General features: G+C 60.3%; 38 protein-coding genes and 3 pseudogenes. 23 read left to right on the forward strand and 18 right to left on the reverse strand.

All coding sequences use genetic code 11. The features are described from left to right. Positions 1-441, reverse strand: a 441-nt coding sequence (locus tag GIV35_RS20715) for an MFS transporter (protein WP_236491436.1), incomplete at its 3' end; no start/stop codon positions are given. Between the two features lie 360 nt (positions 442-801). On the opposite strand from GIV35_RS20715, the gene GIV35_RS20720 reads away from it, so the two are divergent. The 5 genes and pseudogenes from GIV35_RS20720 to GIV35_RS20740 all read left to right on the forward strand — a co-directional run bounded on the left by GIV35_RS20720 (position 802) and on the right by GIV35_RS20740 (position 7,739). Continuing rightward, positions 802-1,788 carry a diaminopimelate epimerase gene (locus GIV35_RS20720; RefSeq protein WP_236265447.1) on the forward strand — a complete coding sequence of 329 codons (987 nt, stop codon included), beginning with the start codon at positions 802-804 and terminating at the stop codon, positions 1,786-1,788. A 284-nt stretch (positions 1,789-2,072) separates the two neighbouring features. Further along, a complete protein-coding gene (gene tssI / locus GIV35_RS20725; protein ID WP_236304459.1) occupies positions 2,073-3,968 on the forward strand; it encodes a type VI secretion system tip protein TssI/VgrG in 1,896 nt (631 codons plus the stop codon). Beyond that, on the forward strand, positions 3,968-4,804 hold the full coding sequence (locus tag GIV35_RS20730; protein WP_236264838.1) for a DUF4123 domain-containing protein: 837 nt from the start codon (positions 3,968-3,970) through the stop codon (positions 4,802-4,804). Before tssI ends, GIV35_RS20730 begins: the two co-directional genes overlap by 1 nt. After that, positions 4,797-5,576, forward strand: coding sequence for a hypothetical protein (locus GIV35_RS20735; RefSeq protein ID WP_236264839.1), 780 nt, complete (start codon positions 4,797-4,799; stop codon positions 5,574-5,576). Before GIV35_RS20730 ends, GIV35_RS20735 begins: the two co-directional genes overlap by 8 nt. Before the next feature lie 13 nt (positions 5,577-5,589). Then, positions 5,590-7,739: pseudogene (locus GIV35_RS20740) on the forward strand (lipase family protein). 9 nt (positions 7,740-7,748) lie between these two features. Here the strand turns inward: GIV35_RS20740 and codA are convergent. The 4 genes from codA to GIV35_RS20760 form a co-directional block, all read right to left on the reverse strand. Continuing rightward, on the reverse strand, positions 7,749-8,984 hold the full coding sequence (gene codA / locus GIV35_RS20745) for a cytosine deaminase (RefSeq protein WP_200648039.1): 1,236 nt from the start codon (positions 8,982-8,984) through the stop codon (positions 7,749-7,751). 50 nt (positions 8,985-9,034) lie between these two features. After that, positions 9,035-10,303: a cytosine permease gene (codB, locus tag GIV35_RS20750; RefSeq protein ID WP_236264840.1), complete on the reverse strand. Its 1,269-nt coding sequence runs from the start codon at positions 10,301-10,303 to the stop codon at positions 9,035-9,037. A gap of 298 nt (positions 10,304-10,601) precedes the next feature. Beyond that, positions 10,602-10,958: a 6-carboxytetrahydropterin synthase QueD gene (queD, locus tag GIV35_RS20755; RefSeq protein WP_003190259.1), complete on the reverse strand. Its 357-nt coding sequence runs from the start codon at positions 10,956-10,958 to the stop codon at positions 10,602-10,604. Between the two features lie 97 nt (positions 10,959-11,055). Next, positions 11,056-12,135, reverse strand: coding sequence for a patatin-like phospholipase family protein (locus GIV35_RS20760; protein ID WP_223024506.1), 1,080 nt, complete (start codon positions 12,133-12,135; stop codon positions 11,056-11,058). A gap of 158 nt (positions 12,136-12,293) precedes the next feature. On the opposite strand from GIV35_RS20760, the gene GIV35_RS20765 reads away from it, so the two are divergent. Genes GIV35_RS20765 through GIV35_RS20780 form a run of 4 tightly spaced genes read left to right on the forward strand, consistent with a single transcriptional unit; the run spans position 12,294 to position 14,885 of the window. Beyond that, positions 12,294-12,596 (forward strand): PepSY domain-containing protein, encoded by a 303-nt coding sequence (locus GIV35_RS20765; RefSeq protein ID WP_105226380.1) that lies wholly within the window; start codon positions 12,294-12,296, stop codon positions 12,594-12,596. Further along, entirely contained in the window at positions 12,596-12,907 is a 312-nt protein-coding gene (locus GIV35_RS20770) for a PepSY domain-containing protein (protein ID WP_003190266.1), read from the forward strand. Before GIV35_RS20765 ends, GIV35_RS20770 begins: the two co-directional genes overlap by 1 nt. After that, positions 12,907-13,575 carry a response regulator transcription factor gene (locus GIV35_RS20775; RefSeq protein ID WP_034125807.1) on the forward strand — a complete coding sequence of 223 codons (669 nt, stop codon included), beginning with the start codon at positions 12,907-12,909 and terminating at the stop codon, positions 13,573-13,575. The genes GIV35_RS20770 and GIV35_RS20775 overlap by 1 nt, the downstream gene beginning before the upstream one ends. Then, positions 13,572-14,885, forward strand: a complete 1,314-nt coding sequence (locus GIV35_RS20780; protein ID WP_213154145.1) for a sensor histidine kinase — start codon at positions 13,572-13,574, stop codon at positions 14,883-14,885. The genes GIV35_RS20775 and GIV35_RS20780 overlap by 4 nt, the downstream gene beginning before the upstream one ends. A gap of 128 nt (positions 14,886-15,013) precedes the next feature. Here GIV35_RS20780 and GIV35_RS27540 read toward each other — a convergent pair whose 3' ends face one another. Next, entirely contained in the window at positions 15,014-15,769 is a 756-nt protein-coding gene (locus tag GIV35_RS27540) for a methyl-accepting chemotaxis protein (protein ID WP_370694801.1), read from the reverse strand. A gap of 102 nt (positions 15,770-15,871) precedes the next feature. Continuing rightward, positions 15,872-17,161: pseudogene (locus tag GIV35_RS27545) on the reverse strand (HAMP domain-containing protein); the annotation flags it as partial. Between the two features lie 229 nt (positions 17,162-17,390). On the opposite strand from GIV35_RS27545, the gene GIV35_RS20790 reads away from it, so the two are divergent. The 3 genes and pseudogenes from GIV35_RS20790 (at position 17,391) to GIV35_RS27555 (ending at position 20,572) form a co-directional block, all read left to right on the forward strand. Then, positions 17,391-18,710 carry a Na+/H+ antiporter family protein gene (locus GIV35_RS20790; RefSeq protein WP_164919368.1) on the forward strand — a complete coding sequence of 440 codons (1,320 nt, stop codon included), beginning with the start codon at positions 17,391-17,393 and terminating at the stop codon, positions 18,708-18,710. A 182-nt stretch (positions 18,711-18,892) separates the two neighbouring features. After that, positions 18,893-19,714: pseudogene (locus GIV35_RS27550) on the forward strand (cache domain-containing protein); the annotation flags it as partial. Between the two features lie 102 nt (positions 19,715-19,816). Next, positions 19,817-20,572 (forward strand): methyl-accepting chemotaxis protein, encoded by a 756-nt coding sequence (locus tag GIV35_RS27555; RefSeq protein ID WP_370004746.1) that lies wholly within the window; start codon positions 19,817-19,819, stop codon positions 20,570-20,572. Between the two features lie 22 nt (positions 20,573-20,594). Here GIV35_RS27555 and trhP read toward each other — a convergent pair whose 3' ends face one another. Then, entirely contained in the window at positions 20,595-21,908 is a 1,314-nt protein-coding gene (gene trhP / locus GIV35_RS20800) for a prephenate-dependent tRNA uridine(34) hydroxylase TrhP (protein ID WP_236264841.1), read from the reverse strand. Between the two features lie 172 nt (positions 21,909-22,080). Here trhP and GIV35_RS20805 point away from each other — a divergent pair, with 172 nt between their 5' ends. Further along, positions 22,081-23,148 carry an AI-2E family transporter gene (locus GIV35_RS20805; protein ID WP_019818663.1) on the forward strand — a complete coding sequence of 356 codons (1,068 nt, stop codon included), beginning with the start codon at positions 22,081-22,083 and terminating at the stop codon, positions 23,146-23,148. A 3-nt stretch (positions 23,149-23,151) separates the two neighbouring features. Here GIV35_RS20805 and GIV35_RS20810 read toward each other — a convergent pair whose 3' ends face one another. From GIV35_RS20810 to GIV35_RS20820, 3 genes are all read right to left on the reverse strand, one after another. Continuing rightward, positions 23,152-23,334 carry a hypothetical protein gene (locus tag GIV35_RS20810; protein ID WP_034125803.1) on the reverse strand — a complete coding sequence of 61 codons (183 nt, stop codon included), beginning with the start codon at positions 23,332-23,334 and terminating at the stop codon, positions 23,152-23,154. 91 nt (positions 23,335-23,425) lie between these two features. Next, the gene (locus GIV35_RS20815) at positions 23,426-23,620 is read right to left on the reverse strand and encodes a hypothetical protein (RefSeq protein WP_003190284.1); all 195 of its coding nucleotides are present in this window, start codon (positions 23,618-23,620) and stop codon (positions 23,426-23,428) included. A gap of 233 nt (positions 23,621-23,853) precedes the next feature. Further along, the gene (locus GIV35_RS20820) at positions 23,854-24,219 is read right to left on the reverse strand and encodes a hypothetical protein (RefSeq protein WP_213154143.1); all 366 of its coding nucleotides are present in this window, start codon (positions 24,217-24,219) and stop codon (positions 23,854-23,856) included. Positions 24,220-24,384: 165 nt separating this feature from the next. Between GIV35_RS20820 and GIV35_RS20825 the strand changes: the two genes are divergently transcribed. After that, complete coding sequence (locus tag GIV35_RS20825; RefSeq protein WP_205548231.1) at positions 24,385-25,203, forward strand: shikimate 5-dehydrogenase; 819 nt, start codon at positions 24,385-24,387, stop codon at positions 25,201-25,203. Positions 25,204-26,056: 853 nt separating this feature from the next. Here the strand turns inward: GIV35_RS20825 and GIV35_RS20830 are convergent. After that, positions 26,057-26,707 carry a YceH family protein gene (locus GIV35_RS20830; protein ID WP_054898808.1) on the reverse strand — a complete coding sequence of 217 codons (651 nt, stop codon included), beginning with the start codon at positions 26,705-26,707 and terminating at the stop codon, positions 26,057-26,059. Between the two features lie 116 nt (positions 26,708-26,823). On the opposite strand from GIV35_RS20830, the gene GIV35_RS20835 reads away from it, so the two are divergent. Next, a complete protein-coding gene (locus tag GIV35_RS20835; protein WP_003190292.1) occupies positions 26,824-27,333 on the forward strand; it encodes a DUF1993 domain-containing protein in 510 nt (169 codons plus the stop codon). A gap of 68 nt (positions 27,334-27,401) precedes the next feature. Here GIV35_RS20835 and sstT read toward each other — a convergent pair whose 3' ends face one another. Continuing rightward, the gene (sstT, locus tag GIV35_RS20840) at positions 27,402-28,622 is read right to left on the reverse strand and encodes a serine/threonine transporter SstT (protein ID WP_057976629.1); all 1,221 of its coding nucleotides are present in this window, start codon (positions 28,620-28,622) and stop codon (positions 27,402-27,404) included. 241 nt (positions 28,623-28,863) lie between these two features. Here sstT and GIV35_RS20845 point away from each other — a divergent pair, with 241 nt between their 5' ends. Beyond that, a complete protein-coding gene (locus GIV35_RS20845; RefSeq protein WP_236264842.1) occupies positions 28,864-30,018 on the forward strand; it encodes an MFS transporter in 1,155 nt (384 codons plus the stop codon). Positions 30,019-30,022: 4 nt separating this feature from the next. Here the strand turns inward: GIV35_RS20845 and nhaR are convergent, their stop codons facing one another. Further along, complete coding sequence (nhaR, locus tag GIV35_RS20850) at positions 30,023-30,925, reverse strand: transcriptional activator NhaR (protein WP_034125797.1); 903 nt, start codon at positions 30,923-30,925, stop codon at positions 30,023-30,025. Positions 30,926-31,059: 134 nt separating this feature from the next. Between nhaR and GIV35_RS20855 the strand changes: the two genes are divergently transcribed. The 4 genes from GIV35_RS20855 (at position 31,060) to mnmH (ending at position 34,323) form a co-directional block, all read left to right on the forward strand. Next, a complete protein-coding gene (locus GIV35_RS20855; protein WP_054898810.1) occupies positions 31,060-31,311 on the forward strand; it encodes a hypothetical protein in 252 nt (83 codons plus the stop codon). A 31-nt stretch (positions 31,312-31,342) separates the two neighbouring features. Continuing rightward, positions 31,343-32,092 carry a TerC family protein gene (locus tag GIV35_RS20860; RefSeq protein WP_014717958.1) on the forward strand — a complete coding sequence of 250 codons (750 nt, stop codon included), beginning with the start codon at positions 31,343-31,345 and terminating at the stop codon, positions 32,090-32,092. 93 nt (positions 32,093-32,185) lie between these two features. Next, positions 32,186-33,220, forward strand: coding sequence for a selenide, water dikinase SelD (gene selD, locus GIV35_RS20865; RefSeq protein ID WP_236265728.1), 1,035 nt, complete (start codon positions 32,186-32,188; stop codon positions 33,218-33,220). Next, positions 33,220-34,323 carry a tRNA 2-selenouridine(34) synthase MnmH gene (mnmH, locus tag GIV35_RS20870; RefSeq protein ID WP_223024227.1) on the forward strand — a complete coding sequence of 368 codons (1,104 nt, stop codon included), beginning with the start codon at positions 33,220-33,222 and terminating at the stop codon, positions 34,321-34,323. Before selD ends, mnmH begins: the two co-directional genes overlap by 1 nt. A 109-nt stretch (positions 34,324-34,432) precedes the next feature. Here mnmH and GIV35_RS20875 read toward each other — a convergent pair whose 3' ends face one another. Both GIV35_RS20875 and GIV35_RS20880 read right to left on the reverse strand, forming a co-directional pair. Next, a complete protein-coding gene (locus tag GIV35_RS20875) occupies positions 34,433-35,488 on the reverse strand; it encodes a permease (protein WP_032903692.1) in 1,056 nt (351 codons plus the stop codon). A gap of 58 nt (positions 35,489-35,546) precedes the next feature. Further along, positions 35,547-36,248 (reverse strand): histidine phosphatase family protein, encoded by a 702-nt coding sequence (locus GIV35_RS20880; protein ID WP_200648048.1) that lies wholly within the window; start codon positions 36,246-36,248, stop codon positions 35,547-35,549. 251 nt (positions 36,249-36,499) lie between these two features. On the opposite strand from GIV35_RS20880, the gene GIV35_RS20885 reads away from it, so the two are divergent. The 3 genes from GIV35_RS20885 to hemB all read left to right on the forward strand — a co-directional run bounded on the left by GIV35_RS20885 (position 36,500) and on the right by hemB (position 39,135). Beyond that, on the forward strand, positions 36,500-37,198 hold the full coding sequence (locus tag GIV35_RS20885; RefSeq protein ID WP_105226389.1) for a glutathione S-transferase N-terminal domain-containing protein: 699 nt from the start codon (positions 36,500-36,502) through the stop codon (positions 37,196-37,198). 3 nt (positions 37,199-37,201) lie between these two features. Further along, a complete protein-coding gene (locus GIV35_RS20890) occupies positions 37,202-38,044 on the forward strand; it encodes a PhzF family phenazine biosynthesis protein (protein WP_223024226.1) in 843 nt (280 codons plus the stop codon). A gap of 116 nt (positions 38,045-38,160) precedes the next feature. Next, entirely contained in the window at positions 38,161-39,135 is a 975-nt protein-coding gene (gene hemB, locus GIV35_RS20895; protein WP_105226391.1) for a porphobilinogen synthase, read from the forward strand. A 71-nt stretch (positions 39,136-39,206) separates the two neighbouring features. On the opposite strand, the gene GIV35_RS20900 is transcribed toward hemB, so the two are convergent. Next, positions 39,207-39,509, reverse strand: coding sequence for a contact-dependent growth inhibition system immunity protein (locus GIV35_RS20900; RefSeq protein ID WP_054922264.1), 303 nt, complete (start codon positions 39,507-39,509; stop codon positions 39,207-39,209). Continuing rightward, positions 39,506-41,179: RNase A-like domain-containing protein (locus tag GIV35_RS20905; RefSeq protein WP_236491439.1), on the reverse strand; the 1,674-nt coding region annotated here is incomplete at its 5' end. The genes GIV35_RS20905 and GIV35_RS20900, both read right to left, overlap by 4 nt.

Here is a 41,179-nt window from a genome sequence, read left to right on the forward strand (position 1 = left end):
GAACAACCCGTGAAAGCCCGACATCATGGTTTTGCCACTGGCGCGCTCAACGATCACCGCTTGCAGGTTGACGGTGGAGTCCACGGTGCCCAGGCCCGCGCCAAACAGGAATAACCCCGCGATCAACAGCGGGATCGAACTGACAGTGGCCAGCATCGGCAGGGCCAGGCAGATCATCAGCGTCCCTGCGGTGAGCACGCGTCGGCAGCCAAAGCGAGATGCCAGCACGCCCGCAGCGGGCATCGCGATGATCGACCCCACCCCCAGGCACAACAACAGCAGGCCAAGGGTGCCTTCATTCAGATTTGCACGCGCCTTGGCGTACGGCACCAAAGGCGCCCAGGCGGCGATACCAAAGCCTGCGATAAAAAAAGCGATGCGGGTCGACATCTGCTCCAGCCGCCCGGGAACCACGGGGGCAGGGGTGGGAATGGCAGTCATGAAAAATCCTTGGTTTGGCGTTCAACGAACGATGTCCGGCGCGACATCCTTGCACATCAGGCCCTGTCGAGCGAGCTGGGTTCCTTTTGTGATCAGGATTAAAAACGCAGATCGCGAGCTTTTTTTTTACAAAAAATGGAACGCTTTGGCGTCGGGTAACCACGTAGGAATGGTCGAACCTGTAGGAGGTGGTCCGGAAGGTGTGTACTCCCTGCAGGAGTGGCTGAACCCCAGGTTCTTGCAGTGGCTTACTGCCTTTGCGCCCACCTCCCACAGATCGACCGTTCTGTAATACGCTGCTGTCCCGGTGGTCGATAAGTGAGCGGACGAATCGATGAAAAAACTCTGGCTGGCGTGGTCATGACTCGGTTCTACGATGCACGCGGAAATATCTATGGGGTGGTCAGCCCGGCCCATTTGCGCGGTCTGGGTATCGATGTGCCCGACAACGCCCGCTTGGCTGCAAGCACGCGCAAGATGTGGGCCGCGTCGGCCATTGCGTCCGAATGTGGCTGGGGTGCATTACCACCACCGGCCGATGCAAAGGCGTATCGCTGTGATGGTTTGTTAGTCGGGCCATTTCAAGCACGGCCACCGTTTGATCTGCTGATCATCAATACCGACAGTTCTCTCGCCGAACGCAGTGGTAATGGCCTGACCATTTTTGCTCAGGCGTTAACCGACCAGGGGTTAATGGTGCACGGTAACGAGTTGCGGGTGTATCACGACAAGCCGGATGCGGTATCGCCCGTGATCACCTATGTCGAGCCGGCGAAGCATGAACAGGTGCCAGGCTTCTGGCTGGCGTTGGGCAGGCCCGAGTTTGGCCCCTTGGCGGTGGGCGCGGTCGGTGTGAGCCATGTGGTCGCGGCACATCATGAATTCAGTCGCGTGGCGGCATTGGCGTCGATCAATGCGCAATGGGGAAACAGCCAATTTGTCCGGATAGGCAACCCTCATTGTGTGACGCTGGTTGAGCATGTGTCGGCGTTGCCGGGTAATGACACGATGCACCAGTTGGCACTTTTCAATCGGTTGAAGGCCATCGCTTTTGCACCGCCGGCAGGGTGCGGGCAACTCTGTGTTGGCGGGGTCAACCTGCAATGGGTTGCTCGAGACGCTGGCAATCGAGTCATCGCGCGCGTATTTGAGCGAGGAGAGGGGCCTACGGCGTCTTCGGGGACCAGCGCCAGCGCAGTAGCATGCGCGGCATGGCGCGCGGGTTGGATTGAGGGTGACGACGTAACGGTGGTGATGCCGGGTGGCACGGCGCCAGTGCGATTGCAGACTGAGTCTGGAAATGTGCTGAGTGTGAGTCTTTTCGGGACGGCGCGACTAACTATTTAGACCTCGGAGCAGCAGGCGCCTTGAATTAGTGTCAGCTGTTTCCTTAAAGCTTAGTTGTAAAGAGACAAGCAACAGTCCGCGTTTTCTGTTTGTTATGGAAAGTATTAATATTTTGTAAAAAGACACTTCCATCCTCGTTGTACGAAACTTCTTTTTTATTCGGTTCGGGCCGAAAATCGCCTGAAATCGCTAAGCTTGAGCATGTTCAGGTGCTTTTTTCCAATCCAGTTGGCGTTGGCGAAAGAGAGTCGTTCAATCGAAAAGTTGATAGCGGGTAACAAAGGATGGTTAACAAGTTTCTTTCGTCATGTTTCAAATTGATCCTTTCAGAAATAAATACAGATCTTCAGGTAGTAGCGTTCAAAGGCAGCGAAGCCCTCGATCAACCTTACTTCATACAGGTGCAGTTAGTCAGCGAAGATCCTTCTCTTGACCTGGAGGCATTGTTTCATAAACCCGCCTATCTGGACTTCGGGGAAGCAGGGCAGGGCCTGCATGGGTACGTCTACGCCATCGGTCGGGACGATCCCGGTGCGCGACTCACCCGTTATCACATCACGCTGGCTCCACGTCTGGCATCCCTTGCCCATCGTTGCGACCAGCGGATTTTCCAGCAGCGCAGCGTACCGCAGATCATTGCGACGGTCCTCGAACACCACGGCATCTTCTCTGACGCCTATGCCTTTGAACTCGGGCCGGTGGTGTATCCGCCACGCGCGTTTTGCGTGCAGTACAGGGAGTCCGACCTGCATTTTATCCAGCGGCTGTGTGAAGAGGAGGGCATCCACTATCACTTTCGTCACAGCGTGGACAATCATCTGCTGGTGTTCGGTGATGACCAGACAGTATTTCGACGGTTGCCGGTGCAGCGGTATTGTTCGTCGTCTGATCCGGCGCTCCAGAGCCGTGTTGTACAGCGTTTCGACCTGCGATTGGAGACGCGCAGCCGGCGCACTGTACGTCGTGACTATGACTTCGAGCACCCTTCATTTCGCCTGCAAAAACATGCCGGTGCCGGGCAGGCGCAAGCTTTGGAAGACTATGCCTACCCTGCCGGTTTTAAGGGGCATGCGCGCGGCGCGCAACTGGCGCGACGCGGCCTGGAGCGTCACCAGCGTGATCGCCACAGGGTGTTGGGCAAGAGCGACCAGCCGGCATTGTGCAGTGGTCACTTCCTTGAGCTATGTGATCACCCCGACCCGCTCTGCAACGATTTATGGCTGCTGACTTCGGTGCGTCATGAGGGTTACCAGCCGCAGGTGTTGGAGGAGTCGATAGTTGAAGCCAGTGGATTCCAGGGCTATCGCAACCGATTCACCGCGACACCCTGGCGTGCAGTGCATCGACCGGCCCTCAAGCATCCCAGGCCAACGATCAGTGGCAGCCAGACCGCGACGGTAACCGGGCCTGCGGGCGAAGACGTGCATTGCGATGCCTATGGTCGGGTGAGGGTGCGCTTTCATTGGGATCGTATGGACAACCGCGAGGGGGCGAGCAGTTGCTGGCTGCGCGTGGCGTCCGGTTGGGCGGGGGACGGGTTTGGGGCCATGGTGATTCCACGGGTAGGGATGGAAGTGCTGGTGAGCTTTCTGGAGGGCGACCCGGACGACCCTCTCGTTACGGGTTGCCTGCCCAATGCATCACACCTGCCAGCCTATCCCTTGCCGCAGCACAAGACACGCAGCGTGCTGCGTAGCCGCAGTTCACCGAATGGTGGAGGGGCTAACGAGCTGCACGTTGAAGATCGACGCGGCGAAGAGCTCATCTACCTGCACGCCCAGCGTGACCTGGAACAACGGGTGGGTCATGACAGTCGCCTGGAGGTAGAGGGCGATAGCCTGACTCGCGTTGGCCAGAGTCTGGTGATCGAAGCTGGGCAGCAGGTTCACCTCAAGGCCGGTGCCAGCCTGGTCATTGAGGCCGGTGCGCAACTGAGCTTGATGGCTGGCGGGGAACACTTGGTGATGCAAGCGGGCAGTATCTCAAGCAGCAGGCCCCTCACCCAGGCCGGTTCGCCGGTCGCAAACAGTTCGGTGAGCCCGGCTTTGCTCGCTGGCGCGCAGTTATCGGCAGTGCAAAGCATCGTCATGGACTTGGCCAGGCAACTGGACGCGGACTTTTGCCCCCTGTGCGAGCGCTGCCGCGAAGGCCTGTGCGATATCACGCAGAGGGCGGCTTGATGGACAGCTTGCCCCATCGTTGGATGGCCCAACAGCTGCAGAACGGGCACCGATTGTGCCTGATAGTGGAGGGTAGCCACGAGACTCGCCAGCCTCTATTGGCAGGTTGCGCCCCGTCGCACTATTGCAATCTCTATAGCGATACCGCCGCGGCGGAGCTGGCGAGTTCTGGCCCGATCATCCTCTTGCTTGAGCAGATCAATGAACCCGCCCTGGCTGATCTGTTGCAACACCCGGAGTCAAACTGGGGGTGGCTCGCGAGCTTGTCGGCTACCGACTTGGCGGATGTGGCGCGCCATTGGCGCGAAAGGCTCCTGATAGGGCCGGAGGGCCAGCAGGCGCTTTACCGCATTCACGACAACCGCACCTTGGCCCGCGCCTTGGCCCATCTGGCCAAAGAGCATTGGCCGGTCTACCTCGGGCCGCTGATCAGTGTGTGCTATTGGCACGAAGGCCATTGGTGCCATCACGAAAACCCTGCACCGGGCGATTACCCAGCGCCTCGGCTCCCGCCTTGGCTCGATACACCCAACCCCCATGCCGAAGCCATCCTGAACGCCAATATCCTGCGTTACCTGTTGGCGGAACACAGTGAAGACCTGGCGGCATTGGTCGAATTCCAAGACCCAAGGATTTGGCTGGCCCAGGTACTGGCGCAGGCACGTACCTGGCAATGGCGGGAGCCGGAGAAACTCGAATTTTTGGTGGTGCGTCGTTTGGCAGAGGCGACCCGAAGCAGTGTTATCCATTGGCAGCCGAGGGCCGGCGAGGCGCCAGGGGAGCATTTTGAACGAGTGGTGGAGCAGTGGCACAGGGAGGTAGGGAAAGGTGAATAGGTGGATAGGGTGGGGGTTGCTGGTTATTGCGGCTGCGTGGCTGTCGGGGTGTACGGGGAGGACGGTGGAGCGTTTTACATTGGAGGTGGATTTGCCGGCGCAATTTGAACTTAAAACGGCTGCCAACTACCGGCCCGCAACGGGTGAGACCTGCACCTTGCCTCGGCGGCGAGGCAAAAGACCTGAGCGGAAAGTCTTTTTTACAGACTACAAGCCTGTGGCGAGCAGTGTGAGTTACGAGTTGCCACTGACTGAAACGGTAGAAGGATGTCCGTTGGTCCTGCGCAGCGTGGAATTTGACTTCTATGCGAAGTGGGGGACGCGGAGTACGGATGTGGGCGGGAATTTCGGGAGTATTTCCATTCGAGACCGTTTGGAGGCCGAGCTACCGGGGATGCCCGACTCGGGTGTGCAGGAAATACTTGGGCAATGTAAGTGGCACTTTCGGACGGTAGGGCCTTTGCATGCGATTAGAAAACTCCTGATCTGCAATTCATTGGATTCGATGGGAAACTTGCAAGAGTCGCGTGTAGGGGGGGTGGCACAACGGCCGCAATTACCGGGGAAAAAGCTGAGGCTGGTGCTATCTGTCAGTAAGGATGAGTTACCTGCCTTTGATGATAGATGGGTAGCTGTGCCGGGTGGATGGCGGCGATGCAGAGGCAAGAGTTTCGAAGACCTTTTTGCATATTGCGCAGGTAACACCACGGACTTTAAACCCATAAAAATGCCGGACGGGCGCATATGCGACGTCTACCCAACATGCAAATAACAAGGACGAATTCATGAAGCTGGATGCATGGAAGCAAGCTTTTTTCAGTGAACGAATGCCTGCTTGCTCATTGAAAGGGCACTGGGTAAGTTTTCGTTTGGTCGATATGGCTGGCAATGGAAAAGCCTATGGCGGACTGCCATTTTCGGTCCATGACAGTTCAGGGAGACAGTACGTCGGTAAATTGAATGGCGAGGGTTTTGCCAGGCTGCAGGATTTCTACTGCGGCCCTGTTGTTCTCATGTTGGATGATTTGTATAGCGGGACTGAGGAGCCGTACTACCAGCTAAGAACGCGCCGAACGTACAAACTGCCTATCACCGAACTTCAAATTCGCGCTGAGCGAACTTTTTTTGGTAGTGCTGACGGCAAACGCGTTGAGGGGGGGGCTGCCTACCAAGAAGCGGATGGGTTTTATCAGGTTGAAGTAAGCGATTTGGTACGCCATAGCGCTCATTTGCCCCGACCTGCTTCGTCAGCTTTGCGTCCCAAGCGTCACGCACTGAAAATGATGGCCGATCTGGGCTTCGGCCCGCCTCAGCCTTCATTGGTGGGTATCGTACTGTTCCCCAACAAGCACACCGTTCTGGAAGTGCGACCACTACGGGCCTTACGCCCCATCTTATCCACCGAAGACGGCTTCTGCGCCCTGAACCTATACCAACTGGCATTGTTTGCTGCGTTGAGTTACTGCGATTTTGGACAGGCCCCCGTCGAAAAACCATTAGACGAAGTCCGGTTTCCGTTGGATCCGAGCGTTGGAAATTTATTCGCTGAACAGCTTTCGGTGTATCACGAAGCCTGGCGAATTGATCCGAAGCAATCACACCGTTTTTACCCGATCTACGAAGATATCCCTTACTCCCAACGCTTCGAAATCCTGCCGTTCGATCCCGTGTTGTATCCCCAAAATCGCCCGGAACGAAACGAAGAGCAGGAACATCCCGCACGTCTGCACTTTTTCGATGATGAAAAATTTGGCACTGATACCCAGGCCTTCATCACTCACCACGATCAGATCATCCTGATTTCTGTGCGAGGAACGGTCAGCCGTGCCGACGTATTACGCGACGCCGACGCCCATCAGGTGTCTTTCGACGACGGTGTTGGAAAAGCGCACGGTGGTTTTTACCAGGCCTACCGGGCTATGCGTGATTTCGTATTGCAATACCTTGATCAGTTTCATGTGGGCCAGCGCATCGTAATTTGCGGCCACAGCCTCGGAGGCGCCATTGCATTGCTGTTGGCCGAAGGGCTGCGCCGAGCCCAGGATGCCCATTACAACATCCTGCTCTACACCTACGGCGCCCCCCGCGCCGCCGACTCTGAATTCACCGCCGGTGCCTCTTCCCTGGTCCACCACCGCATCGTCAACCACAACGACCCTGTCCCCAGCGTCCCGGCGCCCTGGATGAATACCACCGCCAAGCTCTGGATTCCCGGGGCCATCACGCTATTCAGCAACCCTTTACCCGGTGGCCTGTTGTTCGCCGCAGGGCTGGTGCGCGTGGGTGGTAACCCCTATCGACATCATGGCGAGCAATATCATTTCATGCCGATCACGCTCCCGGATGGCAGCCATTCTTCGGTGTTATGGAAGCCTGGCTGTGAATCCCTCCAAGAAGCGGGTTGCAACCGCGCATTGCAACTGCAGGGCGACATGCCCGACCGCGATAATGTGCTGAGGCAGCTGTTTCAAGCCGACCAGCACTTCATGACCACCAGCTACATCCCCGCGGCGTGGGCGACATTGCGCCGCTGGCAACAAACCCTGGAGAGTGAGGGCTCGTTGGTGACCCAGAGGGAATTCGAGCTGCTCGACCGGGCCTTTGAAGACATGCGCGAGCAACTACGGGCCAAGCGGCGTGAACTTGCTCTGCGGCGCCCTGCCAATGATCGTAGCCATGAACCTACTGATGCCTTGAACGCAGAGATCGACCGTTTGCACACCAGCCGCGAGCGCTTGGCAAGCCTGCGCTGGCGTCGCCTGCAAGCCCGCGATGTCTACGGCAGTCATGCCTCTTCTGCACATCTGCAAGCGAGCCTCAGCGTTGGTTCCGCCATCGCGAGAATCGTCAGCCGGCCCAATTCACCAGCGTTCCGCCGCCTTCCCACGATGAACAGGCACGGGTGCAAACGTTGGACATCGACTCAGTCGTCTAACCCACGCGGTTACATAAACTCTACCTGTGCCGGTTGCCGTTTCATCAGTACCTTGCCGTTGCGAATCGAGTACAACGGCAGGCCCTGGCTACGTATGACTTCGTAGTCGCTGTCGGCCGACAGGATCAGCAGGTTGGCCGGGCGACCTGCTTGCAACCCATAACGATCGCCCAGGGCCATGGCTTTGGCACTGTTGTCGGTGACCAGGTCCAGGGCGTTTTGCAAATTGCGGTAACCGAGCATATGGCAGATGTGCAGACCGGCCTCCAGTACTCGCAGAATGTTGCCGTTACCCAGCGGGTACCAGGGATCGACGATGGAATCCTGGCCGAAACACACGTTCATGCCGGCCTCAAGCAGTTCGTTCACACGGGTGACACCACGGCGTTTCGGGAAGTTGTCGAAGCGGCCCTGCAGGTGGATGCTTTCGGTGGGGCACGAGACAAAGCTGATGCCGGAGTGCCCTAGCAGGCGAAACAGCTTGGCGCAGTAAGCATTGTCGTAGGAACCCATGGCGGTGGTATGGCTGGCGGTCACGCGGGCACCCATGTCGCGGCTGCGGGCTTCTTCCGCGAGGACTTCGAGAAAGCGTGAGTGGGGGTCATCGGTTTCGTCACAGTGCACGTCCACCAGGCAGCCAGTACGCTCGGCCAGATCCATGAGGAACTTCACCGAACTCACGCCTTGGTCGCGGGTGTATTCGAAGTGGGGGATGCCACCGATCACATCGGCACCCAGGCGAATGGCTTCCTCCATTAACTCGCGACCATTGCGGAAGGACTCGATGCCTTCCTGGGGGAAGGCAACGATTTGCAGGTCGATCAGATGCGAGCTCTCTTCACGTACCTCCAGCAGGGCCTTGAGTGCGGTGAGGTCCGGGTCGGTGACGTCGACATGGGTGCGCACATGCTGGATGCCATGGGCGGCGAGAGCCTGAATGGTTTTTTTGGCCCGGGTCTTGGTGTCTTCCAGAGTAATGGTGGCCTTGCGTTCGCCCCAGCACTCGATGCCTTCAAACAGCGTACCGCTCATGTTCCAGCGCGGCTCGCCGGCGGTGAGGGTGGCGTCGAGGTGGATGTGGGGCTCGACAAAGGGCGGTATGACCAGGTTGCCGGCGGCGTCCAAGTCGCCGCCCATCAGTATGGGCGCTCCGGTTTGCGCAGTGATGCTGGCGATCCGGCCATTTTCCAGGTGCAGATCATGCAGGCCTTCACGGTTGCGCAGGCGGGCATTGATGATGTGCATGGGCAAGTTCCTCTTGGCTAAAAACAATCAGGCAGACAGCCGCCAGATCCTCAGGGCGATACCGATGTCCGAGCGGTCATGACGCGTAGTATGGCGCTGAGCAGCACATAGGTCAGCGATGCGGCAAAAATTCCCACCAACGGTGCGACCCACGGCGAGTTGAACGCGACCACGGTGCCCACCCCATACGCGATCAGACCTGGCCAATTGAATGCCGGTAAGTGAGCCTCTGCCAAGCGCGGATATTGGCCGCGATAGCGATAGAAGAAGTCCGCCATGATCACGCCTCCTATCGGCGGGATGACCGTGCCCAGCAGGATCAGGTACGGCACCAACAAGTCGTACATGCCGAACAAGGCGAGCAGGGTGCCGATCACCGCGCCGGCCAGGGTCACGCTCTTGCGACGCTGGGTACGTAGCAGGTTGCAACCGGCGACGGCGAAGTTGTAGATGGTGTTGTCCTGGGTGCTCCAGATATTGAGCAGCAACATCGCCATCGCCGCCGTGGCGAAACCTTGCAGCAGCAAGACTTCCACTACATCCGGTTGCTGATAGACGATGGCGCCATAGGCCCCGATCAGCACCATCAAGCCATTGCCGACAAAAAAGCCGATCAGGCTGGCCAGCACCGCAACCTTGGCCGAGCGCGAAAACCGTGTCCAGTTGGTGGCCTGGGTTGCCCCGCTGACAAAGGTCCCGAACACCAGGGTGATGGCGGTGGACAAGTCCAGCTCAGCGCTGGGCACCACCGCCAGCAGCCCCTCCAGCCCGCCGACCTTCACGGTGGCGACCCACATCGACAGCATCAACAGGATGCCCATGGCCGGCACCGCGATGTAGGACAGGATTTCCAAGCCGCGATACCCCACGTAGGCGGTGGCGCAGAACAGTAAGCCAAATACCACCATCAGCCCCAGCACACTGCCCTGGCTCAATTGGAAATACTTGCTCAATACCACCGCAGCCGTGGCCGTGCCCCAGGCATACCAGCCGATCTGGGTAAAACCGAGGATCAAGTCACTGAGCTTGCTGCCCACTTCGCCAAAGCAGAAGCGCCCCATCAACACCGAGTTCAAGCCGCTCTTGAATGCGATGTAACCCAAGCCTGCGGCGTAGATACCCAACAACAGGTTACCCAGGGCCACGACGCCGAGCATGTCGATGAAGCTGAACGCTACCCCCAGCTTGCCGCCGGCGAACATGGTCGCGGTAAAAAAGGTGAACCCCAGCAACACCATGGCGGTAGAGGCCAGACCCTTGCGCGCGTGCAAGGGGACTTCGCTGAGAGGGTAGTCGTTGCCGGGGTCTTGCTGCGTCATGGGGGCTGCTCCCTGAGTGGTGACCCAGGTCGTGTGCATCCTGCGTGCCAATGCAGGTGCAGGCAGGTATGCGCTGACGGAGTAAGCCCTTTATAAAGCCGCCCCCTCCCAATCAGCGCAAAAGCAGTGCAGCGGTGAGCCAAACTGGCTCAGTCGATCGGCGTCTGTGCGGGTTTTCCTAATGGATCAGCCCGCCGCTTCGAAAAAAACACCTACAGCTGGCAATGTCAGCCAATTAAGAGCTAGAGCGAACAAACAGTGACATTCCCCGCAGGTGGTCTTTTCAACACTCGATCACTTACTCGCCGCGATAAATGCACCCACTGGTGCAGGTCTCGTGGATACGGATCGCACTGAGTTCCGGCAGCAAAGGTTTCAGTTCATTCCAGATCCACTTGGCCAGTACTTCGCTGGTAGGGTTTTCCAGGCCGGGAATGTCGTTGAGGTAGTTGTGGTCGAGGCGTTCATAGAGCGGCTTGAAAATCGCCTTGATCTCCGAGAAGTCGCGAATCCAGCCGGTATGGGGATCCAGGTCGCCGCTCAGGTGGATGGCCACCTTGAACGAATGCCCATGCAGGCGCCCGCATTTGTGGCCTTCCGGTACGTGGGGCAGGCGGTGGGCGGATTCGAATGTAAATTCCTTGAAGATTTCCACAGTGTTTTCAGCTCGGTCAGGTGTCTGGCAGGCGGCGAGTTTAACAGCTTGATCAACCTCTGCGCATACCGCCCCTCGGCCGCAGGCGCCCATGCGGTCAAAGGGCTAGCAAACGGTCGCCGAGCTTGCCGTTATCCGCCAATGCCAAAAACTCATCCCCCAGCCGTTGGCTCTCGCTCATGGCAGTTTGCCAATATTTGTTGCGGCCAGGGTCATCGCCCATAAAACGCTTGAAGTCGCTGCGGTCTGGCAGCTTGCCGTGGGGCAGGCGGGCCAGGTAGTCCCTGGACGGCGCCAGCAGTAATACATCCTGCAAACCTTGCTGGTTGCTGCGCCGCCATGGCAGGCCCTTGTCGAACCAGCCGGGGATGACCCGGTCAGTAAAATGCGGGTACAGCACGATGTCATCGCCGTGGTAGGGCAGGTCGAGGTGGTAGTCCAGCAGGCCGCCGTCGCGGTAGGTGCCGGCCCCGGCCCCGGGCAGGTCGCGCACGCCTTGCATGACCATGGGGATCGACCCGGACGCGAGCAACGCCTGGCGCAGGTTGCCCACGTCCAGGGTGAGGAAGCGCGAGGGGAAGTCCCTCAGGGGGTGTACCGGTGGCGCCTGGCGCGGGTCGTGGATGATCAGCCGTTCGAAATGCCGCGACAGCCGTGCGCGGCCCCGCAGGTTATCGGCAATCACCGACGACAGGCCCAGCCCCAGCCGCCCACGGTGGTCATCGGCGAGCAAACCGTGGCTCTTGACCACCATGATGTTCAGCCGATAGTCGGGGTTGTCCAGCACCCGCGCATCGCGCCCGGCCAGCAGGTCGTCGAGCATGCGTTGGCAGCTCTGGCTGACTTGCGCCATGGTCACACCTTTGGCGAAGCGCTGTTCGTTGTACAGCCGGCCCAGGTCGAGCAAACCTTGCACCGGGTCGGGCAGGCAGGCGCTGGCAAACCGCCAGGAGCCAATGGACGCGCCGATCAGCGCACGCTCGCGCGGCGCACGGGGCAACCAATCACCGAACAGCGCCAGGTCGAGCCCTTGGATACCCAGGGCCTTGGGGCCGCCCGCCGCGCCGGGGAGGATACCGACGTCGGCAGGCGCAAGGCCCTGCTCGCGGATGCGGGTGATGGCGCGTTTACCGGCCTTGAGTGTCAAGGCCGGGAACTTGATATGGATGGCTGTCATACCGGTCTCTGTTGAGGCGAGCGGGGCAGTATAGGAAATCTCGCAGGCAGTGGGAAAAATGGCTTGACTGGAATTGCCATGGTGGCAATTCAGTTTCAGTTAAGTTGCAGCGCGTACCGTGGCCGGCGTAGGAAAACATCATGTAACGGAGACTTATCATGAAGCGCCTCACTGGCCTGGGCGCCGCCGCTATCATCCTCGTTACGGCGACCCCGGCCGCCGCCGTGGACCCCGACAAGCCACTGATCGTGCCGGCCACTGTTACAATTGTCGCTTTCGATCAATTGGAAGCTACGGCCCTGGCCCTTCACCCTGGTTCGACGCTGCTGGACACCGATTTGGATGAGGAATACGGCAAGTACGTCTATGAAGTCGAGCTACGAGATGCAGACGGCATTGAATGGGACGTTGAATTGAACGCGCTCACCGGGCAGGTTCTCAAGAATCATCAGGATACGTAATGAAGGTAAATTTACGCGTCGGCAGTCGCGTGGCGCTGGTGCTCATGGTGTTCTGTTCCAGCCTGGCGGCCCGCGACCTCAACCAGGACGAAGCCCTGGCCCTGCGCCAACAAGGCGTCATCCTGCCATTGGAACAGCTGTTGCAGCAGGCCATGGCGCGATACCCCGGCTCACGGCTGCTGGAAGCCGAACTGGAAAAGAAACACGGGCAATACGCCTATGAAGTGGAACTGGTGACCACCGAGGGCGTGGTGCGCGAGATCAAGCTGGATGCCACCAATGGCGACCTGATCAAAGATGAGGAAGACTGATGCGCCTGCTCCTGGTGGAAGACAACGTGCCCCTGGCCGACGAACTGATGGCCGGCCTGCAGCGCCAGGGCTACGCGGTCGACTGGCTGGCCGATGGCCGCGACGCCGTGTATCAGGGACGCAGCGAGCCGTATGACTTGATCATCCTCGACCTTGGCTTGCCCGGTTTACCCGGGCTTGAAGTGCTGGCGCAATGGCGCGCCGCCTCGTTGGCCATCCCAGTGCTGATCCTCACGGCCCGCGATTCCTGGGCCGAGCGTATCGAAGGGCTCAAGGCCGGCGCCGATGATTACCTGAGCAAACCCTTTCACCCCGAAGAGCTGTACCTGCGCATCCAGTCGCTGCTGCGCCGCTCCCACGGCCAGACGAACCAACCCACCCTGCAAGCTGCCGGCCTGCATTTGGATGAAGGTCGCCAGTGCGTGCTACGTGACGGCGCCGAGATCCAGCTGACGGCTGCCGAGTTTCGTTTGTTGCGCTATTTCATGCTGCATCCCGAACAGATTCTGTCCAAAAGCCACTTGGCCGAACACTTGTATGACGGTGAGACCGAACGCGACTCCAATGTGCTGGAGGTGCACGTCAACCATCTAAGGCGCAAATTGGGCCGCAGCGTGATCGAGACCCGGCGCGGCCAGGGCTACCGTTTCGGCGCCACCCCGGCATGAGGTCGATCCAGCGGCGCTTGAGCCTGGGGTTGATCAGCGTGATGGTGATCGTCGGCGTGGTGCTGGCGCAAACCAGCCTGTGGTTGTTCGAGGCGGGTTTGCAGCGCTACCTTGAAGCGGGCTTGCGCAACGACAGCGAAAACCTGCTGGTGGCGCTGGTGCGTGGGCCCAACGGCGTGCAGTTGGATGAGCAACGCCTGTCGCCGGCGTACCAGCGGCCGTTTTCCGGGCATTACTTTCGTATCGACTTTGCCGATGTGCATTGGCGCTCCCGTTCACTGTGGGACCAGGAACTGCCCCGGCTCCCGGTGGCGGGGCTCAAGGGCAACCTGCAACTGGGGCCCGAAGGCCAGCAACTGTTGGTGCTGCGCTCGGACTACAAGCGCTTCGGCCAATCGATTTCCATCAGCGTGGCCCAGGACTACACGCCTGTGCGCGAAAGCTTTCGCCTGATGCGCCAGGTCGGCCTGGTGATGGGGCTGGCGGCGCTGCTGTTGGTGCTGATCCTGCAACGGGTCACCGTGCGCCGTGCCCTGCGCCCCCTGGAGACCGCACGCAACCAGATCGCCCAACTGCAACAAGGCCAGCGCTCGCAACTCGATACCCAGGTGCCGCTTGAGCTGGAGCCACTGGTGGCGCAGATCAACCACCTGTTGGCGCACACCGAAGACAGTCTCAAGCGCTCGCGCAACGCCCTCGGCAACCTGGGGCATGCGCTGAAAACCCCGCTGGCGGTGTTGTTGAGCGCGGCCTCCAGTGACGCCCTCAAGGATCATCCGCAACTGAGCCAGTTGCTGCGCGAGCAATTGGAGCAGGTGCAGCAGCGCCTCAACCGTGAACTCAACCGTGCGCGCCTGGCGGGCGATGCCTTGCCGGGCGCGTTGTTTGACTGTGAACAAGAGCTGCCTGGTTTACTGGCCACCCTGCGCATGATCCACGGCGAACACCTGGACCTCAGCTATCAGGCGGCGCCGGGCCTGCAACTGCCCTGGGACCGTGAAGACCTGCTGGAGCTGCTGGGCAATCTGTTGGACAACGCCTGTAAATGGGCGGACGCCGAGGTATGCCTGAGCGTCAGCGAGACGCCACAGGGCTATCGGCTGGCGGTGGAAGACGACGGCCCCGGCATTCCCGAGGCCCAGCGCGACCAAGTGTTTAGCCGTGGCGCACGCCTGGATGAGCAAAGGGTTGGCCATGGCCTGGGTTTGGGGATCGTGCGGGACATCGTTGAGGTGTGGGGCGGGGTGTTGCAACTGCAAGAGAGCGAGCTGGGTGGGCTCAAGGTATTGATCCAGTTGCCACGCCGCTGACACTGGCACACCACCGCTCAAAATGTGGGAGCTGGCTTGCCTGCGATAGCATCGACTCGGTTTATCTGAAATACCGAGGTGTCTGCATCGCGGGCAAGCCCGGCTCCCACAGAAAAGCCTTGCTACATTCAGACCCGAAACTGATCCATCAACCCCTGCTGCTGGTTCGCCAGGCTGTTCAACGCCTGGCTGACCCGCGCCGATTCATTGGCCTGCTCCGACAACGACTCGGTCACATCGCGAATGGTCGCCACGTTGCTGTTGATCTCTTCGGCCACGGCGCTTTGCTCTTCCGCGGCGCTGGCGATTTGCAGGTTCATGTCGCTGATCACCGTGACCGCATCGCCTATCTGGCGCAAGGCGGTGACGGCCTGACCGACCTGTTCGACGCTGCCCTGGGCCTGGCGATAGCTGTTGCCCATGGAGCCGACCACGTCGCTGGTACCGGTTTGCAATTGTTCGATCACCAGGCGGGTTTCTTCCACCGATTCCTGGGTGCGCCGTGCCAGGTTGCGCACTTCGTCGGCGACCACGGCAAAACCGCGGCCGGCTTCACCGGCGCGAGCGGCTTCGATGGCGGCGTTGAGCGCCAACAGGTTGGTCTGCTCGGCGATGCCGCGAATCACTTCGAGCACCGAGCCGATCTGTTCGCTGTTGGCGGCCAGGCCTTCAACTTGGGTCATAGCGGTGCTCATGTCGGCGGCGAGCTCGCCAATGTTGGCGGTGGTGCGGTCGATAACCGTCAAGCCTTGGCGAGTCGCCTGGTCGGCATCTCGGGCGGCTTGGGCCGCCTGGGCGGCGCTGCGAGCCACATCCTGGGCGGTGGCGCTCATTTCGTGGGATGCGGTGGCCACCTGATCCACCTGACGGTACTGCTGCTCCATGCCGGCGCTGGTTTGCGTGGCAATGGCTGCGGACTGGTCGGCGGTGCCGCGAGCGTCCTGCACCGAGCGTTTGACCTCGGCAATGATCGGCTGCAGCTTGTCGAGGAAGCGGTTGAACCAGCCGGCCAATTGGCCCAGTTCGTCCTGTTTGGCATAGGCCAGGCGCCGGGTCAGGTCGCCTTCGCCGCTGGCGATATCCTCAAGCATGTGCGCCACGCCGAGGATTGGCCGGGTCACGCTGCGCGCCATCAGCCACACCAGGATCAAGCCGACCACGGCGGCCAGCAGGCCCAGGCCCAGTTCCAGCAGGGTGCCTTTGGCGTTGTCGGCGTCCAGCTGGTTTTTCAGCGCTTCGGCGGGGGCGACCAGGACTTTTTCCGGTACATCCAGCAATACGCCCCACGCCTTACCGCCGGGAATCGGCGCAAAAGGCGCGAGTACCTTGAGTTGGTGGTCGGTGCGCAGGCTGCGGGTCTGGGTACTGCTGGCCAAGGCACTGGTCAACTGTGCGCCGCTGGCCGGGTCGACCTGCTCCAGGCGTTGGCTGAGTTTGCTGGCATCCGGGCTGTAGCCAGCCAATAAGCCAGTGGCGCTGAGGATGCTGACCTGGGTCTGGCCGTCGTACAGTTTCTGGCTGGCCTGTTGGCTGACCGCCTGCAGGCTGTTGAGGTTGATATCCACCGACAGCGAGGCGATGACTTTGCCATTGACCATCAGCGGGAACACGATGCTGGTCATCAGCACGTTCTGGCCGTCGATCACATAGAAGTAGGGCTCGATCACACAAGGCTTGAGAGTCGTGCGCGGGCAGGTGAACCAGGCGTTGGCCTTTTCGCCGCTGGGGCCGATGGAGGTGTCGGCCATGTCGCTCTCGGGCAGCGCCATCGAGGTGATTTTCCCCGGCGTCGGTTGCGACCAGTACAGGGCGAAACGGCCTTTGTCATTGCTGCCCAGTTCCGCCTGGTTGGCGAACAGTTCGTCCTTGCCGTCCAGCGCATTGGCTTCGAACACCAGGGACAGGCCGAGCAGGTCGGGGTTGGCCTGCAGGGCGGCCTTGACCTGGCGCGTCAGGTCTTCACGGGTGTCGAAGGCATCGAGAAAGCGCTTCTCGGCCTGTTCGCGCAAAAACAGCACCTGGCGGGAAAAGCCATGGCCGTACTGGTAGGCATCCATGAACTGCTGGCGAATGCCCAGCGCTTGCACTTCGCCTTGGGCCTCGATGCGCGACTGGGCGGCTTCGTCGAGCATCTGCATGCTGGACGCCTTGACCTGCTGCGAGCTCTGCGCCATGCGATACAGCGACAGACCCACCAGCAGGGTCACGATCCCCAGCAGGCAGAGGCCCGCCAGCAGGGTGATTTTCCATTGAATGGAGAGCTGCCTGAGCGACATCGGGACATCCTTACCTGAAAGCACATAGAGACAGCGTATCGGCCAGTGCCTGTAATTCTTTATCCGTGCAGAGGGCTTTGCCTCACCACAGTTTTTGACATGGCAGCCCAGCTCCTGCAAAGTGCGCGCCCTCTAATAAGACCTCTTTCAAGCCTGCACGCCGGCAGCTGTTCCCATGGGCCGCGCGCGGGCATGCCTGTCTTTTTTGTTTCTGCTTGAGGTAACCATGATTAACGCAGTCATCGCCGCGGTCGGCACCATGCTGGTACTCAGCCTGTCCCGCGTGCATGTGGTCATCGCCATTATCGTCGGCGCCCTGGTGGGCGGCTTGACCGGTGGCCTGGGTATCGAGGCCACGCTCAAGGCCTTCAACGGCGGGCTGGGCGGCGGCGCAACCGTGGCCTTGTCCTACGCATTGCTCGGCGCTTTCGCCGTGGCGATTGCCAAGTCCGGGCTGGCCCATGCCTTGGCGGACAAAGCCTTGCTGCTGGTGGACCGTCAGGACGCCAGCGGTGGCAACCACGTCAAATGGCTGCTGATCGGCCTGTTGTGGGTGGTGGCGATTGCCTCGCAGAACATCTTGCCGATCCACATTGCGTTTATTCCGCTGCTGGTACCGCCGCTGCTGTATGTACTGACCAAGCTGCAACTGGACCGTCGCCTGATCGCCTGCGTGATGACCTTCGGCCTGATCACCCCGTACATGTTTCTGCCGGTGGGCTTTGGCAATATCTTCCTCAATCAGATCCTGCTGGCCAACGTCGCCAAGAGCGGGGTGGATATCAGCGGGGTCAATGTCACCCACGCCATGGGCTTGCCGGCGCTGGGCATGGTGGTCGGCCTGCTGGTGGCGGTGTTGATCAGCTACCGCAAAAAGCGTGTGTACGACCTGAAGAAAATCGAGCGTGTCGAGCAAGTGGCAGTGCAGTACAACCCGCTGACCCTGCTGGTGGCGGGCCTGGCGATTGCTTCAGCGTTCATCATCCAGTTGTGGTTGGACTCGATGATCATCGGCGCCCTGGCCGGGTTCCTGATCTTCTCGGTGTCAGGCATCGTGCGCTGGCGCGACACCGATGATCTGTTCACCGAAGGCATGAAAATGATGGCGATGATCGGCTTCATCATGATCGCGTCCTCAGGTTTTGCCGAAGTGCTCAAGGCCACCGGTGACGTGAATTCGCTGGTGCAAACCTCGGCGGCGTTCATCGGCCATAGCCGGGGCGTCGGCGCGTTGTTGATGCTGCTGGTGGGGTTGTTGGTGACCATGGGCATCGGCTCGTCGTTTTCCACGGTGCCGATCCTCGCGGCGATTTTCGTGCCGCTGTGTGTGCAGTTGGGCTTCAGCCCGGTGGCCATCGTGTGCATCGTTGGTACCGCCGGTGCCTTGGGCGACGCCGGTTCGCCCGCCTCGGACTCCACCCTCGGCCCCACCTCCGGCCTGAACATCGACGGCCAGCACCACCATATCTGGGACACCGTGGTGCCGACCTTCCTGCACTACAACCTGCCGCTGCTGGCGTTCGGCTGGCTGGCTGCGATGACGCTCTGATCCAGGCGAGAACCTCTGTGGCGAGGGAGCTTGCTCCCGCTGGGCTGCGAAGCGGCCCCAAAAAGCTTGCGGGCGCTGCGCACCCGAGCGCGAGCAATCTCTGGCCACACAAGCTCGCGCCTACAGTAATCGCTCACATGGCCGTTAACCTCTCAAGTCGCCACTAACAAGAGAGAAAAGCCATGCGTCTGAGTTTGAAGGCCAAAGTCCTGGCCCTTGCTGTCGTGCCGGTGTTGTTGTTTGCCGTGGTCATCAGCCTGACCACCGTGTGGATACTGCAGGGCCAGGCTCGCAACGAGGTGGATGAAACCCGTCAGCGCCTGCTCAACGACGCCAAGGCCACCCTGCAGAGCTATGTCGAGGTGGCCATGACCACCATCAAGCCGCTCTACGACGCGGCAGCCCCCGGCGACAGCGCGGCGCGGGCGCAGGTGGTCAAGTTGTTATCCAATACCAGTTACGGCAAAGACGGCTATTTCTTCGGCTACGACTCCGAGACCATCCGCCTGTTCAAGGGCAACAGCCCGGACGGCGTGGGCAAAAGCTTCAAGGACAACCGCGACCCCAACGGCGTCTACGTCAACCGCGACCTGGTGAAGGTTGGCAAGGACGGCACCCACTACCTGCAATACAGTTCGACCCAGCCCGGCCAGACCGAACTGGTGCCCAAGCTCGGCTATACCGAGTACCTGCCCAAGTGGGACATGGTGATCGGCACCTCGGTGAACCTTGATGGCATCGACGCCCAAGTGGCGGTGGTGCAGGCAAAAGTCGAGAAGCGCATGCAAGGCGTACTGTTGAGCATCCTCGGCGTAGCCGTGGTGGTGTTGCTGGTGATCGCCGCCGTGGGCATGCTGCTGGCCAATACCATCCTGCGCCCGCTGCACCTGATGAAGGCCAACCTCGATGACATAGCAGCGGGTGAAGGCGACCTGACGCGCCGCCTGGCCATTACCAGCCAGGATGAACTCGGCGATCTGGCCGGTGCATTCAACCGCTTTGTCGATAAAATCCATGGCCTGGTGCGCCAGATCACCGACATGACCGCCCAACTCACCGGGCTGGTGAGCCAGGTGTCCGAGCAGGCCCAGCGCTCTGAACAGGCCATGGAACGCCAGCGCCACGAGACCGACCAGGTGGCCACCGCGATCAACCAGATGTCCTCGGCTGCCCACGAAGTGGCACGCAGTGCCCAAGGCGCCGCCGTCGCTGCGCAGCAGACCGACGCCGAAGGCCAGGCCGCCAAGCGGGTAGTGGACGGCAGCATCGCGCAGATCCATGCGCTGGTGAACGACATCCGCAGCAGCGGCGTGTCCCTGGACAGCCTGCAGCAGGATGTGTCGTCAATCGTCAGTGTGCTCGGCGTGATCCGCTCCATCGCCGAGCAAACCAACCTGCTGGCGCTCAACGCTGCCATCGAGGCCGCACGGGCTGGGGAGGCTGGGCGTGGCTTTGCCGTGGTCGCCGATGAAGTGCGTGCCCTGGCCAGTCGCACCCAAACCAGCACCCAGGAAATCCAGGGCATGATCGATCGCCTGCAAAAAGGCACCGAGGCGGCCGTGGACGCTATGCGCCGCTCCAGCGATGCCGGCGACGGCACCTCGGCCCAGGCCAACCAGGCCGGCGCGTCCCTGGACACCATGGCGCAACTGATTGGCACCATCAACTCAATGAACGCCCAGATCGCCAGCGCCGCGGAAGAGCAGACCGCCGTGGCGGAAGAGATCAACCGCAGCGTGCATCAGATTGCGGTAGCGGTGGACAGCGTGGCGGACGAAACCCAGTTGGGCGCTCAGACGTCTCGCAGCCTGGCAGACCTGGGCCAGCGCCTGGGGCAGTTGGTAGGCCAGTTCAGGATCTGATCCATCCAACCCACGGCAGGGTTTAAACGTCGCGCATCAGCAGGCCAAAACGCAGGTCCATCTGCGCCGGAATCGGCACATACACCGTATGCCCGTCCCCCGGCGCCACCTCAATGCTTTCGCCCTTGGCGTTATGCAGGCTCGGCAAGTCAAAATGAAAATTGCCGGCGGGCGTCATCAACTCCAGGTGGTCGCCCAGCACAAAGCGATTCTTCACCTTCACCTCGGCCAACGCGCCACGACGTTCGCCAGTCAGCTCCCCGACGAACTGCTGGCGCTCGGAAACCGAGCTGCCGTTCTGGTAGTTCTGGTATTCATCGTGCACGTGGCGGCGCAGGAAACCTTCGGTGTAGCCACGCTGGGCCAGGGACTCGAGGTTGGTCATCAAGCCGCGGTCAAACGCCCGGCCGGCCACTGCGTCATCGATGGCCTGGCGGTACACCTGGGTGGTGCGCGCGCAGTAGAAGTGGGACTTGGTGCGGCCTTCGATCTTCAACGAATGCACGCCCATCTGTGCCAGGCGCTCCACATGCTGCACGGCCCGCAGGTCCTTGGCGTTCATGATGTAGGTGCCGTGTTCGTCTTCGAAAGCGGGCATGGGGTCATCGGGGCGATTGGCCTCTTGTAGCAGGAACACCTTATCGGTGGGTGTGCCGATGCCCAATGTGGGTTGATATTCATGGACGATATCGCCAGTGGCATTCTCCACTGCCGGCGTGGCCTGGTATTTCCAGCGGCAGGCATTGGTGCAACTGCCCTGGTTGGCATCGCGTTTGTTCATATAGCCCGACAGCAGGCACCGCCCGGAATAGGCCATGCACAAGGCGCCATGTACAAACACCTCCAACTCCATCGTCGGCACCTGCTGGCGGATTTCGCCGATCTCTTCCAGGGACAGCTCCCGCGACAGAATCACCCTGCAAATGCCTTGTTGCTGCCAGAACGCCACGCTGGCCCAGTTCACCGTATTGGCCTGTACCGACAGGTGGATCGGCATCTGCGGGAAGTGCTGGCGCACCAGCATGATCAGCCCAGGATCGGACATGATCAGCGCATCCGGGCCCATGGCGATCACGGGCGCCAGGTCCTTGAGGAAGGTCTTGAGCTTGGCGTTGTGCGGCGCAATGTTCACCACCACGTAGAAGCGCTTGCCCTGGTCATGGGCTTCCTGGATGCCGAGGGCCAGGTTGGCGTGGTCGAACTCGTTATTGCGCACCCGCAGGCTGTAGCGCGGCTGGCCGGCATAGACCGCGTCGGCACCGTAGGCGAAGGCGTAGCGCATGTTTTTCAGGGTGCCGGCGGGAGCGAGCAGTTCGGGGGCAGTTATCGGGCGCATGGGTGTGGGTCGCAAAAAGGCGCGAGGGTAGTGCTGGAGCGATAACGGGATATTGACCCAGGTCTAAATAACGCGATCTATGCTTGTTCGATAAACAAGGGCACTCCCACGTTTGGCTGCGGACTAAGCAACAGGGCCGCCATCGGCCCTGTTTTTCTGACATGGACCGGACATGAATCAAACCAACCTGCAATTCAAAACCCTGTTGCTGCTACTGGCCTTGGTCACCGTGGCTTTTATCTGGATATTGCTGCCGTTCTACGGTGCGGTGTTCTGGGCCGTGATCCTGGGCATTATCTTTGCGCCGATGCAGCGCCGCCTGCAGCAACGTTTTAGCTGGAACCGCAACCTGACCTCCCTGACCACCTTGATGGTGTGCCTGGTGATCGCGATTCTGCCGGTGATCATCACCAGTGCGTTGCTGGTGCAAGAGGGGGCCACGCTCTACAAAAACATCGAGAGCGGCAAACTCGACGTAGCGGGTTATATCGAGCAATTCAAGAACGTTCTACCGCCGTATTTCCAGCAATTGCTCGACCGCTTCGGCATGGGCAACCTCGAAGGGCTGCGGGAAAAAGTGGTCAAGGGCGCGATGCAGGGCAGTCAGTTCTTTGCCTCCCAGGCGTTCAGCTTCGGCCAGGGTACGTTTGATTTCCTGGTGAGCTTTTTCATCATGCTGTACCTGCTGTTTTTCCTGCTGCGCGATGGCCCGGAACTGGTACGCAAGGTGCGCACGGCAGTACCGTTGGCCGAGCCGCAAAAGCGTCGCCTGCAGCTCAAGTTCAACCGCGTGGTACGCGCCACGGTCAAGGGCAACGTGCTGGTGGCTGTGACCCAAGGTGCGCTGGGAGGCTTGATCTTCTGGTTTCTGGACATCCCGAGTGCCTTGCTCTGGGCCGTGCTGATGGCGTTCCTGTCACTACTGCCAGCGGTGGGTGCCGGGCTGGTCTGGGGGCCGGTGGCGGTTTATTTCCTGTTGAGCGGTTCGATCTGGCAGGGCGTGGTGCTGGGGCTGTTCGGGGTGTTCGTGATTGGCCTGGTGGACAACGTGCTACGCCCGATCCTGGTGGGCAAGGACACCAAGATGCCGGACTACCTGATCCTGATCTCGACCTTGGGCGGCCTGTCGGTGTTCGGCCTTAACGGCTTTGTCATCGGGCCGCTGGTGGCAGCGTTGTTCATGTCGTGCTGGGCGTTGTTCGTCGAAACCAAGCCGCGGGTCAAGTTGCCATTGCCATAGCGTTCAGGCCTCGAGCCTGAAGTCGGTTGCCATTCGGCGCTGTGTTTCGGCATCGGATAACGAAGTGAGCGGGCCGCTGATCGGCTCGCCATCGCGCACAACGTACCAGCAGGCGAGCAAGCCCAGTTTGCGCAGAGGGGCGGGGACGGCGCTGCCGATGACGGACATGATTTGAATAGTGGGCATAAGTACCTCCAAACGTTATGGAGGTCACCTTACGGTTTGCCGGTGCCTGGGAAAAATCACCTGGCTCGATAGTCGACATCAACGCCAGGCGTTAATCCACCACCTGGTCGAGCATGTTCACCACTTCGTGCTCACTGAGCAGGCCCTTGCGCACCAGGTTTTCTGCCAGCAATGCCAGGAACTTGGCGCTGCGATGGCCTTCGAGGTGCTTGAGTTCAGTCAAGGCGCTGTAGACCTTGCTGGAGGTGCAAAGGCCGGCGGTGCGGTGCGGGTTTTGTGTGGGCATGGTCAATCGTCCTTAATTGTTATTGGCTGGACTGGGTCGATAGTGCGACTGTTTTGTGACGCAAACATGACAGCGCGGCCCGTCATCGATCAAGAGGATATTTGACGCTTATCATGTGGGATTGCTGCTCGTACGTTGTTCTCACAGCGACACTGGCAGGATTAATCCGGACTTCCCAGGCAAAAAAAGGCCCCGCGTGTGGGCGAGGCCTGTGGCTGTCAACGGATTAAAACTTACCAACCATGGCGGTAGTAGCCGTGGGGCGGGCCGTAATAGCCGCGAGGCGGCCCATAATAACCGCGCGGTGGGCTGTAGTAGACGGGCGCCGGGCGATAGTAAACCTGCTGTTGCACATACACCGGTGGCGGTGGCGCGTAGTAGACGGGCGGCGGCGCGGCATACACCGGCTGCGGCTGCACATACACCGGTTGTTGCACATACACCTCACGCGGCTGGCTGGCAACCACAGAGCCGACTACCGCTGCGCCGACAAGCGCACCGAACACGGCCGGGCCACCCCAACCACCACCGTGGGCGGAGGCTTGGCCGGCCATCGCGAGTGCGCCGATAAGCAAGGCGATCCTGGGGAGTTTACGCATGATGGTCTTTCCTCGGTTAGCCCCTGCGCTTGTGGTCTGCAATCAATAGACTCAAGGATTGTCGCGGGGATACTTTTAAGACAACGTATTTCGAGAAAACAGCACGGCCAATGGGTAAAGGTTGTGTAAGGTCTGTACCGATTTGCTTACTTCAAGGAGTTATCCATGCAGATGCACCCCAACAAGGACACCCAACTGTGCATGTCGCTGTCGGCGCGCCCTGGGAACTTTGGCCTGCGTTTTCATAACCACCTGTATGAACAGCTGGGTCTGAATTTTTACTATAAAGCCTTCAGCAGCCAGGACTTGCCCGGCGCGATCGGCGGTATCCGCGCCCTGGGGGTGCGGGGTTGCGGGGTGTCCATGCCGTTCAAGGAGGCCGCCATTGCCTTGATGGACGAACTCGACGATTCGGTTCAAGCCATCGACTCCCTGAACACCATCGTCAACACCAACGGCCACCTCAAGGCTTACAACACCGACTACATCGCCATTGAGCAATTGCTGAAAAAACACGCGGTGCCCAAGGACTCCAGCTTCGCCCTGCGCGGCAGCGGCGGCATGGCCAAGGCGGTCGCCAGCGCCTTGCGTGACGGAGGGTACGCCAATGGCGTGATCGTGGCGCGTAATGAGGTGGCGGGCCAGGCATTGGCCAGGAACCTGGGGTACACGTGGCAGGCGGATCTGGGCAGCCTGCGGCCACAGATGCTGATCAACGTGACACCCATCGGCATGACCGGCGGGGTCGAGGCGGATGCGTTGGCGTTTGAGGCCGAGGCAATCGATCAGGCTGAGACGGTGTTCGATGTGGTGGCGATCCCGGCGGAAACGCCGTTGATCGTGCGTGGTCGTGCCCAGGGCAAGCGGGTGATTACCGGGCTGGAGGTGATCGCTATCCAGGCGTTGGAGCAGTTTGTGCTTTATACCGGCGTGCGGCCTACGCAGGAGCAGTTCGAGGCAGCGGTGGCCTTCGCCCGCAGCTAAAGCCTTACGCACAACCATTCGGTGATCTAACTGACGCGCACGCGATCCAACTGTGGGAGCTGGCTCGCCTGCGATGGCGGCCTGCCAGGCGACGGCTATCTACCTGACACCCCACGATCCAACTGTGGGAGCTGGCTTGCCTGCGAAGACGGCCTGCCAGGCGACGGCTATCTACCTGACACCCCACGATCCAACTGTGGGAGCTGGCTTGCCTGCGATGGCGGCCTGCCAGGCGACGGCTATCTACCTGACACCCCACGATCCAACTGTGGGAGCTGGCTTGCCTGCGAAGACGGCCTCACAGTCGACGCCGTAATACCGAGTACATATCCATTCCTGCGGTAACGGCTACTTAGGGTTCCGCTCTGACAGCGGCTCACTTTTGAAAAAATGCGCAAAAGTAAGCAAAACGCTCTTGCCCCACCACTCGGCACCTCGCTCAGGCTCGGTGTGCCCGAACACAGGCTTGAATCCGTGGGCCGCCGCCACGCGCCATCCATGGCGCGGGGCGGCTAACCCGGCGTCCTGCCGGGTTACCCACGAATTCAAGCCTGCGTTCGGCCAGCGTGGTTTAACGGGGCGCCTAAGATCAAAAGCAGAGCAAGATCAAGAGCGGCTCGCTTCGCATCGTGGTTACCGTCGGCTGCTGCAACCTACAAAGTTGTGTCGATACCAATGGCTATCGCAGGCAAGCCAGTTCCCACATTTGGATCACGGTGCGTCAGCTCGATCAGCGTCGGCTGCCAGGCCGTCACGGGAGCAAGCTCCCTCGCCACAGGTCCAGCGTCGCGCCGAAGTTGTGTCGATACCAATGGCTATCGCAGGCAAGCCAGCTCCCACATGTTTATCTGCGTTATGCCTGTTCCAGCTGCGCCAGCCGTTCTTCCAGTGCGGCAATCCGCGCTTCCAGCTCTTCAATCCGCTCCACCGAAACAGCCCCCGCGCTACGCTCTACCGGATTCCCCCTCGCGGTCATAATCGCCTCAATATCCGCTGGGTCCCCCAGCGCATGGGTGTATCGGTCTTCACGCTGCCCCGCCTGACGCGGCACCAGCAGCGCCAACCCCCGAGCAATCAGGCGTTCGAGCTGATGCACGACCTGTTCGGCATCCTCGAAATCATGCATGCGCCCGCTGCGGGTGAGCAACTCGTTGACGGTCTGCGGCCCCCGCAGGAACAGCAGCCCGGTCAGGATCACCTGGGCCGGCACCAGTTCCAGGGCCTTGTCCACACGGTGCTCCCAGCGGTCGGCGCGGCTGCCCATCACCAGGCGCGTGAAGCCTTGGCCTTCGAGCGCGCGCAGGCTCTGGCCGACCTGGCCTTGGCTGAGGTTCATCACCGGCTCGCGGCTGGTCTTCTGGTTGCAGGCCAGCACCAAGGCGTTGAGGGTGAGGGGGTAGGTTTCCGGGTTGGTCGCCTGTTTTTCGATCAGGCAGCCCAGGATGCGGATTTCCGTGCTGTTCAGGCGCGGCTCAGGGGTGTCGGTGTCGTGCTCGGCGGTCATCGCGCTTTCCCTATGCAGTGAAGCCCCTTAGCCTAAGCTTGAAAAAATAAAAGACAAGCGCCAGGCATGGCTATAATCGCGGCTGGTTCCAACCCCGCCATTACCGTGAGACTGTCATGACTATTTCCCTGTACGCCGCTTCCATCCCGGTCTTCAAGCAAATGCTCAACGCCCTCAGCGATGTGCTGAACAAAGCTGAAGCCCACGCCAGCGCCAAGAACATCGAGCCCAACGCCTTGCTGCAAGCGCGCCTGTTCCCGGACATGTTCCCGTTGGTGCGCCAGGTGCAGATCGCCGTGGACTTCGCCAAAGGTGTGTCGGCACGCCTGGCCGAGATCGAAGTACCGAAGTACGAAGACAGCGAAGTCACCTTTGCCGACCTGCAAGCGCTGATCGCCAAGGTCCTGGCCTTTGTCGACACCATCAAGCCCGAGCAGATCGACGGCAAGGAAGGCATCGAGATCGTCACCCGCCCCGGCACCCCGAAAGAGAAGCGCTTCAGCGGTCAGTCCTACCTGCTGACCTACGGCCTGCCGCAGTTCTTCTTCCACGTCACCACCGCTTATGCGCTGCTGCGTCATAACGGTGTGGAAGTGGGCAAGCGCGATTACATGGGCGCGTTCTAAACCCGCAAGCACAAAAAAGCCCGGTGCCGTTCTCTGCGAACGGCACCGGGCTTTTTTATGGGGCTGTGTTAAGCGGCCTGTTCTTCCTTGCCCAAACACGCCGCTGCGGTAAACAGCACATCGGTAGACGAGTTGAGTGCGGTTTCCGCCGAGTCCTGCAGCACGCCGATGATGAAACCGACGGCCACTACCTGCATGGCGATTTCACTGGGGATGCCAAACAGGCTGCACGCCAGGGGAATCAACAGCAGCGAACCACCCGCCACCCCCGATGCACCGCAGGCACACACCGCAGCGACCACGCTGAGCAGCACGGCGGTCGGCATGTCCACGGCAATGCCCAGGGTGTGCACGGCCGCCAGGGTCAGCACGGTGATAGTGATGGCGGCGCCGGCCATGTTGATGGTGGCACCGAGGGGGATCGACACCGAGTAGGTGTCTTCATGCAGGCCCAGGCGTTTGCTCAGCGCCAGGTTGACCGGAATGTTCGCCGCCGAGCTGCGGGTGAAAAACGCGGTGATGCCGCTTTCGCGCAGGCACATCAGCACCAGCGGGTAAGGGTTGCGACGCAGTTTCCAGAACACGATGGCCGGGTTGATCACCAGTGCCACGAACAACATGCAGCCGATCAGCACGACCAGCAGGTGGGCATAGCCGAGCAGGGCGTCGAAACCCGAGGTGGCCAGGGTGGAGGCCACAAGACCGAAGATACCCAGCGGGGCGAAGCGGATCACCACGCGTACGATCAGGGTGACGCCGTTGGACAAGTCGTCCAATACCGTACGGGTGGTCTCACCGGCATGGCGAATAGCGATGCCCATGCCGATGGCCCAGGCGAGAATGCCGATGAAGTTGGCGTTCATCAGTGCACTGACCGGGTTATCCACCACACTGAGCAGCAGGCTTTGCAACACTTCGCCAATGCCTCCAGGAGCGCTCACCGTGGCGTCATGGGTAGCCAATACCAGGAACGACGGAAACATCATGCTGGCAACCACCGCAACCACGGCGGCGGCAAAGGTGCCGAGCAGATACAGGAACAGGATCGGTCGGATATGGGTTTCCTGGCCATGCTTATGGTTGGCAATCGAGGCCATGACCAGCACAAACACCAGGATCGGCGCGACAGCCTTCAGCGCCGTGACAAACACCTTGCCGATAAAACCGGTGGCGCGCGCGGCCTCGGGGAACAGCAGGGCCAGCACGATCCCGGCAATCAGGCCGATGACAATTTGGGTGACCAGGCTGACGCGCATTAAACGTTGCAACAGGGAAGGGGCAGCAGTCATAAAGAGTTGTCTCTAGTTTTTTTAGTAGGGCACAGCATTGCAGGCAGAAAGTACTGTAGGAAGTAGGCGCGAAGTCTAGCATGCTGTAGGACACGTCTCGTTTGCTGCGGCATTCCGTCACCCGTTTCAGTCGGGCTTGGTCAAATCCGGACATGTTCTGTTAAGATTCCTCCCTCTCATCTTTCCTCTCCGTCAGCGGGCCCTTCGGGCTGTCGTTGATGTCGTCGTTTCTGGAGTTTTCATGTTGTTTCCTATCCTGCTGCTGTCAGCCGCTGGTTTTACCGTGCTGACCACAGAATTCGTCATCGTCGGCCTGTTGCCGTCGATTGCTCGGGACCTGAACGTCAGCGTGTCTCAGGCCGGGCTGCTGGTGACGCTGTTCGCGTTCACCGTGGCAGCGTTCGGCCCGTTCCTCACGGCCTACTGCGCGCGTTTTTCGCGCAAGCGCCTGTTTATCAGCATCCTGATCATGTTTGCAGCGGCCAATACCGTGGCGGCATTGGCGCCGAATATCTGGGTGATGGCCATGGCCCGTTTGATTCCCGCCCTGGGCCTGCCAGTGTTCTGGGCCCTCGCCAGCGAAACGGCGGTAGACATTGTCGGCCCTGAGTTCGCCGGGCGTGCGATTGAAAAAATCGGCTTTGGCATTGTTTGCGCCACCGTATTTGGCATTCCGGTGGGTACGCTGATTTCCGATATGTTCGGCTGGCGCACCGCGTTCGCCGTGCTCGCGGTGATTGCCCTGGCCAAGGCATTGCTGCTGTATGTCTACCTGCCGGTTACCCAGGCCAAGCATCAGCAGGCCAGCTTGCGCTCACAATTCAAGATCCTGCGCAGCCCGGTGATGCAGGGGCATATCCTGCTGTCGATCCTGGTGTTCAGTGGCATGTTCACCGCCTATACCTACCTGGCAGATATCCTTGAGCGGCTGGCCGGGTTCGACGGTACATTGGTGGGCTGGTGCCTGATGGGCTTTGGCGCGGTCGGGCTGATTGGCAACTCCCTCGGCGGACGCGCCGTGGATCGTCACCCATTGATCGCGTCCATGGTGTTCTGCGGGTTCATGATCGCGGGCATGGTGGCAGTGGTGCCGGCGATTCACTCGACCATCGGCCTGGCCGCGGCGATGGCAGTGTGGGGTGTGACCCAGGCGGCGATGTTCCTGGTCAGCCATGTGCGCTTGATGAAGGCCGCGCCCCATGCACCGGCGTTTGCCGCGTCGCTGAATATCGCCGGCGCCAACCTCGGCATTGGCCTGGGCGCGATGGTGGGCGGGCATGTCATCGACACTCTGGGCCTGGGCAGCCTGGGGTTTGCCGCTTCGGGGTTTATCCTGGTGTCGATCCTGCTCGCACTGTGGCTGATGACCGCCAAACCCACGGCGCTCAATGCCTGAGCGATCAGGGCAGGGCGGTAAACAACTCCCGCCGGGCACCCTCGGTAATCGCCACAATGCCGGGGTGCTTGACCTTGCGCTCCACTGAGATCGCATAAAACGACTCGGTCACTGCATCGGTCTGGCCGATCAGCGCCACGCCGTATTGGCGCACCACCTCGTCGGCGATCACGCTGGGCGCGATAAAAATCCCACTGCCGGATTGCCCGAAGGCCTGCATCAAGGCGCTGTCGTCGAACTCGCCGATGATGCGGGGTTGAATTTGCTGTTCGGCAAACCAGCGCTGCAAACGGCTGCGCACCACGGTCTCAGCGCCCGGAATCAACAGCGGTGCGCCCTGCAAACACTGTGGGAAATCCCCACCATGCTGGTCAGCCAACGCCTGGGTGGCGAAAAAACTGATGCCGCATTCTCCCAGCTTCTGGCTGTAGCCCTTGATGTCCAAGTGCGTGGGCATGGGGCTGTCGGAAATCACCAGGTCCAGGCGCTGGATCGCCAGGTCGGCCAGTAAACGTTCGAGTTTGTCTTCACGGCAGGTGATGCGGATCGGTTCGCTCAACTCCATGGTCGGCGCGATCAGCCGGTACACGATGGATTTGGGCACCACATCCGCCACCCCAACGCGGAACGGGATCTGCTGCTCGTCAGGCTGGGCGCGCAGCATCGCCTCCAGTTCATTGCCGGTCTGGAACATCTGCTCGGCGTAGGGCAGCGCCTGGCGCCCGGCTTCGGTCAGTTCAAGCTGGCGCCCGACCCGCTGAAACAGGGCAATACCGAAGGTCTGCTCCAACAGGCTGATCTGCCCGCTGATGGTCTGCGGCGTGAGGTTCAATTGCTCACAGGCGCGCACGATGCTACCGGTCTTGGCCACCACCCAGAAGTAATGCAGTTGTCGATAATTGAGCATCACGGCCTACACTTCGTAAAAATCGAAGTATACGCGAGAAAAATACGAATTTTCCTGAACTGTTCGCCTGCATAGAATGCCTCGCTATCGAGGGGCCACTACTTGGACCCAATGGTTCTAACGAGGAATACATCATGAAACTCAATTCCCTGGGCGCGGCGTCGTTGCTTGCGCTTTCATTGATAGTGGTCAGCGGCTGTGATCAAGTCGAGAAAAGCGCGCAACAGGTGCTGGGCAAAGCCACCGAGTCGGCCAAGCAGGCCATCGACGAGACCCACAAGGCCGCCGAGCAGGCATTGAGTGAAGCAACCCAGGGCTTGATCAGCCCTGAGAAGCAGGAAAAAGACGCCGAAAACGCTGCTGAATCCGACACCAAAGAAACCTAATTCCCCAGCACTACCACGTCAGGACTGACCTATGGATTACCTTCTACAACTGGCCGCCAGCCCAACCGCCTGGGTCGCACTGGCGACCTTGATCGTCATGGAAATCGTGCTGGGCATCGATAACCTGATCTTTATCTCGATCCTCACCAACAAACTGCCGGAGAAGCACCGGGCCAAGGCGCGGCGCATTGGTATCAGCATGGCGTTGATCTTGCGCCTGGGCCTGCTGAGCACCATCGCATTCATCGTGCAATTGACGACACCGGTGTTCGAAGTGTTCGGCCAGGCGTTCTCGTGGAAGGACATGATCCTGATCGCCGGCGGCCTGTTCCTGGTGTGGAAGGCGACCACCGAGATCCATCACAGCATGGACCCGGAGCCTGAAGAGAAGGCAACTGTCAGCAACACCGTGACCATCGGTTTTGCCGCCGCCATCGGCCAGATCCTGATGCTCGACCTGGTGTTCTCCATCGATAGCATCATCACCGCCGTGGGCATGACCGAGCACTTGCCGATCATGATCATTGCCGTGGTGGTCTCGGTGATCGTGATGCTGGTGGCCGCTGAACCGTTGGCCAAGTTCATCAACGACAACCCGACCGTGGTGATGCTGGCCCTGGGCTTCTTGATCATGATCGGCATGACGCTGATCGCCGAAGGCTTCGGCGCCCACGTGCCAAAAGGCTACGTGTATGCGGCCATGGCGTTCTCGGCTGCGATCGAATGCTTGAACATCGCCCGGCGTAACCGGCACGCACGTTTGCTCGCTGCGCGCCAGTAACCGCTGAACAAACAGGCCGGCTGTGTTCACAAGAGCCCAGCCGGCCTTTTGCTGTCTGCTAGAATCGGCCCACTTGATAGCTTGAGGTCCCCCATGAACGAGCCGATTCGCCTTACCCAGTACAGCCACGGTGCGGGTTGCGGTTGCAAGATTTCGCCCCAGGTCCTGGAAGTGATCCTTGCGGGCAGCGGTGCACAGAACCTCGACCCCAACCTGTGGGTGGGCAATGCCTCCCGCGACGATGCGGCGGTATACGCCATCGACGACGAGCGCGGCGTGGTGTCCACCACGGACTTTTTCATGCCGATTGTCGACGACCCGTTCGACTTCGGCCGCATCGCCGCCACCAATGCCATCAGCGACATCTACGCCATGGGCGGCGATCCCTTGATGGCCATCGCCATTCTCGGCTGGCCGGTCAATGTGCTCGCGCCGGAGATTGCTCGCGAAGTGATTCGCGGCGGTCGGGCGGTGTGCGACGCAGCTGGCATTCCGCTTGCGGGCGGGCATTCCATCGACGCGCCGGAGCCGATCTTCGGCCTGGCCGTGACCGGCATCGTGCAAAAGCGCCATATGAAGCGTAACGACACGGCCACCGCTGGCTGCCGCCTGTACCTGACCAAGCCCCTGGGCATCGGCATCCTCACCACCGCCGAGAAGAAGGGCAAGCTGCGCGAGGCGGATATCGGCCTGGCGCGTGACTGGATGTGCACACTCAACAAGCCGGGCAGCCGTTTCGGCAAGTTGGCCGGTGTGACTGCCATGACCGATGTCACCGGTTTCGGCCTGCTCGGCCACCTGGTGGAAATGGCCGATGGCAGTGGCCTGACTGCCCGCATCGACTATGCAAAGGTTCCGCGCCTGCCGGGGGTGGAGTATTACCTGGACCAGGGCTGCGTGCCGGGTGGCACCTTGCGCAACTTCGAAAGCTACGCCAGCAAGCTGGGGCGTGTGCAGGAGCTGCACAAGCGCGTGCTGTGCGACCCCCAGACCAGCGGTGGCCTGCTGATCGCCGTTACCCCGGAAGGTGATGTCGAGTTCCACGCCGTGGCTGCCGAGCTGGGCTTGGCCCTTGAGCCTATCGGTGAACTGCTGGAGCGACAGACCAACGCGGTTGAGGTGATTTGATGACGACGGACATCACCGATTACCGCGACATTTTCCTCAACGACCGGCCGATGATGGATACCCGCGCGCCGGTCGAATTCACCAAGGGCGCGTTCCCCGGGGTGATCAACCTGCCGCTGATGACCGACGATGAGCGCCAGCGAGTCGGCACCTGTTACAAGCAGCAAGGCCAGCAAGCGGCGATCGTGCTGGGGCATGAACTGGTGTCGGGGGCAATCAAGGCCGAGCGCATCGAACAGTGGGCGCAGTTTGCCCAGGCTAACCCCAATGGCTACCTGTACTGCTTTCGGGGCGGTTTGCGTTCGCAGATCGTGCAGCAATGGTTGAAAACCGAAGCAGGCATCGAATACCCCCGCGTCGGCGGTGGCTATAAGGCCATGCGTACCTTCCTGCTGGAAACCCTGGAGCAGGCGACTGCCCAGTGTGATTTCGTACTGCTGGGCGGCATGACCGGCACCGGCAAGACCGAAGTGCTCGGCCAACTGCGCAATGCCCTGGATTTGGAAGGGCACGCCAACCATCGCGGTTCCAGCTTCGGCAAGCGTGCTACGGCGCAACCCTCCAATATCGACTTCGAAAATCGCCTGGCGGTGGATTTGCTGAAGAAGCGCGCAGGTGGTATCGAGCAGTTTGTGGTCGAGGACGAGAGCCGCATGATCGGCAGCTGTGCGCTGCCGCTGCCATTGCACAAGGGCATGCAGACGTTTCCTATGGTGTGGCTGGAAGACAGCGTCGAGGGCCGTGTCGAGCGCATCCTGAAGGATTACGTGGTGGATCTGTGCGCCGAGTTCATTGAGGTGTTTGGGGAAACCGGCCAGCGATTATTTGCCGAGCGCCTGACGCAGAGCCTGGCCAATATTCACAAGCGCCTGGGCGGTGAGCGTTTCCAACGGCTGCAGGCGGTGTTGCAGGAGGCCCTGGCCGAACAGGCACGCAGCGGCGCAGTGGAGTTGCATCGGGTATGGATTGAAGGCTTGCTGCGTGAGTATTACGACCCGATGTATGCGTTCCAGCGCGAGAGCAAGGGCGCGCGTATCGAGTTTGCCGGGGAGCAGGGTGCGGTGGTGGAGTATTTGCGCGAGCGAGCAGCTCGGGTGGGGTGACCTTTCGGACGCCATCGCAGGCAAGCCAGCTCCCACCTTTTGAAGTGTGAATACATACAAAGGTGGGAGCTGGCTTGCCTGCGATGAGGCCATCAGCCCCACTGAAACTCTAAAGAATCACCGCTCCAATCAACCCACACACCACCCCCACCAGCATGGTCAAGCCGGCCACCGTCACCAGCACCCGCGCATCGAAATCCTTGCGCAGCATCAACAGCGACGGCAGGCTCACGCTCGGCAGGGTCATCAGCAAGGCCACGGCCGGGCCGGTGCCCATGCCCAGGGCCATCATGGTTTGTACGATAGGAATCTCTGCCGCTGTCGGAATCACGAACAGCGTGCCCACAATCGCCAGCGGCACCAGCCACACCAGGCTGTCGGCCATCGCCCCGTCCACATGAGGGAACAGCCACACCCGCGCCGCGCCGAGGATCAGCACCGCCAGGATATACACCGGGATAGTGCTCCAGAACAGCTGCCACAGCGTGCGTAACCAGCGGCTCAGGAACGGTTGCGACTCCACTGTGCTGACGTCGGCAACGGCTTCAAGTGCTGCTTCCGGCACCTGGTCCGGGCGCGCAATGCGCTGTGCCACCAGGGACACGCCCACCACCAGCACAATCCCCGCCACCAGCCGCAGCGCGGTGAAACCCCAGCCCAGCACAAAGCCCATGAACACCAATGTCGCCGGGTTCAATACCGGGTTGGCAATCCAGAACGCCAGCGCCGCGCCGACCGACACCTGCTGGCGGCGCATGCCCGCCGCCACCGGGGCCGCGCAGCAACTGCACATCATCCCCGGCAGGGCGAACAGCCCACCGCGCAGGGTCGAACCCAGCCCGGCGCGGCCAAACAGGCGTAGCAGCCAGTCGCGGGGGATCAATACCTGCAGCAATGAACCGAGGATCACTGCCAGTACGGCGGCTTTCCAGATGGCCAGGAAATACACTTGGGCATAGGCCAGCGCCGCCGCCAGAGGCGAGCTTTGCTGGTCATTGAGAATCGAGGCGCCAATGCTGTGGTTGTCGGCCGCTACAAACGCCTTGAGGTAGTAGGGCGACCACTTCACATAGTAGAGGCCGATGCAGGCCACCAGGAGAAACAGCGCAGGTTTGCACCAGAATGCCCAGCCGCGGTTGGGCTGGGTGGAAGCGAGGTTGGACATGGAGAGGATCCGCAGGTGAGTCGATAGCCCGGCATCATACGCCCCTGCGGTCCAAGCTTCAGATATCTGCGCTGACCTGGGTCGGGTCCGGGCAGTTTTCCTCACCGTTATTCAGCCCTTGCTTGTAGTTGCGGCTGAGCAGCGAAGCCTTGCCGTTGTGCCAGGTCAATGTCAGCACGTACAGGGAGTCGTAGTCATTTCCAGACCAATCATCGGTAATGGTGTGTTTTTCGCCGGCGGCTTCGCTGGCGACTTTGTTGATCAGTTCCGGCAAGTAACCGTGGGACCAGGCCGTGTAGATGGTCGCGTTGCGGTACTTGTCCTCGACCAGTTCTTCGGCCAGGGCACTGGTGTCATTCGCTGAGAACTCGATATTCACCGGCAGGCCGAGCTTGATCGCGCTGGGGCTGATGGTGATCAGTGGGCGAATGTAGCTGTAGGAGTTATCCAGTTCGCCTTCCTCGACGTTACGCGTCGGGTTGGCAGCGAACACATAGTTGGCTTTGCCGAACTTTTCCGGTAGCAGGGTCGCCAGGTTCATGGCGCGGTTCAGGCCCTGGCAATTGAGTTGGCCCAGGCCTCCGGCCGGTTTTTCGCCGTGGCGCAGGAATACCAGGGTTTGCACGCCATCGACCGGTTGCGCACGGCTTTCACGGGCGTCCAGGGCGGTGACGATGGCAGCGCTGACCAGCAGCAGCGGCAATACCATGTAGGAATAACGTTTGAGTCGTGGCACAAGGCGCAGAGGCTTGATCTTCATGATAGGTTCGAGTCTTCGTGCGTCGGGTTAAGGCGGACAAGCCCGGCCCCAGTGACGCATCAGCGTCCTGCGGTGTTCCCTGTCGATATAGCAAGCAGCCTCCATTCATTGTTCGGGCGTTCTTAAGAGTGTATTCGGGCGCTTTGGTTCGCCCACGCGGGATACTAGCTGGCAAATGTTGCGCAACGATGACCCATGCACGATGGCAGGCAGATGACTATCATGGGGACTTTCCGACCAGGGGGTTCTCGATGAACGCACTCGCCGCTTTCCCGATCAACAGCAAATGGCCCGCCCAGCACCCGGAACGCCTGCAGTTGTATTCGTTGCCTACGCCCAACGGCGTCAAGGTGTCGATCATGCTCGAAGAACTGGGCCTGCCTTATGAGGCGCACAAGGTCAGCTTCGACTCCCAGGACCAGTTGTCTCCCGAGTTCCTGTCCCTGAACCCCAACAACAAGATCCCTGCGATCATCGACCCCAACGGCCCGAGCGGGCAGCCGTTGGCGTTGTTCGAATCCGGCGCGATCCTCATTTACCTGGCGGAAAAGACCAGCCAGTTGCTCTCCGAAGACCCGGCCACGCGCTATGAAACCCTGCAATGGTTGATGTTCCAGATGGGCGGCATTGGCCCGATGTTTGGTCAACTGGGGTTCTTCAACAAATTCGCCGGCAAGGCGTATGAGGACAAGCGCCCGCGTGATCGCTACGCCGCCGAATCGCGACGCTTGCTGGGCGTGCTCGAAAAGCGTCTGTTGGGCCGCACCTGGATCATGGGCGACGAGTACAGCATCGCCGACATTGCGACCTTTCCGTGGGTTCGCAACCTGATCGGGTTCTACGAGTCCGGTGACCTGGTAGGCATCACCGATTTCCCTAACGTACTGCGCGCGCTGGACGGCTTTGTCGCACGTCCTGCGGTGATCCGTGGCCTGAACATTCCGAGCTAAAGCATGCCGACTTTCGATTTTCAACAACTGGATGTATTCAGCAGCGTGCCGCTCAAAGGCAACCCCTTGGCCGTGGTGCTGGGGGCCGATAGCTTCACCGACCAGCAGATGGCGGACTTTGCCAATTGGACCAACCTCAGCGAAACCACGTTTTTACTGACGCCGCGCGACCCACGTGCTGACTATCGGGTAAGAATCTTCACCACCCTCAAAGAGCTGCCGTTCGCCGGGCATCCGACCTTGGGCAGTTGCCACGCCTGGTTGCAGGCTGGCGGCGTGCCACGTGGGGAGGAGATTATCCAGGAGTGCGAAATCGGCTTGGTGCGTATTCGTCGCCAAGCTGACCAACTGGCGTTCATCGCGCCGCTATTGTTGCGTACAGGACCCGTGGAGGCGCCGTTGCTGGAGCGCGTACGCCTGGCATTAAAGCTGGCGCCCGAGGAGATTGTGCGCAGCCAGTGGGTCGACAATGGTGCGGGTTGGCTGGCGGTGATGCTGGCTGATCGTGACGCGGTGCTTGCGTTGCAACCGGACTATGCGCAACTGCTGGGTCTGGCCGTAGGGGTGATCGCTCCCTGTGATCCGACGCGTGATGCGGTGGACGCGCAATTTGAAGTGCGCGCTTTTGTCGCTGGCGATGGCGCCGCCGAAGACCCGGCCACCGGCAGCTTGAATGCCGGCGTGGCCCAATGGCTGCTCGCCGAGGGCCTGGCGCCCAGCCGTTACGTGGTCAGCCAAGGCACGGCGATCGGGCGAGCGGGGCGTATTAATATCGAGCGTCAGGGCGATGAAATCTGGGTGGGCGGCGCCGTAGCGTTGTGCATCGAAGGGCGTCTACAGCTGTAGATCAATGAATTGTTACGCACCCGGCAATACACTATTGGCCCCTCGGCATTTGTGTTGCCGGGACTTGGGGGCATAAGCTTTCGCCCCAAAGTGTTCAGCCATTTTTCAGGATTGCCATGACCAGCCAGTTCCCCCAAGCCCGCCCACGTCGCCTGCGCCGCTCCCCGGAGCTGCGTGGCCTGTTCCAGGAAAGTGAGTTCACCCTCAACGACCTGGTACTGCCGATTTTTGTCGAAGAAGAAATCGACGACTTCGTGCCCATCACCAGCATGCCGGGTGTGTTGCGCATTCCTGAGAAAAAACTCGCCGGTGAGATCGAGCGTTACGCCCGCGCCGGCATCAAGTCGGTGATGACCTTCGGCGTCTCCCACCACCTCGACGCCAGCGGCAGCGACACCTGGAAAGAACGCGGCCTGGTTTCGCGCATGTCCTCGATCATCAAGGACGCCGTGCCGGAAATGATCGTGATGTCCGACACCTGCTTCTGCGAATACACCGACCACGGCCACTGCGGCGTGATGCACGGTGCCCATGTCGACAACGACGCGACCCTGGTCAACCTCGGCAAACAAGCCGTGGCCGCCGCCCGTGCCGGCGCCGACGTGATCGCCCCTTCAGCCGCGATGGACGGCCAGGTCCAGGCCATCCGCCGCGCCCTGGATGACGCCGGCTTCACCCACATCCCGATCATGGCCTACTCCACCAAATTCGCGTCGGCCCTCTACGGCCCCTTCCGCGAAGCCGGCGGCAGCGCGCTCAAGGGCGACCGCAAAAGCTACCAGATGAACCCGATGAACCGCCGCGAAGCCGTGCGCGAATCGCTGCTGGACGAACAGGAAGGCGCCGATGCGCTGATGGTCAAGCCTGCCGGTGCCTACCTCGACATCATCCGCGACATCCGCGAAGCCTCGCGCCTGCCGGTGGCGGCGTACCAGGTGAGCGGTGAGTACGCGATGATCAAGTTCGGCGCACAGGCCGGGGCGATTGATGAGAATCGAGTGGTGCGCGAGACGTTGGGGTCGATCAAGCGGGCGGGGGCGGATTTGATATTTACGTATTTTGCGATGGATTTGGCGGTGGCGGGGATCTAAAGGCATCGCCTAACTTGTGGCGAGCTTGCTCGCGTGGGGCTGCATAGCGGCCCCGTATCTCGGCCAGAAAATTATTTAATGGCGTTCTTTAATGCTAAGGCAACATGGTTCAACCACGTTTTCCCATCATTCCATTCATTAGGGTAATAGTAATAACAGCCGATATCAGAGAGTAAGAACTCTTGAAGGTCTTGCTCCGTTTTTTTGGCTGATACTAGTTTTTCCAGCTCTAATAGCACTGTTGCTATCGTATCTTCAGACGATTCCGAGATAAAAAAATCAATTACTTCGTTTGCGCTTTTGTGATCATCAACCCAATCTTGATTGAAATACCCAGCAAGAAATTGCTGCAGCTCGGGGTAGTCTTTATTCATGGGTTTGGAAAGCCTGTGTGAATTCGATATCCAGTATGCATTTTTTGGTCTCTGCGAATGATTAAGTAAATTTCTTTTCCGGGTACAGGTGTCGTAGTGTTCTTTTTGAAACTTGTGCCTATTGGCTCTGGGGATGGTTGAGTGATGACTATCTGCTGGTTGTTTCCTTCTAGGAAGTCTTTGATTTTGTCCTGATTGTTATCCAGTACCTTTGAAATGGCGAGTTCAGCTGTTGCGCGATCATGAAAAGTAGAGGCTGCCGGGATATGTGGTTCCTGTCTCAAGCGGTCAAGCAATTGTTGATCAGTTCTACCGACATGCTTTTCCATAAGATGTCCTCCTGCCGCCTCATGTGCGGCTAAACCTCCTCCTGGGACGATTACGCTATAAGGCCCTTCGGGGCAGCTTGTTTTTTTACAGCTTAGTCCCAGCGGATCCACCCACCCCGTGGGATTGGGCACATACCGGTACCCATTGATCCCACCCGCCAGCTTCACTGGATCTGGCGTCAGGTAACGACCAATATCCGGATTGTAGTAGCGATGGCGGTTGTAGTGCAGGCCGCTTTCCGCATCGAAATACTGCCCTTGAAACCGCAGTGGGTTGTCGACTTTGCCCACGTCGAGCCGGGCGATCTGGCCGAAGGCGCGGTAGTGGGCGGACCAGACGATTTCGCCTTCGGGGCTGGTCAGTTCCTGCGGGGTGCCGAGGTGGTCGAGTTGGTAGTGGTAGGGCTTGGTTTCTTTTGGGCCGAAACCGTCCAATAGTGCCAATGGGCGGAAGCTGTCGGGTTCGTAGAGATAGCTGCGATGGCGCTCTGCATGGTGTTCGGCAATCAGCTTGTCGCCTTGCCAGAAAAACTCTGTGGTCTTGCCGTCCACAGTCTTGCTGATGCGCCGCCCAAACGGGTCATAGCGATAGCTGGCGGTTTCGCCGTTCGGTTTTGTGAGGCTGATTAACCGATGCTGGCAGTCGTAGCGATACTCAGTGACAAGTTGCTGGCCTTTGCCGCGTCGTTCGCGGATGAGGTTGCCGAAGGCGTCGTAGTCGTAATGGCGGTCGCCCTGGATCATCAGACGATTCGCCGCGACGATGTCCGGGCCGGGGCGGTCTTGCATCAGCAGGTTGCCGGCCGGGTTGTGGGCGAAGCGTTCCTGTACGTCTTGCGAGTGGTCGGCGCGGGTCAGGCGATTAAGCGGGTCGTAGCGGTAAAGGTGTTCGCCTTTGCGAGTGTCGAGCAGGCGGGTGAGGTTGCCGCTTTTGTCGTAGTCGTATTGGCGTTGGTAGAGGTAGTTTTGCTGCTGCGTAACGGCGTGGGCGTGCAGACGATTCTGGTCGTCGTAGTGGTAGTGGCTGAGCAGTTGGCCTTGCCGGCGCTGATGCTCGCGGCCGCTCTTGAACAGATGTGAGGTGAGCACTTCACCGTTGAGTTCGACGGTAGCGAGGTGGCCGCCTTTATCGTGGGTGAAGGTGACGCGGTTATTGTCCGGCAGGCACAGGGTTTTCAGTTGCCCGCAGGCGTCGTAGCCGTAGCGCAGGGTGCCCCAGCCCTGGTGTTCGGCGGTGAGGCGGTTTTGGCGGTCGTATTCGTAGGCCAGCGCCCAGTGACCGTCTTCGACGCTGAGGAGGTTGCCTTGGCGGTCGTAGGCATAGTCGACAACGCTGGCATC

Origin of the sequence: Pseudomonas sp. PA-1-6B, assembly GCF_021609545.1 — a bacterium.
Classification (GTDB): Bacteria; Pseudomonadota; Gammaproteobacteria; order Pseudomonadales; family Pseudomonadaceae; genus Aquipseudomonas; species Aquipseudomonas fluorescens_BV.

Coding starts and splice junctions, on each gene's coding strand:
- codB (WP_236264840.1), bottom strand. CDS start 10,303: ATGACGCAGCAAGACCCCGGCAACGACTACCCTCTCAGCGAAGTCCCC.
- GIV35_RS20875 (WP_032903692.1), bottom strand. CDS start 35,488: ATGTCCAACCTCGCTTCCACCCAGCCCAACCGCGGCTGGGCATTCTGG.
- GIV35_RS20845 (WP_236264842.1), top strand. CDS start 28,864: ATGTTGTTTCCTATCCTGCTGCTGTCAGCCGCTGGTTTTACCGTGCTG.
- GIV35_RS20720 (WP_236265447.1), top strand. CDS start 802: ATGACTCGGTTCTACGATGCACGCGGAAATATCTATGGGGTGGTCAGC.
- GIV35_RS27555 (WP_370004746.1), top strand. CDS start 19,817: ATGGAACGCCAGCGCCACGAGACCGACCAGGTGGCCACCGCGATCAAC.
- GIV35_RS20810 (WP_034125803.1), bottom strand. CDS start 23,334: ATGCCCACTATTCAAATCATGTCCGTCATCGGCAGCGCCGTCCCCGCC.
- GIV35_RS20880 (WP_200648048.1), bottom strand. CDS start 36,248: ATGAAGATCAAGCCTCTGCGCCTTGTGCCACGACTCAAACGTTATTCC.
- GIV35_RS20830 (WP_054898808.1), bottom strand. CDS start 26,707: ATGACCGCCGAGCACGACACCGACACCCCTGAGCCGCGCCTGAACAGC.
- GIV35_RS20815 (WP_003190284.1), bottom strand. CDS start 23,620: ATGCCCACACAAAACCCGCACCGCACCGCCGGCCTTTGCACCTCCAGC.
- GIV35_RS20825 (WP_205548231.1), top strand. CDS start 24,385: ATGCAGATGCACCCCAACAAGGACACCCAACTGTGCATGTCGCTGTCG.
- tssI (WP_236304459.1), top strand. CDS start 2,073: ATGGTTAACAAGTTTCTTTCGTCATGTTTCAAATTGATCCTTTCAGAA.
- GIV35_RS20820 (WP_213154143.1), bottom strand. CDS start 24,219: ATGCGTAAACTCCCCAGGATCGCCTTGCTTATCGGCGCACTCGCGATG.
- GIV35_RS20860 (WP_014717958.1), top strand. CDS start 31,343: ATGGATTACCTTCTACAACTGGCCGCCAGCCCAACCGCCTGGGTCGCA.
- GIV35_RS20855 (WP_054898810.1), top strand. CDS start 31,060: ATGAAACTCAATTCCCTGGGCGCGGCGTCGTTGCTTGCGCTTTCATTG.
- mnmH (WP_223024227.1), top strand. CDS start 33,220: ATGACGACGGACATCACCGATTACCGCGACATTTTCCTCAACGACCGG.
- GIV35_RS20770 (WP_003190266.1), top strand. CDS start 12,596: ATGAAGGTAAATTTACGCGTCGGCAGTCGCGTGGCGCTGGTGCTCATG.
- hemB (WP_105226391.1), top strand. CDS start 38,161: ATGACCAGCCAGTTCCCCCAAGCCCGCCCACGTCGCCTGCGCCGCTCC.
- GIV35_RS20765 (WP_105226380.1), top strand. CDS start 12,294: ATGAAGCGCCTCACTGGCCTGGGCGCCGCCGCTATCATCCTCGTTACG.
- codA (WP_200648039.1), bottom strand. CDS start 8,984: ATGCACATCATCAATGCCCGCCTGCGCAACCGTGAAGGCCTGCATGAT.
- GIV35_RS20775 (WP_034125807.1), top strand. CDS start 12,907: ATGCGCCTGCTCCTGGTGGAAGACAACGTGCCCCTGGCCGACGAACTG.
- GIV35_RS20885 (WP_105226389.1), top strand. CDS start 36,500: ATGAACGCACTCGCCGCTTTCCCGATCAACAGCAAATGGCCCGCCCAG.
- trhP (WP_236264841.1), bottom strand. CDS start 21,908: ATGCGCCCGATAACTGCCCCCGAACTGCTCGCTCCCGCCGGCACCCTG.
- GIV35_RS20760 (WP_223024506.1), bottom strand. CDS start 12,135: ATGACAGCCATCCATATCAAGTTCCCGGCCTTGACACTCAAGGCCGGT.
- GIV35_RS20730 (WP_236264838.1), top strand. CDS start 3,968: ATGGACAGCTTGCCCCATCGTTGGATGGCCCAACAGCTGCAGAACGGG.
- GIV35_RS27540 (WP_370694801.1), bottom strand. CDS start 15,769: ATGGAGCAGCAGTACCGTCAGGTGGATCAGGTGGCCACCGCATCCCAC.
- GIV35_RS20890 (WP_223024226.1), top strand. CDS start 37,202: ATGCCGACTTTCGATTTTCAACAACTGGATGTATTCAGCAGCGTGCCG.
- selD (WP_236265728.1), top strand. CDS start 32,186: ATGAACGAGCCGATTCGCCTTACCCAGTACAGCCACGGTGCGGGTTGC.
- nhaR (WP_034125797.1), bottom strand. CDS start 30,925: ATGCTCAATTATCGACAACTGCATTACTTCTGGGTGGTGGCCAAGACC.
- GIV35_RS20835 (WP_003190292.1), top strand. CDS start 26,824: ATGACTATTTCCCTGTACGCCGCTTCCATCCCGGTCTTCAAGCAAATG.
- GIV35_RS20805 (WP_019818663.1), top strand. CDS start 22,081: ATGAATCAAACCAACCTGCAATTCAAAACCCTGTTGCTGCTACTGGCC.
- GIV35_RS20900 (WP_054922264.1), bottom strand. CDS start 39,509: ATGAATAAAGACTACCCCGAGCTGCAGCAATTTCTTGCTGGGTATTTC.
- sstT (WP_057976629.1), bottom strand. CDS start 28,622: ATGACTGCTGCCCCTTCCCTGTTGCAACGTTTAATGCGCGTCAGCCTG.
- GIV35_RS20780 (WP_213154145.1), top strand. CDS start 13,572: ATGAGGTCGATCCAGCGGCGCTTGAGCCTGGGGTTGATCAGCGTGATG.